General features: G+C 61.4%; 66 protein-coding genes (2 of these 66 running past the window's edge). 34 read left to right on the top strand and 32 right to left on the bottom strand.

Features of this window, described 5'->3' with window-relative positions:
• From C5L12_RS19370 to C5L12_RS19380, 3 genes are all read left to right on the top strand, one after another.
• Positions 1-443, top strand: partial view of a YdeI/OmpD-associated family protein gene (locus tag C5L12_RS19370; RefSeq protein WP_105373761.1) — the 3' portion only. 178 nt of this gene lie to the left of the window's left edge; the window shows 443 of its 621 coding nt (coding positions 179-621); the start codon falls outside the window, past its left edge; it ends in the stop codon at positions 441-443.
• Positions 444-600: 157 nt separating this feature from the next.
• Positions 601-1,086 (top strand): VOC family protein, encoded by a 486-nt coding sequence (locus C5L12_RS19375; RefSeq protein ID WP_105373701.1) that lies wholly within the window; start codon positions 601-603, stop codon positions 1,084-1,086.
• Positions 1,083-1,304, top strand: a complete 222-nt coding sequence (locus C5L12_RS19380) for a DUF4287 domain-containing protein (protein WP_105373702.1) — start codon at positions 1,083-1,085, stop codon at positions 1,302-1,304. The genes C5L12_RS19375 and C5L12_RS19380 overlap by 4 nt, the downstream gene beginning before the upstream one ends.
• Before the next feature lie 48 nt (positions 1,305-1,352).
• Here the strand turns inward: C5L12_RS19380 and C5L12_RS19385 are convergent, their stop codons facing one another.
• The 4 genes from C5L12_RS19385 to C5L12_RS19400 all read right to left on the bottom strand — a co-directional run bounded on the left by C5L12_RS19385 (position 1,353) and on the right by C5L12_RS19400 (position 3,777).
• Positions 1,353-1,586, bottom strand: a complete 234-nt coding sequence (locus C5L12_RS19385; RefSeq protein ID WP_105373703.1) for a hypothetical protein — start codon at positions 1,584-1,586, stop codon at positions 1,353-1,355.
• A 1-nt stretch (position 1,587) separates the two neighbouring features.
• Entirely contained in the window at positions 1,588-2,223 is a 636-nt protein-coding gene (locus C5L12_RS19390; RefSeq protein ID WP_105373704.1) for an OmpA family protein, read from the bottom strand.
• Positions 2,220-2,669 (bottom strand): hypothetical protein, encoded by a 450-nt coding sequence (locus tag C5L12_RS19395; RefSeq protein ID WP_105373705.1) that lies wholly within the window; start codon positions 2,667-2,669, stop codon positions 2,220-2,222. Before C5L12_RS19395 ends, C5L12_RS19390 begins: the two co-directional genes overlap by 4 nt.
• Positions 2,670-2,901: 232 nt before the next feature.
• The gene (locus C5L12_RS19400) at positions 2,902-3,777 is read right to left on the bottom strand and encodes a protein-L-isoaspartate O-methyltransferase family protein (RefSeq protein ID WP_105373706.1); all 876 of its coding nucleotides are present in this window, start codon (positions 3,775-3,777) and stop codon (positions 2,902-2,904) included.
• A gap of 151 nt (positions 3,778-3,928) precedes the next feature.
• Here C5L12_RS19400 and rarD point away from each other — a divergent pair, with 151 nt between their 5' ends.
• Together rarD and C5L12_RS19410 are read left to right on the top strand one after the other, a co-directional pair.
• Positions 3,929-4,846, top strand: a complete 918-nt coding sequence (gene rarD, locus C5L12_RS19405) for an EamA family transporter RarD (protein ID WP_105373707.1) — start codon at positions 3,929-3,931, stop codon at positions 4,844-4,846.
• A 17-nt stretch (positions 4,847-4,863) separates the two neighbouring features.
• Positions 4,864-5,193 (top strand): DHCW motif cupin fold protein, encoded by a 330-nt coding sequence (locus C5L12_RS19410; RefSeq protein WP_105373708.1) that lies wholly within the window; start codon positions 4,864-4,866, stop codon positions 5,191-5,193.
• Between the two features lie 31 nt (positions 5,194-5,224).
• Here C5L12_RS19410 and C5L12_RS19415 read toward each other — a convergent pair whose 3' ends face one another.
• Positions 5,225-5,830, bottom strand: coding sequence for an LOG family protein (locus tag C5L12_RS19415; RefSeq protein WP_105373709.1), 606 nt, complete (start codon positions 5,828-5,830; stop codon positions 5,225-5,227).
• 212 nt (positions 5,831-6,042) lie between these two features.
• Between C5L12_RS19415 and C5L12_RS19420 the strand changes: the two genes are divergently transcribed.
• The 3 genes from C5L12_RS19420 (at position 6,043) to C5L12_RS19430 (ending at position 9,505) form a co-directional block, all read left to right on the top strand.
• A complete protein-coding gene (locus tag C5L12_RS19420) occupies positions 6,043-7,821 on the top strand; it encodes a LysM peptidoglycan-binding domain-containing protein (RefSeq protein WP_105373710.1) in 1,779 nt (592 codons plus the stop codon).
• A gap of 545 nt (positions 7,822-8,366) precedes the next feature.
• Positions 8,367-8,771: a VOC family protein gene (locus tag C5L12_RS19425; RefSeq protein WP_105373711.1), complete on the top strand. Its 405-nt coding sequence runs from the start codon at positions 8,367-8,369 to the stop codon at positions 8,769-8,771.
• A 149-nt stretch (positions 8,772-8,920) separates the two neighbouring features.
• A complete protein-coding gene (locus C5L12_RS19430) occupies positions 8,921-9,505 on the top strand; it encodes a PH domain-containing protein (RefSeq protein WP_105373712.1) in 585 nt (194 codons plus the stop codon).
• Between the two features lie 115 nt (positions 9,506-9,620).
• On the opposite strand, the gene C5L12_RS19435 is transcribed toward C5L12_RS19430, so the two are convergent.
• The gene (locus tag C5L12_RS19435; RefSeq protein WP_105373713.1) at positions 9,621-10,334 is read right to left on the bottom strand and encodes a Crp/Fnr family transcriptional regulator; all 714 of its coding nucleotides are present in this window, start codon (positions 10,332-10,334) and stop codon (positions 9,621-9,623) included.
• 193 nt (positions 10,335-10,527) lie between these two features.
• On the opposite strand from C5L12_RS19435, the gene C5L12_RS19440 reads away from it, so the two are divergent.
• The gene (locus C5L12_RS19440; RefSeq protein ID WP_105373714.1) at positions 10,528-10,896 is read left to right on the top strand and encodes a response regulator; all 369 of its coding nucleotides are present in this window, start codon (positions 10,528-10,530) and stop codon (positions 10,894-10,896) included.
• 183 nt (positions 10,897-11,079) lie between these two features.
• Positions 11,080-12,969 carry an ABCB family ABC transporter ATP-binding protein/permease gene (locus tag C5L12_RS19445; protein ID WP_105373715.1) on the top strand — a complete coding sequence of 630 codons (1,890 nt, stop codon included), beginning with the start codon at positions 11,080-11,082 and terminating at the stop codon, positions 12,967-12,969.
• 218 nt (positions 12,970-13,187) lie between these two features.
• On the opposite strand, the gene C5L12_RS19450 is transcribed toward C5L12_RS19445, so the two are convergent.
• Positions 13,188-13,385: a hypothetical protein gene (locus C5L12_RS19450; RefSeq protein WP_105373716.1), complete on the bottom strand. Its 198-nt coding sequence runs from the start codon at positions 13,383-13,385 to the stop codon at positions 13,188-13,190.
• Positions 13,386-13,893: 508 nt separating this feature from the next.
• Here C5L12_RS19450 and C5L12_RS19455 point away from each other — a divergent pair.
• The 3 genes from C5L12_RS19455 (at position 13,894) to C5L12_RS28450 (ending at position 15,762) form a co-directional block, all read left to right on the top strand.
• On the top strand, positions 13,894-14,592 hold the full coding sequence (locus C5L12_RS19455; RefSeq protein WP_105373762.1) for a phosphatidylserine decarboxylase: 699 nt from the start codon (positions 13,894-13,896) through the stop codon (positions 14,590-14,592).
• Between the two features lie 19 nt (positions 14,593-14,611).
• A complete protein-coding gene (gene pssA / locus C5L12_RS19460) occupies positions 14,612-15,448 on the top strand; it encodes a CDP-diacylglycerol--serine O-phosphatidyltransferase (RefSeq protein ID WP_105373717.1) in 837 nt (278 codons plus the stop codon).
• Positions 15,449-15,624: 176 nt separating this feature from the next.
• Positions 15,625-15,762, top strand: a complete 138-nt coding sequence (locus C5L12_RS28450) for a hypothetical protein (protein WP_165924147.1) — start codon at positions 15,625-15,627, stop codon at positions 15,760-15,762.
• A 4-nt stretch (positions 15,763-15,766) separates the two neighbouring features.
• Here the strand turns inward: C5L12_RS28450 and C5L12_RS19465 are convergent, their stop codons facing one another.
• The 3 genes from C5L12_RS19465 to C5L12_RS19475 are packed head-to-tail and all read right to left on the bottom strand — an operon-like array spanning position 15,767 to position 17,524.
• Positions 15,767-16,345 (bottom strand): LysE/ArgO family amino acid transporter, encoded by a 579-nt coding sequence (locus tag C5L12_RS19465; RefSeq protein WP_425350813.1) that lies wholly within the window; start codon positions 16,343-16,345, stop codon positions 15,767-15,769.
• A 37-nt stretch (positions 16,346-16,382) separates the two neighbouring features.
• Positions 16,383-17,150: an SOS response-associated peptidase gene (locus tag C5L12_RS19470; protein WP_105373719.1), complete on the bottom strand. Its 768-nt coding sequence runs from the start codon at positions 17,148-17,150 to the stop codon at positions 16,383-16,385.
• Positions 17,151-17,197: 47 nt separating this feature from the next.
• Positions 17,198-17,524 carry a YnfA family protein gene (locus C5L12_RS19475; RefSeq protein WP_105373720.1) on the bottom strand — a complete coding sequence of 109 codons (327 nt, stop codon included), beginning with the start codon at positions 17,522-17,524 and terminating at the stop codon, positions 17,198-17,200.
• Positions 17,525-17,571: 47 nt separating this feature from the next.
• Here C5L12_RS19475 and C5L12_RS19480 point away from each other — a divergent pair, with 47 nt between their 5' ends.
• From C5L12_RS19480 to C5L12_RS19525, 10 genes are all read left to right on the top strand, one after another.
• Positions 17,572-17,868 (top strand): type II toxin-antitoxin system RelE/ParE family toxin, encoded by a 297-nt coding sequence (locus tag C5L12_RS19480; protein WP_105373721.1) that lies wholly within the window; start codon positions 17,572-17,574, stop codon positions 17,866-17,868.
• A gap of 2 nt (positions 17,869-17,870) precedes the next feature.
• A complete protein-coding gene (locus C5L12_RS19485; protein WP_105373722.1) occupies positions 17,871-18,170 on the top strand; it encodes an addiction module antidote protein in 300 nt (99 codons plus the stop codon).
• 10 nt (positions 18,171-18,180) lie between these two features.
• Positions 18,181-18,600 carry an NUDIX hydrolase gene (locus tag C5L12_RS19490; protein ID WP_105373723.1) on the top strand — a complete coding sequence of 140 codons (420 nt, stop codon included), beginning with the start codon at positions 18,181-18,183 and terminating at the stop codon, positions 18,598-18,600.
• A gap of 30 nt (positions 18,601-18,630) precedes the next feature.
• Complete coding sequence (locus C5L12_RS19495) at positions 18,631-19,074, top strand: TIGR02301 family protein (protein WP_105373763.1); 444 nt, start codon at positions 18,631-18,633, stop codon at positions 19,072-19,074.
• A 101-nt stretch (positions 19,075-19,175) separates the two neighbouring features.
• Entirely contained in the window at positions 19,176-19,433 is a 258-nt protein-coding gene (locus C5L12_RS19500) for a hypothetical protein (protein ID WP_105373724.1), read from the top strand.
• A gap of 15 nt (positions 19,434-19,448) precedes the next feature.
• Positions 19,449-20,222, top strand: a complete 774-nt coding sequence (locus C5L12_RS19505) for a hypothetical protein (RefSeq protein WP_105373725.1) — start codon at positions 19,449-19,451, stop codon at positions 20,220-20,222.
• Between the two features lie 73 nt (positions 20,223-20,295).
• Positions 20,296-21,138: a CAF17-like 4Fe-4S cluster assembly/insertion protein YgfZ gene (gene ygfZ / locus C5L12_RS19510; RefSeq protein WP_105373764.1), complete on the top strand. Its 843-nt coding sequence runs from the start codon at positions 20,296-20,298 to the stop codon at positions 21,136-21,138.
• 56 nt (positions 21,139-21,194) lie between these two features.
• A complete protein-coding gene (locus C5L12_RS19515) occupies positions 21,195-21,800 on the top strand; it encodes a YfbR-like 5'-deoxynucleotidase (RefSeq protein WP_245422974.1) in 606 nt (201 codons plus the stop codon).
• A complete protein-coding gene (locus tag C5L12_RS19520; RefSeq protein ID WP_105373727.1) occupies positions 21,797-22,333 on the top strand; it encodes a tyrosine phosphatase family protein in 537 nt (178 codons plus the stop codon). Before C5L12_RS19515 ends, C5L12_RS19520 begins: the two co-directional genes overlap by 4 nt.
• A gap of 108 nt (positions 22,334-22,441) precedes the next feature.
• On the top strand, positions 22,442-23,335 hold the full coding sequence (locus C5L12_RS19525) for a mechanosensitive ion channel family protein (protein ID WP_105373728.1): 894 nt from the start codon (positions 22,442-22,444) through the stop codon (positions 23,333-23,335).
• A gap of 92 nt (positions 23,336-23,427) precedes the next feature.
• Here C5L12_RS19525 and C5L12_RS19530 read toward each other — a convergent pair whose 3' ends face one another.
• From C5L12_RS19530 to C5L12_RS19550, 5 genes are all read right to left on the bottom strand, one after another.
• Positions 23,428-24,120: an RES family NAD+ phosphorylase gene (locus tag C5L12_RS19530; RefSeq protein ID WP_105373729.1), complete on the bottom strand. Its 693-nt coding sequence runs from the start codon at positions 24,118-24,120 to the stop codon at positions 23,428-23,430.
• Positions 24,117-24,506 (bottom strand): MbcA/ParS/Xre antitoxin family protein, encoded by a 390-nt coding sequence (locus tag C5L12_RS19535; protein ID WP_205839361.1) that lies wholly within the window; start codon positions 24,504-24,506, stop codon positions 24,117-24,119. The genes C5L12_RS19530 and C5L12_RS19535 overlap by 4 nt, the downstream gene beginning before the upstream one ends.
• Before the next feature lie 114 nt (positions 24,507-24,620).
• Entirely contained in the window at positions 24,621-25,439 is an 819-nt protein-coding gene (locus C5L12_RS19540; RefSeq protein ID WP_105373730.1) for an ABC transporter permease, read from the bottom strand.
• 10 nt (positions 25,440-25,449) lie between these two features.
• The gene (locus C5L12_RS19545) at positions 25,450-26,205 is read right to left on the bottom strand and encodes an ABC transporter ATP-binding protein (RefSeq protein ID WP_105373766.1); all 756 of its coding nucleotides are present in this window, start codon (positions 26,203-26,205) and stop codon (positions 25,450-25,452) included.
• Between the two features lie 119 nt (positions 26,206-26,324).
• Positions 26,325-27,365, bottom strand: coding sequence for an ABC transporter substrate-binding protein (locus tag C5L12_RS19550; protein ID WP_105373767.1), 1,041 nt, complete (start codon positions 27,363-27,365; stop codon positions 26,325-26,327).
• Between the two features lie 338 nt (positions 27,366-27,703).
• Between C5L12_RS19550 and C5L12_RS19555 the strand changes: the two genes are divergently transcribed.
• Genes C5L12_RS19555 through C5L12_RS19565 form a run of 3 tightly spaced genes read left to right on the top strand, consistent with a single transcriptional unit; the run spans position 27,704 to position 32,005 of the window.
• Positions 27,704-30,499: a DUF2339 domain-containing protein gene (locus tag C5L12_RS19555; RefSeq protein WP_105373731.1), complete on the top strand. Its 2,796-nt coding sequence runs from the start codon at positions 27,704-27,706 to the stop codon at positions 30,497-30,499.
• Entirely contained in the window at positions 30,496-31,146 is a 651-nt protein-coding gene (locus C5L12_RS19560; protein WP_105373732.1) for an HD domain-containing protein, read from the top strand. Before C5L12_RS19555 ends, C5L12_RS19560 begins: the two co-directional genes overlap by 4 nt.
• 10 nt (positions 31,147-31,156) lie before the next feature.
• Complete coding sequence (locus C5L12_RS19565; RefSeq protein ID WP_105373733.1) at positions 31,157-32,005, top strand: MOSC domain-containing protein; 849 nt, start codon at positions 31,157-31,159, stop codon at positions 32,003-32,005.
• Positions 32,006-32,018: 13 nt separating this feature from the next.
• On the opposite strand, the gene C5L12_RS19570 is transcribed toward C5L12_RS19565, so the two are convergent.
• Positions 32,019-32,471, bottom strand: a complete 453-nt coding sequence (locus C5L12_RS19570) for a YybH family protein (protein ID WP_105373734.1) — start codon at positions 32,469-32,471, stop codon at positions 32,019-32,021.
• Between the two features lie 156 nt (positions 32,472-32,627).
• Complete coding sequence (locus C5L12_RS19575; protein WP_105373735.1) at positions 32,628-33,851, bottom strand: MFS transporter; 1,224 nt, start codon at positions 33,849-33,851, stop codon at positions 32,628-32,630.
• Positions 33,852-33,975: 124 nt separating this feature from the next.
• On the opposite strand from C5L12_RS19575, the gene C5L12_RS19580 reads away from it, so the two are divergent.
• On the top strand, positions 33,976-34,578 hold the full coding sequence (locus C5L12_RS19580) for a TetR/AcrR family transcriptional regulator (RefSeq protein ID WP_105373736.1): 603 nt from the start codon (positions 33,976-33,978) through the stop codon (positions 34,576-34,578).
• Here the strand turns inward: C5L12_RS19580 and C5L12_RS19585 are convergent.
• A complete protein-coding gene (locus tag C5L12_RS19585) occupies positions 34,575-36,011 on the bottom strand; it encodes an aminotransferase-like domain-containing protein (protein ID WP_205839362.1) in 1,437 nt (478 codons plus the stop codon). The genes C5L12_RS19580 and C5L12_RS19585 overlap by 4 nt on opposite strands.
• Positions 36,012-36,097: 86 nt before the next feature.
• Between C5L12_RS19585 and C5L12_RS19590 the strand changes: the two genes are divergently transcribed.
• The 3 genes from C5L12_RS19590 (at position 36,098) to C5L12_RS19600 (ending at position 39,381) form a co-directional block, all read left to right on the top strand.
• A complete protein-coding gene (locus C5L12_RS19590) occupies positions 36,098-36,961 on the top strand; it encodes a DMT family transporter (RefSeq protein ID WP_105373738.1) in 864 nt (287 codons plus the stop codon).
• Between the two features lie 182 nt (positions 36,962-37,143).
• The gene (locus C5L12_RS19595) at positions 37,144-38,043 is read left to right on the top strand and encodes a DMT family transporter (RefSeq protein WP_105373739.1); all 900 of its coding nucleotides are present in this window, start codon (positions 37,144-37,146) and stop codon (positions 38,041-38,043) included.
• Positions 38,044-38,139: 96 nt separating this feature from the next.
• Complete coding sequence (locus C5L12_RS19600; protein WP_105373740.1) at positions 38,140-39,381, top strand: MFS transporter; 1,242 nt, start codon at positions 38,140-38,142, stop codon at positions 39,379-39,381.
• Positions 39,382-39,387: 6 nt separating this feature from the next.
• On the opposite strand, the gene recO is transcribed toward C5L12_RS19600, so the two are convergent.
• A complete protein-coding gene (gene recO / locus C5L12_RS19605) occupies positions 39,388-40,140 on the bottom strand; it encodes a DNA repair protein RecO (protein ID WP_105373741.1) in 753 nt (250 codons plus the stop codon).
• Between the two features lie 187 nt (positions 40,141-40,327).
• On the opposite strand from recO, the gene C5L12_RS19610 reads away from it, so the two are divergent.
• On the top strand, positions 40,328-40,720 hold the full coding sequence (locus tag C5L12_RS19610; protein WP_105373742.1) for a hypothetical protein: 393 nt from the start codon (positions 40,328-40,330) through the stop codon (positions 40,718-40,720).
• A gap of 6 nt (positions 40,721-40,726) precedes the next feature.
• Here C5L12_RS19610 and C5L12_RS19615 read toward each other — a convergent pair whose 3' ends face one another.
• From C5L12_RS19615 to C5L12_RS19645, 7 genes are all read right to left on the bottom strand, one after another.
• The gene (locus C5L12_RS19615; RefSeq protein ID WP_105373743.1) at positions 40,727-41,239 is read right to left on the bottom strand and encodes a PAS domain-containing protein; all 513 of its coding nucleotides are present in this window, start codon (positions 41,237-41,239) and stop codon (positions 40,727-40,729) included.
• 96 nt (positions 41,240-41,335) lie between these two features.
• On the bottom strand, positions 41,336-42,274 hold the full coding sequence (era, locus tag C5L12_RS19620) for a GTPase Era (RefSeq protein WP_105373768.1): 939 nt from the start codon (positions 42,272-42,274) through the stop codon (positions 41,336-41,338).
• 9 nt (positions 42,275-42,283) lie between these two features.
• The gene (rnc, locus tag C5L12_RS19625) at positions 42,284-42,997 is read right to left on the bottom strand and encodes a ribonuclease III (RefSeq protein ID WP_205839363.1); all 714 of its coding nucleotides are present in this window, start codon (positions 42,995-42,997) and stop codon (positions 42,284-42,286) included.
• Positions 42,997-43,746 carry a signal peptidase I gene (lepB, locus tag C5L12_RS19630; RefSeq protein WP_105373769.1) on the bottom strand — a complete coding sequence of 250 codons (750 nt, stop codon included), beginning with the start codon at positions 43,744-43,746 and terminating at the stop codon, positions 42,997-42,999. The genes rnc and lepB overlap by 1 nt, the downstream gene beginning before the upstream one ends.
• Positions 43,747-43,836: 90 nt before the next feature.
• On the bottom strand, positions 43,837-44,241 hold the full coding sequence (gene acpS, locus C5L12_RS19635) for a holo-ACP synthase (RefSeq protein WP_105373745.1): 405 nt from the start codon (positions 44,239-44,241) through the stop codon (positions 43,837-43,839).
• 31 nt (positions 44,242-44,272) lie between these two features.
• Positions 44,273-44,833, bottom strand: coding sequence for a DUF2062 domain-containing protein (locus C5L12_RS19640; protein ID WP_105373746.1), 561 nt, complete (start codon positions 44,831-44,833; stop codon positions 44,273-44,275).
• A gap of 219 nt (positions 44,834-45,052) precedes the next feature.
• Positions 45,053-45,208, bottom strand: a complete 156-nt coding sequence (locus tag C5L12_RS19645) for a DUF3563 family protein (RefSeq protein ID WP_105373747.1) — start codon at positions 45,206-45,208, stop codon at positions 45,053-45,055.
• Between the two features lie 255 nt (positions 45,209-45,463).
• On the opposite strand from C5L12_RS19645, the gene C5L12_RS19650 reads away from it, so the two are divergent.
• Positions 45,464-45,700 (top strand): hypothetical protein, encoded by a 237-nt coding sequence (locus C5L12_RS19650; protein ID WP_105373748.1) that lies wholly within the window; start codon positions 45,464-45,466, stop codon positions 45,698-45,700.
• 21 nt (positions 45,701-45,721) lie between these two features.
• On the opposite strand, the gene C5L12_RS19655 is transcribed toward C5L12_RS19650, so the two are convergent.
• The gene (locus C5L12_RS19655) at positions 45,722-47,935 is read right to left on the bottom strand and encodes a RelA/SpoT family protein (protein WP_105373749.1); all 2,214 of its coding nucleotides are present in this window, start codon (positions 47,933-47,935) and stop codon (positions 45,722-45,724) included.
• Positions 47,936-48,085: 150 nt separating this feature from the next.
• Positions 48,086-48,493 carry a DNA-directed RNA polymerase subunit omega gene (gene rpoZ, locus C5L12_RS19660; protein ID WP_105373750.1) on the bottom strand — a complete coding sequence of 136 codons (408 nt, stop codon included), beginning with the start codon at positions 48,491-48,493 and terminating at the stop codon, positions 48,086-48,088.
• Positions 48,494-48,780: 287 nt separating this feature from the next.
• Between rpoZ and C5L12_RS19665 the strand changes: the two genes are divergently transcribed.
• Complete coding sequence (locus tag C5L12_RS19665; protein ID WP_105373751.1) at positions 48,781-49,356, top strand: LabA-like NYN domain-containing protein; 576 nt, start codon at positions 48,781-48,783, stop codon at positions 49,354-49,356.
• A gap of 71 nt (positions 49,357-49,427) precedes the next feature.
• Positions 49,428-50,495, top strand: a complete 1,068-nt coding sequence (locus C5L12_RS19670) for a bifunctional transcriptional activator/DNA repair enzyme AdaA (RefSeq protein ID WP_105373752.1) — start codon at positions 49,428-49,430, stop codon at positions 50,493-50,495.
• A gap of 45 nt (positions 50,496-50,540) precedes the next feature.
• Here the strand turns inward: C5L12_RS19670 and arr are convergent, their stop codons facing one another.
• The 4 genes from arr to dapA form a co-directional block, all read right to left on the bottom strand.
• Positions 50,541-50,954 (bottom strand): NAD(+)--rifampin ADP-ribosyltransferase, encoded by a 414-nt coding sequence (gene arr / locus C5L12_RS19675; protein WP_105373753.1) that lies wholly within the window; start codon positions 50,952-50,954, stop codon positions 50,541-50,543.
• Between the two features lie 108 nt (positions 50,955-51,062).
• A complete protein-coding gene (locus C5L12_RS19680) occupies positions 51,063-52,028 on the bottom strand; it encodes a lysylphosphatidylglycerol synthase transmembrane domain-containing protein (RefSeq protein WP_105373754.1) in 966 nt (321 codons plus the stop codon).
• Positions 52,029-52,449: 421 nt separating this feature from the next.
• Positions 52,450-52,926, bottom strand: coding sequence for an SsrA-binding protein SmpB (gene smpB / locus C5L12_RS19685; RefSeq protein WP_105373755.1), 477 nt, complete (start codon positions 52,924-52,926; stop codon positions 52,450-52,452).
• Positions 52,927-53,047: 121 nt separating this feature from the next.
• A protein-coding gene (dapA, locus tag C5L12_RS19690; RefSeq protein ID WP_105373756.1) for a 4-hydroxy-tetrahydrodipicolinate synthase crosses the window boundary here: on the bottom strand, positions 53,048-53,517 show its 3' portion. The gene runs 415 nt beyond the window's last position; the window shows 470 of its 885 coding nt (coding positions 416-885); its start codon lies beyond the right edge, outside the window; the stop codon is at positions 53,048-53,050.

Below are 53,517 nucleotides of genomic sequence, written 5' to 3' on the forward strand. Positions count from 1 at the left end.
GCCGCAATATCGTCATCATCGGCGCCTTCCGCGGCGATTTTCGCCTCAGCTTCTTCCATGCGGCACTGATGAAGGACCCCGAAGGCGTGCTCGAAAAGCAGGGGCCGAATACCAAGCATCCGGACATGATCCGCTTTGTGGACAATGCACAGGTGACAAAGATGGAGCCGGTCATCCTTTCCTATCTGAAGGAGGCGATGGACTATGCGCAGGCCGGCATCAAACCGCCGAAAGAGGAAAGCGAAATCGAATTGCCCGATGAACTCGTCGAGGCGCTGGATTCCGATCCCGAGCTGGCAGAAGCCTTTCACGGCCTGACGCCAGGGCGAAAGAAAAGCTATGCGATCAATCTCAATTCTGTGAAGAAGTCGGAAACACGAATTTCACGGATTGCAAAGTTCCGCGACCACATCCTCGCTGGAAAAGGCGCATTGGAGCGGTAAGGCAAGTTTCGCAGGTGCCAATCGGCTCGCAGCGGCGAGACGGGTAAAAAAAATTGCGACGATCTCGATCACGATGTCGGATCGGGGGTGGCTGGTACGTCATCTTGTTACCAGGTCGGGATCAGACCTGAAGGACAACCACCAGGAGGACGACACGATGTCTAAGAACACCATTTGCCTGTGGTACAACAAGGACGCGGAGGACGCGGCCCGCTTCTATGCCGATACCTTTCCGGACAGCAAGGTCGGAGCCGTCATCCGCGCGCCCGGCAACTATCCCAGCGGAGAAGAGGGCGACGTCCTGGTCGTCGAATTCACCGTGGCAGGTGTGGCCTGCATCGGATTGAACGGCGGCCCGGCGTTCAAGCATAGTGAAGCCTTCTCGTTCCAGATCAGCACCGAGGATCAGGAGGAAACGGACCGCTACTGGAACGCCATCGTCGGCAATGGCGGTCAGGAAAGCGAATGCGGCTGGTGCAAGGACAAATGGGGTATATCCTGGCAGATCACACCTCGTATCCTGACCGACGCGCTTGCGGCGGGTGGCGAAGAAGCCAAACGCGCATTCGACGCGATGATGACCATGCGGAAAATCGACGTGGCCGTGATCGATGCGGCACGAAAAGGCAAAGGCGCGCCATGACTGCCGAGAAGATCAAAGGACCCGCTTCCTATTTTCCATCGATCGAGAAGAAATACGGCCGTTCTATCGGTGACTGGCAAGCGTTGGTAAGACAGCGCTACCCCGCCAGGCACATGGAGCTTGTCGACTTTCTGAAGAACGAACACGGAATGGGCCACGGACATGCAAATGCCCTCGTGGCTCATACGCTTGCGGAAGACAAGCGGGCCGCTTCGTGACGGAGCGGGCGTGAGGTGGAGCGCCCATTCTAAATCTAAGCGACTTTGCTACGAACTCAAAACGGCGACGATCATGATGGCGGCAAAAGCGATGAACATGATACTTCCGACCATGATCGTAACCAGCGCCTGCGCCGAAATATATGTTCCCGCCACCCCACCAAGCACGGCGGGCCAGGCACGTCCGCCTGTTTGCTGTCCCAGTGGATAGCCGCATGCCGGGCAAGCGAAAGCCTTGTCGGACACCTTGCCGTCGCATTCAGGGCAAACCGTCAGCGCCATGTCATTCGTCTCCAATGATAAACTGGACGCGGCGGTTCAACTGCCGGCCCCTTGGATCATCCATACCGTCCGCCGTATTATTGGGCGCGACAGGGAATCGTTCACCTTTTCCCTCTGTCGTCATTTCTGACGTCACGCCGCTTTCTGAAAGCCAGTTTTTTACCGAAATTGCCCGGCGGTTCGAGAGGCGGTCGTTATAATCATCGCTTCCTTTGGAATCTGTGTGGCCGATAATGGAAACGCGGCTTTCCTTCATCGCGCTCAAAACTTCGGCCAGCTTCGAAAGAACCGGACGCGCGTCGGGCCGAATGTCCGCCTTGTCAAAGTCGAAAAGGATATCGCTCGGCAGGTCGACGATAATGCGACCGCCTTCCGGTCTGGCGCCGAGTTCGGAAAGGGCCGCTTCCGTCCTCACCCGGGTCTCCTCATTCATATCTTGCAATCCAAACGAGGAGCCTGCCGTTGAAAACGATCCGCTGCTCGGCTGCATTTCCTCGGCAAACGTCGACCCCGGAAACTCCATTTCGCGAAATACCGATTGCTGCTCCCCCAGGGACTCGCCGATGATCGTTACCGAGTAGTCCGACCCGGTGGCCGGAGTGGCCATGAGGAGAGCAAGGATGACAGCTGCCCTCATTTCTTCAGTTCCAACGGGATCGTCACCCCTGGCGCATTTGTGTCATCACCTGAATTTCCCGCATTAAAGACGAGTGCTATCTTCGTGACGCCTGCAGGAATGACACCGGGAAAAATAAGATCGCCTTCCATCGTCGTCCCGTTGACGACCCTCATCCACTTGTTGTCTGCGATCTGGCGCATGTGCAGGCGGTCCTGCTCCCCGTCGCCCCAGGATATGTAGGCGTTCTCCTGATCGTTCATGTTGACGAAGTTGGTCTTGTGGCTGTCAAAGCTCGCCTGGAGGCGAACTTTCGTTGCATCACTGCCAACGGTTAGGGCCTTGACCTGTACGGTGAGGCCGACCGGCACGCTAACCTGTCCCCCTGATAGCAAGACGTTCTGCTCTTCCGCTAGCGCAATACTGTTGAAGAACATTGTCGTGATAAAAACCAGATTTTTCAGCAAAAACGCCTCCTGCCGCACAAACCGAAAACATCGCTATATCCCCTGGTGACGGAGACGATCGCGAGTTTCCTTGCTACCTAAGTCGCTCCCTGTTTTCAACGTCGGGCTGTAAAGAGTCGGTACTGGGAGGGGCGGACCCAACTCTCAAATAAGTGGGTGAAGAGCCCGATGTGGCAGCAGCAAGAATGGCGTGGCGTCGAGCGATCTCGCGCAAAAAACACGCCCCTCCCCCTCAAACCTCCTCGAACGAAAGTCCCCAGTCCTCTTCGCCATACCATTCCTCCCCTTCAGGCGGTGTTTGCCAGCGAAAACTGCGCACCCGGTAGCCCCGTCGGCTCTGGAATGCCTCGGCAAGCCGCTCATGGCGGCCGGCGGGAGGGGGTTCCTGTCCCTCCGCCCAGACGAAGGAAACCGGCTGCAGGAAGCGCGCGCCGAAGCTTGTCGCCCGCCGCCGGTCGATGAGAAGAAACCCGGCCCGGCGGGTGAAGCCGGTCGGCTGGCCGTTCTCGATCGCCGGCACGCCGAGTGGAAACAGCAGCCGTCCGCCGATATCAAGATTGTCGATCCAGGCTTCGGGCGGGTGGTCGAGCGCGAAATTGGCGTAGATGACATCCGCATCCTCCGTCGGCCATTCGGTCGCATCGCCCGTAAAGACTTCGACCTGAGGATAGGCGGCAAGGTTCTTTCGCGCGCTTTGCGCCAGTGCCTCGTCATATTCGACCGCGACGATCCGCCCCGAGGGGCCGACAAGCTCGGCGATGATCGCCGTATAATATCCCGTTCCGGCGCCCAGATGGGCAACCGTCTCCCCTTCCCTGATTCCAAGCGCGTGAAGGGCGCCCGCATGCAGCGAGGGCATGCCGTTGTTGACGCCGCGCTTGACGTCGATGCCGATCAGCGCGTCCTGATAGAGAACAACGGGATCGCTGGAAGCCAGCTGCCTATAGTTGCGGAAGTCGTTGTAGAGCCAGGGCGGCGGCCCGACGAAATCCTCCCGCGCGACGGCTGCAAATGCCGACAGCAGCCGGTCGCTGTCGGCAACTCCCGCCTTCGCCAATATCTGCCTGGCATAAAACTGGCGGTGCAGCGGCGCATCTTCGAAAGCCATTCAACACTCCACTTTTACGACACTGCGACGATACGATCTGAAGCCCATAAAATCGTGACAGGTCATGGATCCTTCACCGAAATGAATTGGTTCAACTCAACCTATTCGTTTAGACCGGGCAATCACAGAACAAAATGTTGGAAACACCCTCATGGCTACCGATACCATTCCGGCTCCCGTCAAGAACGAGGATACGCCGCGCGGCTTCGCTTTCGGGCTGGCAGCCTATTTCCTGTGGGGGTTCCTGCCGATCTACATGAAGGCCGTCGCCCACATTCCGGCGCTGGAGGTGCTTTCCCACCGTGTGATCTGGTCTGTACCTGTCGCCGGCATCGTGCTGCTGGCCCTCGGTCGCACGGGCGACCTTAAGGCCGCGATCCGCTCGCCCAGAACGCTGGCGATGGCCGGCCTTACCGCCGCGCTGATCAGCGTCAACTGGATGACCTATATCTGGGCAATCAGCGTCGGTCGCGCGCTCGATACCGCGCTCGGCTATTTCATCAATCCGCTCTTCAGCATCTTCCTGGCAGCGGTGCTGCTGAAGGAAAAGCTTTCCGCCGTCCAGCTGGCAGCGATCGGGCTGGTGGCGGCGGCAGTCGCGATCCTCACCATCGATGCGGGCGGACTTCCCTGGGTTTCGCTGATATTGACGGTCAGCTGGGGATTCTATGCCTTTTTCCGCAAAACCCTGCCGGTCGGGCCTAACCAGGGCTTCTTCCTGGAAGTCGCAATCCTCAGCCTGCCTTGCCTGTTTTACATCATCTATCTCGAAACCAGCGGTCAAGGCCACCTGATGCAGACGGGGCTTTCCGACAGCCTGCTGCTGCTGGTAAGCGGACTGGTGACCGCGGTGCCGCTGATCATGTATGCCAACGGCGCCAAGCTCCTGACCCTCTCAACGATCGCGATCATGCAATATATCGCGCCGACGATGATCTTCCTGATCGCCGTCTTCATCTTCCACGAGCCGCTCAGCCTCGTGAAGCTCGGCGCCTTCGTTCTCATCTGGTCGGCACTTATCATCTACACCTGGTCGATGCGGCGCCAGACGCGCGGCAGCAGGGCCTGACCCCTCCGGAGAGAGCCATGCAGATCAGCGATATTCCCTTCGGCACCACCGACTGGAGCGCCGTGCCCAAAACGGAGCACAGTGGCGAGACCGGCCTTGCCGTCTGGCAGACACGTCATTTCGGCGGCATCAGGGTCCGGATGGTGGAGTATACGCCGGGCTATCTGGCGGACCACTGGTGCGTCAAGGGCCATATCCTGCTCTGCCTTGAAGGCGAACTGACCACCGAACTAGCCGACGGCCGCATTTTTACCCTGAACCCCGGCATGAGCTATCAGGTGGCAGACGACGCCGAGCCGCACCGCTCCTCGACGGAGACCGGCGCGAAACTCTTCATCGTCGACTGAAGCCGGGTTCTCGCGCCAGAGCCCGCACGTCTCACAGACGCGAAATCACCGACTCCTCGCCGCCCAGGCGGCCGCGGTCCTGGCCATGTTCGAGGATCGCCGGGACGATATCCTCGATATCGGGAATGACGAGCGGCTGCACGAGATGAGCGCGGTGGATGAAGCCCTGTTCGCGCATGTGATGGATGAGGTCCAGCATCGGGTCCCAGAAGCCGCCGATATTGGCAAAAACCATCGGTTTTTCGTGCCGGCCAAGCTGCGCCCAGGTCATGATCTCGACGATCTCCTCCAGCGTGCCGATGCCGCCCGGAAGGGTCACGAAAGCGTCGGAGCGCTCGAACATCTTGTGCTTGCGGGCATGCATGTCCTCGGTCACGATCAATTCGTCGAGCTGACCCAGCGAATGACGGGTCGCCTCCATATCGACAAGAAATTCGGGAATGATGCCGGTAACCTGACCGCCGCTCGACAGAACGCCGGCCGCGACCGCGCCCATGATGCCCTTGGTGCCTCCGCCATAAACCAGCCGAAGCCCGTGGGCGGCAATGGATTTCCCGAGCGCGCGGCCCGCCGCGATATAGGCGGGGTCACGTCCGGGTTGCGAGCCGCAATAGACGCAGATGGATCGAATCGGCACAAGTTTTCTCCGTCACGCATTCAAAGGGAGGCATAGGCATGCCCGAATGTCGAAATTGACGGGAAACACCCGGAAGAGCAAGGGTTTATACCGTGAAAAGCTTGTGAAGACAGGAGGAAAGGGTTAATCCGAATATGCGACGCTAGGCCTAGTTCCTTTGATCCGGATCCTTCTGCCGGAAGGACTTTTGAGGCCCGTCGGGAGAGACATTGATGATAAAAAACCGTGCGGGCTTGCTGGCCCTGATCGTACTTGCCGCTGCATCGCTTCTGATGGTGTTCTTCGTATTGCCGAGGATCAGCCAGGACGCAAAGCCGATCGGCGAAGCGATCAATGCCGCAGGCGACGCCGTTAAGGAAGCAATCACCGATCCGCAGCAGACGGCCAAGGCGCCGGAAGCGCCCAAGACGGGCGATCAGGCGGCGGCTTCTGCCTCATCCTCTTCCACAAAACCCGACGCTGCAGCCTCGTCCACGCAACCGGCCACCCAGGCTGCGGCTGCGACACCCTCCTTCGACGTGCTGCGCGTCGAACCGGACGGCTCGACCGTGATCGCGGGCCGCGCCCAGCCGAATTCCAAGCTTGAAATCACCAATGGTGCCGCCGTCATTGCCAAAGTCGATGTCGGCCCGAGCGGCGATTTCGCGGTCGTGCTCGACAATCCGCTGCCGCCCGGCGACCACCAGCTCGTGCTGAAGGCGATCGGCAAAGACGGCACCGCCGTCACGTCGGAAGAGACCGCGACCGTTTCCGTTCCCGCCGACAAGAGCGGCGAGCTGCTTGCCATGGTGACCAAACCGGGCAAGGCAAGCCGGGTGATGACCATGCCGGGGCAGAACCCGGCCTCTCCGTCGCAGCCCCAGGCATCGCAGCCAGGAGCCGGCCTGCCGGCGACGATCTCTCCCGCGTCTGCGCCCGCCGCTGCGGTCTCCGATGCCGCCGGAGCGCTGCCTGGCCTGCCTGCAGCCTCCTCGAACCTTGCCTCCTCGGCACCGAATGTCGGCGCTGCCTCGCCCGTCCCCGACAACGGCGCTTCCGCCGATCTGCGGGTGACCGCCGTCGAGATCGAAGGCGCCAAGCTTTTCATCGCCGGCGTCGCGAAACCGGGAGCGTCCCTTCGCGGCGAGGCCGACGGCAAGCCGGTAGGCAATGCGAAGGCCGGCCAGGACGGCAGCTTCGTGATCGAGGGGCTGACGGACCTTTCGGTCGGCGATCACCGGATCAGCGTCGAATCCCTTTCTGCCGCCGGCCAGGCGCTGTTGCGCGTCGAAGTGCCGTTCAACCGCCCGGCGGGCGAACAGGTTGCCGCAGTTGCCGGCTCGTCGGTCTCGACCTCGATGAGCGGTGTCGATGGCGGCGCCTTCGACAAGCTGCGCAGCGAGACGGCCCGCGCCTTCAACCTCCTCAAGGGCCTCTATGAGGGAGGCAAGACGCCGACAGCCGAAGAGGTCGCCGCCGCCCGCTCAGCCACCGGCATCGCGCTGAAGTCGCTGGCAGAATATCAGCTGCCGGCAGACGCATCGGCCGCCGCCCGTCCGATCACCGACGCCGCCGCCAAGGACGCCGCAGCGGCACTGGCGGCGCTCGACGCCTTGCCGAAAGATGCGGCAACCTTTGGCGCCGGCCTCAATCAGATCGCCGGCATGGTCGGCAAGGCGGTCGGTCCTGTCATCGCCTACCAGCTCAAGAGCGGTGCCGAAATGGCTGCCGCCGGCACAGGCGACACTGCCGGCGCCAAGACGATCCAGCAGGCGCCGCTCACCCAGAGCGAGCGCAACTCCGTGATCATCCGCCGCGGCGACACGCTGTGGCAGATTTCCCGCCGCCTCTACGGCCAGGGCGTCCGCTACACGACGATCTACCTCGCCAACCAGGATCAGATCGGCAACCCGGACATCATCCAGCCAGGCCAGATCTTCGGCGTGCCGGAGGAGTACCGCCCCGATTCGGAAGAGCTGCATCGGCAGCGCCTGCGCCCGAAGCGATCGTAACCGGCCGCCTGCGTCCCAACCGTTGAAGAGACACCCTTCCGGCCTTGCCGGGAGGGGATAAATTTCCGGCGCTCCAAAATTCTTTCGTCACGTCTCAATCGCTTAACGGCTTTTTCTTCCCCACCTCGTCCCCGCCTTCCGGACTTGCGCAACAATCATAGCGTCATCGGATGGGAAATCGGGTTCCGGAACCGGTCGCATCCACGGGTTCGAAACTCGGTTTCCGATGACGGCTGCGCAAGGCGAAAACGGAGGGCTGGGAAATCCTCCGAAAAGCGCCAGACGCAGCCGGGGCAGGCGGAAAGCCTGAAATACCAATACCCCGAATACCCCGCTTGCCCCATTCCCCATTCCACCGCCCCGGAGATGTCCGGCGCGGATGAAGGTGTTTGCACCTTCCTGGCTGGAACAAGGCAAAACGATGCAACTCAGCAAGACGTTGCCAGCAACGCAGATCCCGACGATTGCGGCCTATGCCTGCTTCAAATAGCTTGCCGATCGCCCGCCCGCCGCTCCAGGCCGGTGCTCAAGCAGGAGAGCCAAAGATGAACCAGACACTCGCGCTGATCGCCCTTGTCGTTCGCGACTATGACGAGGCGATCGACTTCTACGTCAACAAACTGGGCTTCGTCCTGATGGAAGACACCTATCAGCCGGAACAGGACAAGCGATGGGTGGTCGTCAAGCCGCAAGGAGCCGGCAGCACGTCGCTGCTGCTTGCCCGCGCCTCCACGGCCCATCAGAGCGAATACATCGGCGACCAGGCTGGCGGCCGGGTTTTCCTGTTCCTGCGCACGGACGATTTTTGGCGGGACTACAACAACCTGGTGGGAGGCGGCATCGAATTTGTCCGGGAGCCGAAGGAGGCCGACTACGGAATCGTGGCAGTCTTCAAGGACCTCTACGGCAACCTGTGGGATCTGATTGAGTTTACGGACGGGAGAGCGTGAACCTCCACCGCTGCTGTCGCCCAACTCGGGTTTGGCATTACATCTCCCGAACGGAACGTCCGCTCGGCGGATAACGCAAAGGCACTACTGGACATCGACAATGGTGAGTATGTATCAGTCTGCCATTCTTACAACTTGTGAGGACAATGATGAGCCTTTTCAGGCGTACTCTTCTGGCCGCCGCGTTATTGCCCACGATCGCCCAAGCAGCGGACTGCCCGTCGTCGAAAACGGCAAAGAACGGTTTCATACTCGGGCGCCTTGAAGCGCTGAGTGAATTTCGGAAAACTAAAGGACCCCTTGTCCAAATAATCACCTCTTTTGGTGGACCGGACAAGCAGATCGTCTATTCGTTCGAAGGACTGTTCGATCTTTCCCTTGAGGATCGAAAGGAAAGATATGCCAGATATCCCCTATCGGATCTGAGCAACATCCTTCCCCTCAAGAAGGGTGATCGTCATACTATCAATTTCGTGCCCTTTGACGCGAAGCGATCAGCGGACGACTGGGTGCTGGAACTCACCGTTACAGCAGAGGAAACGGTCGCCCTCGGTCGCTGCAAGTATGACGTGTTTCGTGTAAAACAGGAAACAAAGCAGAACGGGAGGACGACCGAAAACCTGAGCGTTCTTTATTCACCCGATCTTCATGTGACCCTTGCAAAGATCTATGACGAAGGCACCAGCAACCAAGTCATCGTCAGCTACGAGCACATCCGACCTTTGGTGCGTTGAAAAGACCAGGTCTGCGATCAGGCGCTCCCCAATGTTTGGCAGGCTGGAAGCCTTGATCGGTCCCTTCCTGGCAACGCGCCGTCCTTGAGGCTTGCGCTGGATCTGCGCCCGGCGCTCACATTTCCCCCAGAAGCTCCCGATACTCCTCCTCGGGCCTGCCATAGGCGTCCCGGGCATAATCCTTCATCGCCTCGCGGTTTTTGATGACGATAAGGCCGCGTTCGGAACGGATGAACCCGTTTCCTTCCAGCACATGAAGAGCCGTGGTGACGCTCGGACGTCTAACCGCCAGCATCAGCGCGATGTACTCGTGGGTGATAGCCAGTTCCGACCCGCCGACACGATCCTGCGCCATCAGCAGCCATCGCGCCAGCCGCTCATCGACCTGATGCACAGCATTGGAGAGGGCGGTATAACTCACTTGAGTGGCCAGAACATGTACTGATTTCGCCAGCAGGTCCGCGAAGGGGCGGCTTTTTGCAAGCGCATGCCCAAAGGTCGCAATGTCGAGGCGGTGACCCCAACCTGGAGACTGAATTAGGACTTCATGCAAACTTTTCGCGCTGCTCACAGAGGGCGGCGTTGGGGCAAATCCATCTCGCCCCAACATTCCGGCTTCCGCCTTCTGTCCCTCTGCTGAAACCGAGACAATCGAGGCAAGCCCGCTTTCGAGAAAGTAGACATGTTCGATACTTCCCCCAGCTGGCGCAAGAAGAAAGTCTTTGGGGAGCTCGATCCTCTCCAGAGAAGACGAAAATAGTGAAAGCTCCGTGTCCGGAAGCAATCGAAGAAGTCTGTTCTTGAAATTGGAATTTTGCGGCGACGGCATAGTCTTGCCCTCCACTGGGGCAAGAGTAAATGCATCTCCTAGTCGCCCGCGCCCTTTTTATTCAAAGCAGACGATGACGATCCATATATCAACAATGAGGCCGAATGAAGCGCTCCGTACGACACCGGACTAAGCCGGACCTGCGATAGGAAGACAATTATATTCGATGCGATAATAAGAGGTATCAGCCGCTATGAAGCGCCCCACGATCCTACTGCTGGAAGATCAGCCGCTTGTTTCTTGGGACGTTGAGGAAATGCTACGCGATGCAGGTTTGGGCGAGGCAGTGATGATGGCTTCGTGTCGCGATGCGGAGGCCTGGCTGGTTGACAGATCACCGGACGCGGCCGTCCTGGACATCTTCCTGCGCGACGGCGAATGCGTTGAAATCGCGGAAACCCTCGTGAGGCGCAATATTCCCTTTGTCGTCCACAGCGCCCACAGCGAGCCGTCCGACGCCCACGCCGTGTTTCTCCACGGTCAGTGGATTTCCAAGCCGGCCGACCCGACCGAATTGCTCCACGCCATCCGCTTGTGCCTGCTGCAGGCTCATTGCGCCTGAGGAACAAAGCTCCACCCGCTTTCTGCCTGGCGGACGGCTGAGGTTCACACACCTCCCCCGCAAGGGCCCTGTACCGCAATAGCGAGCCGGAGGGCCGCATGTTTCATCAAACCGTCATTGCAACATTCTCCTCCGACCCTTATGTGCCGGGTGGCGTTTTGACGCGCCCTCGCGGAGACTTTCATGGCGGACAAGAAAAAGACCGTATCGGCGGATGCCAGCAATCCGCTCGGCACCCTCGTCAACCTGTGGCCCTATATGTGGCCGGAGGGCCGTGCGGATCTGAAGGCGCGCGTGCTCTGGGCGACCTTCTATCTTTTTCTCGCCAAGTTCGTGCTGCTCGCCGTTCCCTATTTCTTCAAATGGGCAACGGATGCGCTGAACGGCAGGCTGGACATGGCGGGGATCCTGCCGGCCTTCCTGCTCGGCGCCGTCATCCTTGTCATCGCCTATAATTTTACCCGCATCCTGCAGGTGGGGCTCAACCAGCTCCGCGACGCGCTGTTTGCCTCGGTTGGGCAACATGCGGTGCGCCAGCTCGCCTACCGTACCTTCGTCCATATGCACCAGCTGTCGCTGCGCTTTCACCTCGAGCGCAAGACGGGCGGGCTGTCGCGCGTCATCGAGCGCGGCACCAAGGGGATCGAAACGATCGTGCGCTTCACGATCCTCAACTCCGTGCCGACGCTTCTGGAATTCCTGCTGACGGCGATCATCTTCTGGGTCAGCTATGGCTTCTGGTACGTTCTCGTCACCGCCGTGACCGTCTGGCTCTATATCTGGTTCACCATCAAGGCGAGCGACTGGCGCATAGGCATCCGCCGCTCGATGAACGACAGCGATACGGACGCCAATACAAAGGCGATCGATTCGCTCCTCAATTTCGAAACGGTTAAATATTTCGGCAACGAGGAGATGGAGGCCAGGCGCTTCGACACGTCGATGGCGCGCTACGAAAAAGCCGCGACCGACGTCTGGACCTCGCTCGGCTGGCTGAACTTCGGCCAGGGGGTGATCTTCGGCCTCGGCCAGACGGTGATGATGGTCATGTCGGCGCTTGCCGTGCAACGCGGCGAGCAGACGATCGGCGATTTCGTCTTCGTCAACGCGCTGCTGATGCAGCTTTCCGTGCCGCTCAATTTCATCGGCTTCGTTTATCGCGAAATCCGTCAGGGACTGACGGACATCGAGCAGATGTTCGACCTTCTGGAGGTGGAGCCGGAAGTGGTCGACCGGCCGGACGCGAAGAAACTGGATATCCGCCAGGGGGCAATCGCGTTCAGGGACGTGCATTTTTCCTATGATCCGGCGCGGCCGATCCTCAAGGGCGTTTCCTTCGACGTGCCAGCCGGCAAGACGGTGGCGATCGTCGGCCCGTCGGGCGCCGGCAAGTCGACCATCTCCCGCCTGCTCTACCGCTTCTATGATATCCAGGACGGCACGATCACCATCGATGGCCAGGATGTCCGTGATGTCACTCAGCATTCGCTGCGGGCTGCTATCGGCATGGTGCCGCAGGATACCGTCCTCTTCAACGACACGGTCGCCTACAACATTCGCTACGGTCGCCCGAGCGCGACCGAAGAGGAGGTCCAGACGGCTGCCGAGGTGGCGCAGATCAGCCATTTCATCCGCACGCTTCCCGAAGGTTTCGATACGAAGGTGGGCGAGCGCGGCTTGAAACTTTCCGGCGGCGAGAAACAGCGCGTGGCGATTGCCCGCACGATCCTCAAGGCCCCGCCGATCCTGATCCTCGACGAGGCGACCTCCGCGCTCGACACCACGACCGAGCATGAAATTCAGTCGGCGCTGGACACGGTTTCGAAGAATCGCACGACGCTGGTCATCGCCCACCGGCTTTCGACCGTCATCAATGCGGACGAGATCATCGTGCTGCGCGACGGCCTGATCGCCGAGCGTGGCACCCATGCCGGGCTGCTCGCCCAGGACGGGCTCTATGCCTCAATGTGGAACCGCCAGCGCGAGGCGGTGCAGGCCGAAGAGCAGCTCAGGAAAGTGCGCGAAAGCGACGATCTCGGCATCATCCTGCGCGGCGCCCCGGCGGCGGAATAAGCTCTCCACGGATAAAAGGAAAACAATGCGATCTTCCTGGAAAAGAATGGCGGTGTTCGGCGCCATTGCGCTCGCCTATCTCCTCGTCCTGACATTTTACAGCTCGCCGCTTCTGGCATTCACGACCTGGATGGGCTGGGTCCCGCCGCAGCCCTGAAGTTGCCGGCCGCTCGGCCCTGAGCGGCGCGCCTAGTCCTTTTTTTTTCAGAAGGAACGGCTCATTTACGATAGTCGAGCAGCCACTTCACGCCTGCGACGGACACCGTGATAAAGCCCATCCATCCTGCCCACATCTCGACATAGACCGGCGGGCTTGCCGGAACCGTTCCCTCGATGTCGTAGTAGCCGGCAGTGACGATTGCCGCGCAGGCCATGAAGGCAACCGTGGCTACGATCCAAATGCGCAGATATGTCATACATCCTCCCGTCCAGGTGCGTCATCTCTTGCGGCACGCGGCGCAATGCGCCGGACGCAATCAATAGCGGGTTTCGGGCGGTCTGGCAGGTCGTCCGATAGATGTAGGTTCTCCTTCAGCCCAGCGACGGGTTCTCCCTCCGCCGATCAATCCACCTGCATTTTTTTTGCCGAAAATTACCACGAATGAGCACGAATGGCGGTCCCGTTCACGCGCCTTTCACGCGCGATTGACGGCGAGGTTGTTATCTCACAATTGCCAACAGACTGCTTGGTGGCTCGGACGGGAAAAACGGTCGAGCCACCTCTTTTTGTTGGTGAGTACTGCGTTGGGGGCATGGGGATGGGGCTCGCGCTCGGGCGGACCAGCGCGGGTCCTATCGCTCAGGCCGATGCGATGGCGACGACGCGACCGTACTGGTCTTCGCCACAGAGCGACGGAACCGCATTGCCGCAAAAACGGTTTCCCTGTAGTCAGTTCGGGCTGACCATCCAGGAGAAAACGGTTGATCAATCTCTTCGACACCATCCGCAACACGCTCGTGCCGATCCACAAGGAAGGTTATGTCTTCGTGGCGGCCTTCTTCATCGCCTCGCTGATCCTCGGCTGGATCGCCGAACCGCTGTTCTGGATCGGCCTCGTGCTGACCCTCTGGTGCGCCTATTTCTTCCGCGATCCCGAGCGCGCCGTGCCTCAGGATGACGACCTCGTGCTCAGCCCCGCCGACGGCCGCATCTCGCATGTCGCCTTCGTCGTGCCGCCGGCCGAGCTCGAGCTTGGCTCGGAGCCGATGCTGCGCATCTCGGTGTTCATGAATGTCTTCGACTGCCATATCAACCGCTCGCCGGTGCGCGGCCAGGTGACCCGCATCGAATACCGCCCCGGCCAGTTCATCAATGCCGAACTCGACAAGGCGAGCGAGGACAACGAGCGAAACGGCCTGGTCATCGAAACCCGCCACGGCAAGGTCGGTGTCGTGCAGATTGCCGGTCTCGTGGCGCGCCGCATCGTCTGCTGGGTGAAACCGACGGAACCGGTCAACGCGGGCGAACGCTTCGGCCTCATCCGCTTCGGGTCGCGCCTAGACGTTTTCGTGCCTGCCGGCGCCCAGCCACGGGTCTCGGTCGGCCAACTGGCCCTCGGCGGCGAAACCGTGCTTGCCGAATTCGGTTCGTCCAAGGGTCCGACCATCAGCCGCCGCGTATAAAGGAGCACGAGACAGCATCATGGAGACGCCAGCCCCCGACGCCTCGACCTCTTCCCCCCATGAGCCGAACCGGCCGAACGACGAGGCCCGCGGGCCTCGTCTGCGCGAGATTCCGCTGCGCCTCATGGTGCCGAACCTGATCACGGTGCTGGCCATCTGCGCGGGCCTGACGGGCATTCGGCTGGCATTCGAGGGGCGCTACGAGCTTGCGGTCGCCATGGTGCTGCTTGCCGCCTTCCTTGATGGTATCGACGGGCGTATTGCGCGGCTCCTGAAGGCCACATCGAAATTCGGGGTGCAGATGGATTCGCTTGCCGACATCATCAATTTCGGCGTCGCGCCGGCGCTCGTTTCCTATGCCTTCCTGCTGCACAATGCCAAGTCGATCGGCTGGATCGCGGGACTGCTCTATGCGATCGCCGCCGGCCTGCGTCTTGCCCGTTTCAACGTTATGGCCGACCGTGATATCAAGGCGCCCTGGCAGTCGGAATTCTTCGTCGGCGTGCCGGCGCCGATGGGCGCCATGCTGGTGCTGCTGCCGGTCTATCTCGGTTTCCTGGGTTTGGGCTCCTCCCCCCTCTTCGTATATGGGAGCGTCGCCTATACGATCCTGATCGGCTATCTGCTCGTCTCCCGCCTGCCGGTCTGGTCCGGCAAATCGAGCCGCATCCGGCGGGACCTCATGCTGCCGATCCTGCTCGCCGTGGTGCTCTATGTGGCTCTGCTGATGAGCTATACCTGGGAGGTGCTGTCGATCACGGTTATCGCCTATCTCTGCGTCCTGCCCTTTAGCGCGCGAGCCTGGCACCGCCGCTACGGCACGATCACCATCGAGGACGACAGCGCCAACGTCTGACAGGCCCCGCACTTGGTAAGTTGCAGCTTTCACGCAACAGTTTCCCGCAAGATGCAGGTTTTATGAAAAGCTGGCGAGTGTGCCGGCTTATTCAGCCACGATTCTGCCCGCTTTAATGCGGAGAGGCGCGATCGCAAATGCAAAAACAAAAGATTCGCGTGTGAGAGGAGACAGCCATGAGCAGCGAAAAACCAGTCAAGAAGACCGACACCAAGCAGGATATCAACCCGCCTTACCGCCCGCTGGCGCTCAAGGCCGTGGTTGCCGCAGCCCTGATGCTGAAGCGCAAGCCGAAGCTCACACCGGCCGGCTGATCGCCTATTTGCCGCCGAGGAAGCTCAAAACGAGCCCCAGCGCGAGCAGGCCCATCACCACGCCGATGACGACATCCAGAACCCGCCAGGCGGCGGGTCTTGCAAAGAGCGGCGCCAGGAAGCGCGCGCCGTAACCCAGCCCGAAGAACCAGGCGAACGAGGCGACCGCCGCACCGGCGCCGTAGGCGATCCGTTCGAAGCCTTCGAAGGCTGCAGACAGGCTGCCGAGCAGCACGACCGTATCCAGATAGACATGCGGATTGAGGAAGGTGAAGGCAAGGCAAGTCATCACCGCCGCCTTCAGGCCGAGACTTTCGGGAGCGCCGGCGACCATGGCACCCGGCTTTGCCGCGCGCCTGAAGGCCGTCACCACCGAAATCAAAACCGGCGATTGCGAAACAATGGTGCCGAGACCGGCGACGCCGGCGGCGATCAGCAATGCATCGGACAGCGCGCAGATCAGGCAGAGGATGAAGACGTGGCTGCGGATCAACCCCTGGCGCAGGATGAAGGCGTTCTGGGCACCGATCGCGACGATCAGCGAGCCCCCGAGGGCGAAACCGGAAAAGCCGGCAGAAAGCAGGTTCATGGGAATATCTCGCCTGGAAAAAGAGGAAGGGTCAGAAGAGCGACATTTGATCGGTGTCTGGCTTTTTGCCTTTCGGCGGCTTCTCTTCCGGGACGGCGACGGCCACCGGCTTCTGCAGGTCCGGCCCCATATTCGAGACCTTGTTGACGAGATCGGAGACCGGCAGCGCCTCGAAAAAGTCCTCCTGCGCCGGCCGCATCAGGTCTTCCACGTGGCGCGGCTCCTGCGTCTTGCAATCAAGCCAGCGTTCGAAATCTTCCGGCTGGATTACCACCGGCATGCGATCATGGATGCCGCGGATCGCCGCATTCGCCGTGGTGGTCATGATCGCGGCGGTATCCACTTCCGAACCGTCCGCCGAGGACCAGGTTTCCATCAGGCCGGCAAAGGCCACGACGCCGCCGTGCTTCGGACGGATCCAATAGGCCTGCGGCTTGACGCCGCTCTCCTTCGGCGGCCGGCGCCATTCGTAGAAGCCCGTCGCCGGTATGAGAACGCGCCGATGGCGCATGGCCGCGCGGAAGGAGGCCTTGCCGATTGCCGTTTCCGCCCGCGCGTTGATCAGCAGCGGAAAATCCTTCGGGTCCTTCAGCCAGCCGGGAATCAGTCCCCAGCGGGCGAGGAGCGCCCGTCGCGTCGGCAGATTGCTGCCTGGCTCGCGGCGTTCCGATTCGATCACCACGAGGATCGGCTGCGTCGGAGCAATGTTGTAGCGCGCCGGGAAATCCTCGAGATCCACCAGACTGAAAAATTCCGAGATATCCCTGGGGGTCGCCGTCAGGGCGTAGCGTCCGCACATGCGCCTGTCATGGCATCGGCCTCAAAATGCGTCAAGCGGCGCGGCCATCAAGCACTGCGCGGCCCGAAGAAGATGATGGCGCCGCCGGCAAGGCAGACGGCGACACCGAGCGCATCCCACCGATCCGGCACCCGGGCCTCCACCATCCACAGCCATAGGATCGAGGCGAGGATATAGATGCTGCCGTAGGCGGCATAGGCGCGTCCCGCTGCATCGCTCGGCACCAGCGCCAGCGCCCAGGCAAAAAGGACTAGCGAAAGCATGCCGGGCGCCAGCCACCAGACGGACTTCTCCAATCGCCACCAGGCCCAGAAGGCGAAGCAGCCGGCGATCTCGGCAAGGGCGGCGAAGGAGTAGAGCGCGTAGGTTTTCATGAGGATGGCGGGATTGAAGATTTGTAGCTTATACGCTACATTGCCACGTGATCGAAATCCGGGAAACCAAAATCTACTCGACTTGGTTTGCCCGGTTGCGGGACGAGCGCGCGAAAGCCCGTATCAATACCCGCATCTATCGTTTGTCGCTGGGGAACCCCGGCGATGTGAAGGCGGTCGGTTCTGGCATCAGCGAGATGGGAATCGACTACGGACCTGGTTACAGAATCTATTTCACGCGGCGCGGGCAGAAATTGGTCATCCTTCTGTGTGGCGGCGATAAATCCAGCCAGACTGACGATATCCTGTCGGCGAAGGCACTGGCGGCGGACCTGGAGGACTGACTATGGCAGTCGAGGCCAAGAAGTGGGATATTTTCGAGCATCTGGACAGCGACGAACGGATAGCGCTTTTTCTGGAAGCCGTGTTCGAGGATGGCGACCCAGCCGTCATCGCGGCAGCAATCGGCGATGTGGCGCGTGCCCGGGGAATGAGCCAGGTCGCCAAGGATGCCGGTTTGTCACGCGAAAATCTCTATCGAGCGCTCAGCGAAGGCGGAAATCCTGAGTTCGCGACTATCGTAAAAGTTGTCCGTGCGATCGGATACGATCTGACGATCGTCTCCCATGACGCGGCCGCCCGCTAGAAGAAGATCCATGCCCTCCTCTCCGCAAGCCGCATCCTCCGCCATTCTCGAACGGGATGGCCGGTTCCTGCTGATCCGCCGGATGAACCCTCCGTCAGCCGATCTGTTCGCCTTTCCGGGCGGACGCGCCGAGCCGGGGGAGACGCCGGATGAGACTGCGTTACGGGAGTTTTTCGAAGAGACGGGCGTCACGGCTCGCAATCCCGTCCTTTTCGCGACCTATGACCTGATGAGCGAAAAGGAAGGCGGCAGTCATTTCTTTCTCTCGGTCTTCCGTGTCGAGGCGGATGCCGATACGGAAGTCGTCGCAGCCGACGATGCCGCGGATCCAGGCTGGTATACAATCGAGGAAATCCGCTCCCTTCCCGTGCCGCCGAGCGTGCTCGAATGCGCCGAAAGGCTGGCGGTAGAGATCAAGGCCGGCTATTAGATTTTCAATATGCCGCGCCGGATCCCGTTCATGAGTTCTATTTCGCGACTTGTCCTGATCACGCTTGTGGCGGCCGCCGCGGCGACGCCGCTCGCTGCCCAGACGACGAAACAGCCAACGGCGAAACAACCGCCTGCCGCAGCTGTGCCGCCGCCGGCCGCAGAAGAAAAGCCGGCGCCCTATGAGGTGCAGCTGACACGCCTTGCCGAAGTTCTCGGCTCCATCCAGTATCTGCGGACGCTGTGCGGCGTACCTGCCTCCGACTGGCGCGCATCCATGCAGCAGCTGTTGGATACCGACACCGCGAACGAACCCAAACGGCGCGAGAAACTGACAGCCGCCTTCAACCGCGGTTATCGGTCCTTTGCCGCGGTGCACACCTCCTGTACAGATGCGGCCAGGACGGCGGAGGAACGATACCGTAACGAAGGCGCAACACTTGCCACAGAAATTGCGACACGCTTCGGAAATTAGAGGATTATTTACCTCTTTTCGCAGGAGGCCGTGTCGTTTTGATAAAAGACTGATAAAGTTTTTAACGGGCTAGTAATCAAACGGGCACCGAGGACATCAGAATGCAGACAGGCCGCAACGACATCGACGACATGATTGTGCATGAGAAGATGCAGGCTGCCTTGGAATATCAGAGCGAGGCCTGGGCCGACGGCCGGGCGGATGGCATCGAACCGGAAATCATCGCCGACGCGGCCCTGGTGCTTGCCATGCGGGAGACCATCCGCATCCATGGCGAGCTGGGTGCCGAAGCCATGCTCGAATCGCTGAAGACCCGCATGCTCGCTGGCGAATTTTCTCCCGAGCGAATGATTCAATAGATAGCCGAGGTTTCCATGCGCCCTGCAGAGGAAACGACCATTTCCCCTCTTCTCATCCGCCTTTGCGCGGCAACGGTGCTTGCGGCTGCGCTGAGCCTGACTACCGGTGGCAGTGCATTGGCACTTTCCGTACTCTCCCCCGATCAGGACGAACGCGCGCCGGCACGGCAAAGCGAAGAGAAGCAAATTCTCCAGGCCCTGGATGGCACGACATTGCCGCCGCCGGGTCCTGCCATCGACCGGCCACAGACGGGCGCCGAGGACGCGCCCGCGACAACACCCGACACGAAAGCGGCCGAAACGCCTGCCAACAACGGCGACCAGTCGGCCGAGATCATCATCGACATGTCGAAGCTGCCGCAGCCGGTCAAGCATATGCGCGAGCAGCTCGTCGAAGCCGCAGCCTCCGGCGATATCGCCAGGCTTCGCCCGCTGATCGGCACCGGCGACAAACAGACGCAGGTGATGAACGGCGAAAGCGACGATCCCATCGAGACGCTCAAGAGCTTTTCCGGCGATCCCGACGGGCAGGAAATCCTTGCCATCATTCTCGACATCCTGTCGACAGGGCCAGCCCGTTTCGATGCGGGCACGCCGGACGAGGCTTATGTCTGGCCCTATTTCACCGGCAAGGCGCTCGGCTCCTTGACGCCGCCCGAGCGCGTCGATCTCCTGCGCATCGTCACCGCCGGCGACCTCGCAGGCATGGAGGAAAACGGCAATTACAACTTCTTCCGCATCGGCATCAGTCCCGACGGCAAATGGAAGTTCTTCTCCGGCGGGGATTGAGAGAACGACAAGTCTTGTCGCCGCCTGCGGGAAGACTTAATTCTCCTTTTTCCTGACAACCGGATTGCCTGCCATGTCCGCCGCCTTTCTTCCGACGCGAAGCCTGATCCGCCTTTCCGGGCGCGACGCCCAGGAATTCCTGCAGGGGCTTATCACCACAGATATCGACGGATTGCCCGCCGGCGAGGCGCGGCCCGGCGCGCTGCTGACACCGCAGGGCAAGATCCTGTTCGATTTCCTCGTATGGCGCGAAAGCGACGATTTCCTCATCGAGACCGAAGCTTCGCAGCGTGAAGCCCTGATACGGCGGCTGACCATGTACAAGCTGCGCGCAGCGGTCGATCTCACCGCCGAATCGACGGAGGGCGTAACAGTCTTCTGGGGCGACGACGCGGAAAAAGGCGCGGTGAAGGATGCGGCCTTCGCCAAGGCAGGCATTGTGCTCTCCCGCGTCCCCGGCAGGCAGGCGGAGGGGCCGGAGGAGACCTATCACGCGCTGCGGGCCGACGTCGGCGTGGCGCTTTCCGGTCACGACTATCCGTTGCAGGACGCCTTTCCGCACGATGTCCTGCTCGACAAGACGGACGGGCTCTCCTTCCGCAAGGGCTGTTATGTCGGCCAGGAAGTGGTTTCCCGCATGCAGCACCGCGGTACCGCGAGGCGGCGGCTGGCGCTGGTTTCCGGTGATGCCGCCCTGCCGGCCTCCGGCATCGAGATCATCGCGGGCGGCAAGACCGTCGGCGCACTCGGCTCGGTTGCCGGCAACAAGGGGCTTGCCGTCGTGCGTATCGATCGAGTCGGCGATGCCCTGGCGCGCGGCCTGCCTTTCATCGTCGGCGATGTGCCGGTGAAGCTCACACTGCCGGAATGGACCGGGCTTTCATTCCCCGTCGAGGCCGAAGAGGCCGAGCCGTGACCGCAGCCACGATATCTGCCGGGACCGATGCGCCCGGCGCCCGCGCCTGGCAACGCATGCTCTCGGGACGGCGGCTCGATCTGCTCGACCCCTCGCCTCTCGATGTCGAGATCTCCGATATCGCCCACGGCCTTGCCCGCGTCGCCCGATGGAACGGCCAGACGCGTGGCGACCATGCCTTTTCGGTCGCCCAGCATTGTCTCGTTGTGGAGGAGATTTTTCGGCGCTGCAACACATCCTGTAGTGCCGATGCGCTGCAGATGACGCTGCTGCACGACGCGCCGGAATATGTCATCGGCGACATGATCTCGCCGTTCAAATCGGTCGTCGGCGGCGGCTACAAGGCTGTCGAACAGCGGCTGGAGGCGGCGATCCACCTGCGCTTCGGCCTGCCGCCGCATGCATCCCGTGACCTGAAGGCGCTGATCAAGAAGGCCGACACGATCGCCGCCTTCTTCGAGGCAACCGAACTCGCCGGCTTTTCCGTCGCCGAAGCGCGGAAATTCTTCGGCCAACCGCGCGGCATCACCCGCGACATGCTGCCGATCGCCCCGATGCCTGCGCTCGAAGCACAGCGGCGCTTCCTCGACCGCTTTCATGACATCGAGGCCGCACGCGGCCATGGGAAGCAGGCGACCGAGACGACCAAGAGGGAACCATGACCTCAATCGTCGTCTGTCCGCTCGCAAACATTGCCGAGATGGCCGTCAGGCACCGGGCCGGGGCGATGGTGAGCCTCATCGCCGAGCGCCAGGATTTCCACCGGCCGGGGGTGATCGCCGCCGAGCGCCACCTGAAGCTCGCCATGAACGACATCGGTTTTGCCGGCACCGGGGACCTCGTCGCACCCAGCGAGGCGCATGTCGAACGCCTGATTGCCTTCGTGCGGGACTGGGACCAATCGGCGCCGATCCTCATCCACTGCTGGATGGGCGTCTCCCGTTCCCCGGCGGCGGCCGTCATAACGGCATTGGCGCTCCATCCGGAAGAAGACGATTTCGAGCTTGCCGGCCGGCTGCGAAAAGCGGCACCGCATGCCACGCCGAATTCGCGGCTGATCGAGATCGGCGACCATATGCTCGGCCGCAACGGGCGTCTGATCACGGCGGTGAAAGGCATCGGCCGCGGGGCCGAAACGGATGGCCGGGCAGCCTTCGTACTGCCTCTCCAGGCCGCTCCCGATCTTAAAAACTAAGTTGTTCCAAGCGCTTATTGGTACAATTAAAAGACCGTCTTTTTTGCCTTGACCTCCCGGCCTGCTGCGCCAATTACGGGCCATCCAGAGAAAGGAGCGGTCGACCGGATGGAACAGGCATCGGATTTCGTTGTGGCGACAAGAGCGGCACTCGCTCAACTGAGCGCTCTGGCGGTGCAGTATTCCTTCGCCGTGATCGGCGCGGTCGTGCTTCTCATACTCGGCTGGATCGCCGCGAGGATGCTCAGCAACTGGGCGCACAGCGGGCTGTCACGCGTACACGGCATCGACGCCACCCTTGCCCAGTTCTTTTCCAATATCGTCCGCTACGTGGTCCTGATCCTGGTCATCGTCATGGTGCTCGGGCAGTTCGGTGTGCAGACCGCCTCGATCCTCGCAGCGCTCGGCGCGATCGGCCTTGCGGTCGGGCTGGCGCTTCAGGGCACGCTGCAGAATATCGCCGCCGGCATCATGCTGCTTGTGCTTCGTCCCTTCCGCGTCGGCGAGACGATCGAGACGAGCAGCGTGACCGGCACGGTCGTTGAGGTCGGCCTCTTTGCGACCGAGCTGAAGACAGCGGACGGGATCTATCGTCTCGCACCAAATTCGACTCTCTGGAACGTGCCGATCACCAACTACAGCCGGCGCAGAACCCGCCGCAACGAGATTTCGGTGCATATCGGCGCAGACGAGGACATCGGCGCGGCACAGGCAAGGCTTCTCCACATTGCCCGCGACGACAAGCGGGTGCTGGATGATCCCGCCCCGGCCGCCTTCGTTGCGGAATTCGACGCCGGCGGCACGAAAGTCACACTTCGATACTGGACAAAAAGCAGCGATTGGTGGAATGCCAGCCGCGACTTGTCGAAGGCGATCAAGCTCGCCTTCGACAAGCGACCGGAAAAGATTCCAGACCCTCAGGCGAATTCGCGCGGCACTGCCGGTGCGAGCGGACCTCCGGCTCCTTACGGTGCGGACGAACCGGCGACAGCGCGGTCCTGAAGGAAAGGATGCACCAGGCCTGGCCTTACGAGGAGGCCGGGCCTGGTGCGCAAAATCTTCAAAAGATAAATTTTCGGACCATGGCTCCAGCCTCAAACGGCGTTGACGCTGTAGTCCTCCGTGCCCTGCCAGACGATGTCCCAGGAGGCGCCGGGCCGGACGTTGCGAATCGCGGTCGGCTCGAATGCCACAAGGCAACGCCCGCCCTGATGGCGCACCGATGGATAGATCAGGCCGTCATAGCCCTCCCGCCGCAACTTTTCAGCCAGCGCCTGCCCTTCCGGATAACCGAGAGCCGGATCCGGGTTAAGGGCCGGGTGTGACGCCTCGTCGGTGATATCGGGAAATTCGCCGATGAAATCGGCCAGAAGTTCGACATAGCGCGCCGTCTCCTCAAATATCCCGATGAAACGCAATTCCCTCGTCTTATGGTAGGCAACTTCCGTAATCGAGGTCATCACGTCCCAGCCGCAATACCAGGCGCCGCGGCTTTCGGCGTTAAAACGGTTGCCGCCCTTGCGCGTATAGGTGAAGGCGGCATTGATGTGGCTGTTGCCATAGACCTGCAGGTCGTGCCTGCGGCGCTTCCAGGCGAGTTCGCGGCGATCGAGATGCAGGTTCAGACCCCGCTCGGCAATCAGGCGGGCGCTCGTCAGGCCCTCGATCTCGGCAAGGATTTCCAGCTCCTGGTCGCTATCAACGAGCCCGCGCAGGCTGGGCGGCTTGTGATAGGTCGCCGGGATCAGCCGAACCAGCCCCCGGTCCTTCAACGCCGTGATAATCACGCGCCGCCACGCAGCGCGTCGAGATAGTTGCGCACCCTCAGAAACTGCGGCAACCCCTCCTCGATCAGCGTATCGACCGGACGGGCGCCCTCAAACAGCGGGCCGTTGTTCGGCACCGTCATCCACCGGCTGGCGACCGGCTCGCTGAAATAGAGCTTAAGGGCCTTATAGATGCCGATGACCGCGCTGAGCCGCAGCATCTGGTCCTTGGTCAGCCCGCCAGCATAACCGGGCTTCCTCGCGCGCTTCCAGGTGCTCTCCGACATATCGGCCAAACCCGCCGCTTCGCTGAGGGATACCCCCCACTCGCTCATCACATTGCCGAAAGCCTTCAGGGCCACGGCTGCCAGTTGCTCAGCGTCATGCTTTTTCGGCGCGACTTCCACGGGAGACTTATTCCTAATTGCTACCACACCAAAAATAGTCCAAATGAACCAAATGTAAAGACCACATGGACAAGAGCGGGAGCACGACACAGGATCGAAGTTTTGGAAAGCCGCTTACTGGGCCATAGTGGAGCGATGCGCCCAACCGGTCATGCGCCGCTCGATCCATGCCATGAAGGCGTACATGGCGATGCCCTCCACCGCAAGCATCAGCAGTCCCGCGAAGACGAGCGGCACGTTGAACTGACTCTGCGCGGAACTCATCATATTGCCGAGGCCATAATTGGAGGCGACCGTCTCCGAAACCACGGAGCCTACGAAGGCAAGCGTGATCGCAATCTTCAGCGAGCCGAAGAAATAGGGCATGGAGCGCGGGATGCCGACCTTCAGCATGATGTCCATCTTCTTCGCGCCGAGCGCGCGCAGCACGTCCTCGGTTTCCGGCTCGATGGTCGCAAGCCCGGTCGCAACGTTGACGACGATCGGAAAGAAGGAAATCAGGAAGGCCGTGAGGACCGCCGGGATAGTACCGATGCCGAACCAGATGACGAGGATCGGCACCAGAGCCACCTTGGGGATGGCGTTGAAGCCGATCATCAGCGGATAGAGCCCGGCATAGATCGTCTTCGACCAGCCGATGAAAAGGCCGATGCCAAGCCCCGCCACGACCGCGATCGCGAAACCCAGCGTCGTCGTGTAGAGGGTCTGCAGCGAGTTTTTCCAGATCGGCGACCAGTATTGCAGGATCGCCTGGAAGACACGGGAGGGGGCCGGCAGGATGGTCGGCGGCATTTCGAGCGCGATGACCAGCAGTTCCCAGAGGACGAACAAGCCGAGCGTATAAAGCCAGGGCGCCAATGTAACCCAGCTCATTCGGGCCGAAAGCGGCCTTGCCTGCGTTACCGGGGTGGTGTTGTCGGTCACGGCGCTCATCTCACGTCCCTCATGCCGCCACCCTCGCCTTGGCGATCTCGCCGTGCAGTTCATGCACCATGTCGTTGAAGCCCTTTTCATACATGACTTCGAGGTCGCGCGGACGGGCGAAGGGCACGACATGCTCCTTCAATATCCTGCCGGGACGCGCGCTCATGACGAAGATTCGGTCGGCCAGGAAGGTCGCTTCGCGCAGGTCATGCGTGACGAGGACGATGGTGACGCCCTGCGCTGCATGCAGATCGCGGATGACGCACCAGAGCTCCTCGCGGGTGAAGGCATCGAGCGCGCCGAAGGGCTCGTCGAGCATCAGGAGTTCCGGCTCGTGGATGAGGGCGCGGCAGAGATTCGCCCGCTGCTGCATGCCGCCGGAAAGCTGCCAGGGAAATTTCGAGCCGAAGCCCTTCAGGCCGACAGTTTCGAGCAGGTGTTCGGCCTTTTCCACATATTCCGCCTTATGCCTGCGCAGCCGGTGACGGTGCCTTTCGACGATCTCCAGCGGCAGGAGGATATTGTCGAGCGTCGTGCGCCAGGGCAGCATGGTCGGATTCTGGAAAGCCATGCCGACGATCGATACCGGCTCCGTGACCTGTTTGCCGGCAACGATCACGCCGCCGCCTTGCGGGATATGCAAGCCGGTGACGAGCTTCATCAGCGTCGACTTTCCGCAGCCGGACGGGCCAACGACCGCAGCAAACTCACCCTTGCCGACCTTCATGTTGAGCCCGGAGACGGCGAGCGTCCCGTTGGGGCCGCCATAACGCATGTCGACGTTTTCGATAGAAACCAAGGGGGAAACGAGGTGCGCCAATGGCGTGTCTCCGCGATCATTCATAATTCCAGACGAGAGAGAACCCGGGTTTGAGCCGGGTTCTCCATCGATGATCAAGGAAGCATTCGCTCTTCCTTGGGGGGCAGGAAGCTTGCGTCGAACACTTGGTCAGCCTTCACATTGCCCTTGAGGCCCATGGAGACCTTCAGCGTTTCGATCGAGGCGGTGAGCCTTGCCGGATCGATGCCGCCGAAACCGTTGGCGACAACATAAGGGGTCTTGATGTTCATGGAATTCGCCATGTTGAGGCGCTGCAGCTCAATATCCTTGTTCAGCGTCTCGTTGCGCTTCAGGACGGCTGCGACGCCCTCTTCGGGTTTGGCGACCGCGTCGGCAAAACCCTTGGCCAGAGCCTTCACGAAGCCTTTCACGGCCGCCGGGTTCTTCGCGGCGAAATCGGCATTGACCGTAATGCCGTTGCCGTAAAGGTTGAGACCGTTTTCCGCCATCAGGATGGTGGCGATATCCTCGTCCTTGATACCCTGCGCCTTCAGGTTCAGAATGACCGAGAAGGCGAAGCCGAAGACGGCATCGACCTTGCCCTGGGCGAGCATCGGCTCACGGACCGGAAAACCGATCGATTCGATGGTGATCTTGCTGTCGTCGATCTTGGCGACCTGCTTGAAAGCCTTCCACTGGGCAAAGGCGCCATCCGGCGGCGGAGCGCCGAGCTTCTTGCCTTCGAGCGACTTCGGATCGTTGGTGACCCCGAGCGACTTGCGGCCGACGACCGCAAAGGTCGGACGCTCGTAGACCATCATGACCATCTTGATCTTCTGCGACGGGTCCTCATCGAGGAATTTGATCAGCGAATTGATGTCGCCGAAACCGATCTGATAGGCGCCGGTGGCGACGCGCGGGATCGCCTCGACCGAACCGTTACCCGTGTCGATGGTGACATCGAGACCTTCGGCCTTGAAGTAGCCCTTGTCCTGGGCGAGCAGGAAGCCGGCAGCGGGACCCTCGAACTTCCAGTCCAGCGTAACTTTGATGGGCGTATCCGCCCGGGCCGGCGCCGCGGACGCGACAAAGCCTGCGGCAAAGGCCACAGCCGCGGCGGCCGAAAGTTTGGAAAGCAGTCTGCGCGAGATCATGAAAGGTCGTCCCCTCGAGGTTTCTTGTTTGATAACCGCATCCAAACCTTTCTTCTCCTGTCGCGCAAGCTGAAATTGCACATAAAGTTATCATATTTTAGTATCGATTATATTTTATGCAGACGATGATTTTGCCGGCAACATCCTGCCCCCGTTTTCGGCACAGGGGGCGAGGACCCGTGAAGCAAGGGACGACTGAAATCGGCGTAGAAGATCTGGAAAGGTTAATGCTTTCCGCGGCTTCGTCATTCGATTTGACGAAAACGGCGGCTCTTCCCTTTCCTCACCCGGCAATTGTATAAAGCCTGGAACAATTCCTCCGTCCGTGAGCCCCGCCGATGACCGAAATCCTGCTGCTGTTTCTCGTCATCCTGGTGTTTGGCCTGCATCGGCGAACATCCAACCGCATCGCCGGGCTCGAAAAGGAGCTGGAGGCGGTCAAGGCCGATCTCCTGGCGCGGCAGGCGCTTCCGCTCCGGGAGGCCGCGACTGCGGCTTCGGCCGAAGCCGCAACCGAGACGGTCGCTGAGGAGCCGGCATCGGCTGCCGAACTCGCGGCGCGCGAAACTGCCGAGGATGCAGCAACCGCCGAAGAGCTGGCGGCGGCATCCGTAAGCACCGAAGAAAGCGAGCCCGGCACCGGACAGGAAGAGCTTACACCCGGCCCCGCCCCTCAACCCACCGCCAAGCCGAAAACCAAAGAAAATCTCGAGAGTTATCTCGGCGCCCGCTGGCCGGTCTGGGTGGGCGGCGTGGCGCTCGCCTTCGGCGGCATTTTCCTGGTGCGCTACTCGATCGAGGCCGGCCTGCTCGGCCCTGCTGCGCGGCTCACCCTCGCCTGCCTGTTCGGCCTTTTCCTGATGGCGGCGGGCGAGGTTGTGCGCCGACGCGCCCTGCCGCAAGCTTCCGAGCGGTTCAGCAATGCGATGATCCCCGGGGCGCTGACGGCTGCCGGCGCGGTGACGCTGCTCGGTGCAATCTTCGCAGCCTATGCCGTCTATGAGTTCATCGGGCCGACCAGCGCCTTCATCCTACTGGCACTCGTCTCCTTCACGACGATCGCGCTGTCGCTGCTGCACGGACAGGCGCTCGCCGGACTCGGACTGCTCGCCTCGCTGATCACGCCGGCACTGGTGGCAAGCGAGGAACCGAGCGCCAATGCACTGTTCCTCTTCCTCGGCCTGACCTGGTTTGCGGTCAATGCCGCCTCGCGCTTCCGGCGCTGGACGATCGTGCCGACGCTTGCCAATATCGGCATCGGGCTCTGGGCCATCGCCTATGCGGTGGGGTCCGACGTATTCGACGCTATGCCGCCGGCATTGGCGCTGATCGTAATGATCGCCGGCACGGGCTTCTTCTGGCCCGGGCCGCGCTATGGGCTGGACCGGCCAGCGAAGTCCGGCTGGAGCGGGCTTCTTGGGCGCCCGCCCCTGCAGATCACGCTGTCCGTCTCGATCATGGCCGTCCTGCCGGCGCTTGCCGTGCTACTTGCGGATTTTCCGACCGGCATCGACCCCCTGTTTGCCTCTGCCGCGGTGATCGCGGCGCTGGCGGCACTCGGCGCGAGCCGCGCCTATGCGGTCTGGCCGGCCCTGATCTCCGCCGCGGGTGCGGTATTGGCCATAACACTGACCGCGCTCCTTTTGCTCGATTACATTCCGCCGCCGCCGACTGAAGGCCAGCCGGTGGCGGTTTTGACCTACACGCATGAGATCATCATCAGCCTCGGTCTCGGCGCCATCTTCACCTTTCTCGGTTTTGCCTTTCTCAGGCGTTTGCGTAGTGCCGAACCGGAATTCTCGATCCTCTGGAGCGTCCTGATGCCGGCCGTGCCGGTAACGCTTGCGACAATCAGCTTCCTCAACTTCGGCAATCTCGGACGCGACTGGACGCATGGGGTCTACGGGCTGGCGCTCGGCCTCGTGCTGCTTGCCGGCGCGGACTGGCTGTTCCGCAGGAGCGAAAAGACGACCGAGGAGCGCACCGATCTACCTATCGACTGGCCTGCAAATCTTCTCGTCGCGGGTTCCTTCGCAGGTTTTGCGCTTGCGCTGCATGCGGTGACCAACGGCATCGTCACCACGATCCTGCTTTCGGTCCTCGGCTTCGCCTATGTGCTGGCGATGCGGTTCCGCTCTTGGCCGGCACTGCCCTGGATGATGGCCGCCGCCACGCTGATCGTCTTCGGCCGCATTGCCTGGGAACCGACGCTGATCGGCGTCAACAGCCTCGGCAAGACGCCCTTCCTCAATGCGCTCCTTCCCGGCTACGGCATTCCGACGCTGCTTGCGATCGCGACTGCCTGGCTGCTGAGAGGTTCCGCGGATTTCCGCATCCGCAACGTCATGCAGGCGCTTGCCTCGCTCGCGGGCCTGATGACGGTCGCCGTTCTCGTACGTCATGCGATGAACGGCGGCGTGCTGGACGACCGGGTGCCGACGCTTGGCGAACAGTCGATCTACACGCTCGTCACCGTTGGTTTCTCCGGCGTGCTTCTGACCCTCGATCTCAGATCGCCGAGCCCGGTCTTCCGCTGGGGTTCCATGATTGCCGGGGTGATCGCGACGCTCAACGTGCTGTCGCTGCATCTCTTCGCGCTGAACCCCTTTTTCAGCGGCGAAAGCACCGGTGCCTGGCCCTTCTTTAACCTGCTGCTGATCGGTTACCTGCTGCCGGCGCTCGCCTATGGCCTGGTCGCCTGGTATGCGCGCGGGCGGCGACCGCAGCCCTATGTCGTCATGCTGGCGCTCGCCGGCGCGGTGCTCGGCTTCCTCTGGGCGACGCTTTCGGTGCGCCGATTCTGGCAGGGAGAGAACATCGCCGACTGGAAGGGTTTTCTGCAGGGAGAGACCTATACCTATTCGGTGGTCTGGCTGCTGATCGGCGTGGCGCTGCTGGCGGTGGGATCGAGGCTCGACGCCAAGAGCCTGCGGCTTGCTTCCGCCGGCCTCGTGCTGGTCGCGGTCGTGAAAGTGTTCCTGATCGACATGTCGAATCTTGAAGGCATCTTGCGGGCCGTCTCGTTCATCGGGCTCGGCGCTGTGCTGATCGGCATCGGGCTTTTCTACCAGCGCATTCTGGTGAAAAAGAACGGTGAACCCGAGCTGACCGATTCGCAGGAACCCGCATCGTGACCGTTTCGCTTGCCGCGGCCTTCTCGCCCTACGAGAAGCTTGCCCAAACCCTGATCCCGCATGCGACCGAAGGCGACGACGGCAGCCACGATATTGCCCACATCCTGCGCGTCTTCCGCAACGCGCTGCGCATCCACGAGAAAGAAGGCGGCGACGGGCGGGTGCTCGCGGCCGCCGTGCTGCTCCACGATTGCGTGGCGGTCGAGAAGAACTCGCCCTTGAGATCGCAGGCTTCGCGGCTGGCGGCGGAAAAAGCCGCCGGCATTCTTGCCGGCCTTGGTTGGGTGGAAGAGGATATCGCCGCCGTCGCGCATGCCATCACCACCCACAGCTTTTCGGCAAACATTACGCCGGAGACGCTGGAGGCGAAGATATTGCAGGATGCCGACCGGCTGGATGCGATCGGCATGGTGGGTGCAGCGCGCTGCTTCTATATCGCCGGCCGCATGGGATCCGGCCTTTATGATCCCGCCGATCCGCTCGGCAAGGAGCGGCCCCTGGACGACAAGGCCTTTGCCATCGACCATTTCGGAATAAAGCTGTTCAAGCTGGCGGATGGGTTCCAGACCGCGACCGGCCGGGTGCTCGCGAAGGAACGGCATGAGAGGCTGAAAACGGTACTCGACCTCTTCGTCGACGAAATCTGAGGATATCATCATGCGCGTCAGCCAACTCAATTACTATCCGCTGAAAAGCGGCCGCGGCATTGCACTCACCGAAGCCGAGATCGCGGAGGAAGGCATTCCCGGCGACCGGCGGATGATGGTGACTGATCCTTCCGGCCATTTCATCACGCAGCGCGAACTGCAGGCGCTGGCGCAGCTTCAGGTGACGCCGCAAGACGGCGGCTTCCGCCTAGCGATCGACGGCAAGGGCGAGATCGGTGTCAGCCACCCCCCGGCCGGTCGTCGCATGAACGTGGCCGTGTGGAAATCGATCGTCAGCGCGGCACTGGCGGACGACGGGGTCAACGAGACGCTTTCGGGCTGGCTCGGCCGCGACATCCGGCTGGTCTTCTTCGACGATCACGCGAAGCGTATTGCAAGCGCCGAATGGGCGGGGCCTGATACGCCCGTCACTTTCGCGGACGGTTATCAGGTGCTCGTCACCACGACCGGCTCGCTCGCGGCACTCAATGCCGACATGGAAAAACATGGCGAAGGCGCGGTCGGCATGGAGCGTTTCCGACCGAATATCGTGCTCGACCATGACGAGGCCTTCGAGGAAGACAATTGGCAAGGCATCGAGATTTCCGGCATCCGCTTCGATTTCGTCAAACCCTGTGCCCGCTGCATCATGACCACGCAGGACCAGAAGACCGGCTCCCGCGAGGTGCCGAGCCCGATGGCCGCCATGGGCCGCATCCGCATGTCGGCCGACCGGCGGGTGCCGGGTCCGCTCTTCGGCTGGAACGCGGTGCCACGGAGGACCGGCCGCATCAAGCTCGGCGACGCGGCGACAGTGACGGCGGAGCGGGATGGGTGGGCGATCAAGCGGCGGGCGTGACACCGCCGGTCTGCTACCGTTGTGACTGAACGTTCGGTTGTGCCTGCATGGTCGCAAGATCAATCGGCATCGAGATATGCTCGTGGGCGATCAGCCATTGGCCCGCTATCTTGCGGAAACCGGATGTCACGCGGACCCAATAATCCGCCTTGTCTCCGCCTGTCCGCGTGCTCCTGACGTGGCTCAGGCTGTGGCAGAAGCCCACATCGCCATTCGCTGTGATGCGAAAGTCGTGGATGTCGTAATCGATCGATCCTTCAACCGAAGCGAACCAGGCCTCGAAGTTCTTTCGATAGGCATCTGCGCTCTGGATCTGCGCCGGTGGCCGGATGTCGAAGACGACGGTATCTGCCGCGTAATACGCCATCAGGGCACCAATGTCCTTGGCGCGCAACGCTCGCGCCAGACCGTCCACGCGCCGGCGAATTTCTTCTTCTTCAACGGTTGGGCTTGCAGCTGTCGACATGACACTCTCCTGCAGATGGGGGCCATTCGGCCTCCCGGCTTTAGCAAAAGTCCGCCCGCGGCAAATCTACCACGGGCAGACTCTGGCACCAACCGGCCAATCCGGGCCTGTTCAGAGGATGTATCGCAATTGTATAGCCGGCGTCCCGGGGGCCGCCTATTCCGCCGGGTTCAATGCGGCAGATGGCGGGACCATCTGGCGCGCGGGGTTGCTGAGGCGACCGTAACCGAGGAGCATGGTGGCGAGTGCGGTGAGGCCGCCGGCGACTGCTACCCAGAAGCCGTTCGAGGCACCATAGGCATCGATGGTCCAGCCGGCGAGCGAGGAGCCAATCGCAAAGCCGATGCCGACGCCGGTCATGGCATAGGTGATGCCTTCGGTGAGCTGTGACGAAGGCACGATGCGCTCGATGAGGCTCATGCCGGTGATGAAGGTCGGAGAGATCGCCGCACCGGCCAGGAAGATCACCAGCGTCAGCGCCCATAGATTGCCGACAAAAGGCATGGGGAGCGTGGTGACGGCAGCGATCAGGCTCGCGAAGATCAGGCGGCGGGCGAGCGGCGTCTTGAACTTGACGGCGCCGATGATGAGGCCGACGACAAACGAACCGGCGGCATAGGCCGAGAGGATATAACTTGCGGCACCCTTATTGCCCATGGCTTCCGCGAAGGCGACGACCGCGACCTCTGCCGTACCGAAGATCGTGCCCATGCCGGCAAAGACCGTGACCACGAACCACATGGAGAGGAGCCGCATGACCGAGCCGCTGCCGGTTTCGCGGTGCGGGTCGACCTTCGGTTCCGTCGATTTCTGCGCCACAAAGAGCGCCGTGCCGATGGCGAGAAAGGCGGCGGACGCTAGAACGCCGGCTTCCGGGAAGAGGGAAACACTGAGGCCGATACCAACGACAGGGCCGAAGATATAGACCACCTCGTCGAGCACGGATTCAAACGCGAAGGCGGTATGGAGCTCTGGCTGGTCGCGGTAGATCTCCGTCCAGCGGGCTCTCACGATCGCCATCATGCTCGGCATCATGCCGGCCAACAGAGCGAAGGCGAATAACGTCCAGTTCGGCCAGCGCTGCCAGGCCGCAGCGGCAAGGCCGACAAGTGCCAGAAAGGTGATGGCCGTCGTCGGCACGAGCACGGCGGACTGACCTTTCGCATCTATCCAGCGGGAGACCTGGGGAGAGATGAAAGCATTGGCGAGCGCGAACGTCGCCGACACCGCCCCCGCGATCCAATATTCACCATGGGTCTGCGACAGCATCGCGACGGCGCCGATCGTCGTCATCGGCAGCGGCAGGCGGGCGATGAAACCGGCGGCGGAGAAAGCTTTCGTCCCCGGCCTCCGGAATATTTCACCATAGGGATTGGGCATGACGGACTCCTTGAGTTATCGTGGGATGACCTTTACATACGCCGCGTATGAGAGTTAGATAGACACATACGTCACGCATGTCAATTAACATACGTGGCGTATGCGAATAATTTCTGGAGTTCCGATGGCCCACAAGCCGCGCAAGGAAATGATCGCCGAAACCCGGGCCAAGCTGATCGCCGCAGCGCGCCACGCCTTTGCCACGCAAGGTTATGCGGAAGCGTCGATGGACGATTTCACAGGCCAAGCGGGCCTGACACGCGGCGCACTCTACCACCATTTCGGCGACAAGAAGGGCCTGCTGCAGGCGGTCATCGCCGAAATCGACGCGGAAATGTCCGACCGGCTCTGCGCGATTTCCAGCAGAGCAAAGACCGCCTGGCAGGGGTTCGTCGATGAAAACATTGCCTATATCGAGATGGCGCTGGAGCCGGAGATCCGCCGCATCATGCTGCTCGACGGGCCGGCGGTGCTGGGCGACCCCTCGAACTGGCCGAACCAGAACGCCTGTCTCCGCTCCATGACGGCAAGCGTCCAGAAACTCATCGACGAAGGCACGATCCGGCACGTGGATGCGGAGGCGACCGCACGGCTCGTCAATGGCGCCACGCTCAGCGCCGCACTCTGGATTGCCGGAGCGGAGGATCCCGAGGCCGCCTCGAGGAAGGCCACGGAGGCGTTTCTCGTGATGGTATCCGGCCTGCTGAAGGAAACGGTTCCGGCTTAGGTACGGCCGTCTGGAGCTTGGGCTTGCATAAGGGCATGGCCCAGCACGTCGAAGACGCGCGGGTCGAGCATCTGCGAAACGTTGAAGCGCATGAAGCCGGTCGCTGCCTGCAACAGGCTGAAAGCGTTTCCGGGCGCCAGGACCACGTTCCTTTCCAAGGCTGCGCGCGCAACGCGTGCGGCATCCAGATCGTCCGGCAGCCGACACCAGAGAAACATGCCGGCCTGCGGCTCGATCCAGGGCGTGATGCCGAGCCCCTTCAATTTTGCCGAAACCTCCACCATCGCCCGAGACAGACGCGTCCGCAAAGCTTCGACATGTTTGCGATAATTGCCGTCGCTCAATACGTTGAGGACCAGTTCCGCCGTCAGCCTCCCGCCGCCGAAGGTGGTGGCGATCTTGAGGTCCGTCAGGCCCTCGATCCATTCAGGCTTTGCGGCAACAAAACCGCAGCGCGCCGAGGCGGACAGGGTTTTCGAAAAACTGCCGATATGAATGACCCGGTCAAGCCCGTCGAAGGCGGCCAGGCGCGGCGCCGCGGCATGCTCGAAATCGGCAAAGATGTCGTCCTCGATGACGGTAAGATCGAACTGATCCGCAAGCTTCAGGACGCGATGGGCCGCCACCGGCGAAAGCACGGCGCCGGTCGGATTGTGAACGGCGGAATTGGTGATGTAGAGACGCGGCCGATGCTCGGCGCAGATTTCGGCGAACACCTGGAGATCGGGGCCGGAGGCCGTGTAATGGACGCCGACGATCTTCGCGCGGTGGGCCCGCAGCAAGGCATGAAAGTTGAAATAGCAGGGATCGTCGACCAGCACGGTATCGCCGGGCTCGATAAGAAAACGGCACAGGAGATCGATCGCCTGGGTTCCCGATTCGGTCAGCATGATTTGATCAGGAGACGCTTCGATCCCCCGTTCGGCCATGCGACGCGAGATCAACTGGCGAAGCGGCGGCAAGCCCAGCGGCGAGCCGTAGTCGGCCAGCGAGGGACCTTCGCTGCGGGACAGTGCTCGCAAGGCCCGGCGGATGCTTTCCTCCGGAAGCCAGGAAGGCGGCAACCAGCCGCAGCCCGGCTTCAACCCACCCTCGCCTGCGTCAAGGGATTGCCGGGAGACCCAGAACGGATCGACGGCGCGGTCGAGCCTGGGACCAACCTCCGAGAGCGAGAATGGCGCAGCCTGATTTGCGACATAGAAGCCCGACCCCGGCCTCGACAGGATCGCCCCTTCGGCGACGAGGCGTTCATAAGCGTCGACCACCGTCGAGGTGGAAACCCTGAGTGTGCCCGCCAGCCCGCGAACTGAGGGCAGCTTGGCGCCCGGCGTCAGGCTGCGGCCGGCGATGCGCTGCCTGATCGTCGTCATGACCATCGACACCCGGGTGCCATCCGCTGCCTCGCCGTTCATCCGTACTGGATCCTTTACCATAACAGTTTTTCCAAACCGTATCAGACTGTGGCTGGTGAAGCCATTCGCCTTCATCGATAAGGACTGCGAAAATGATGGAGTGCTTCATGGACCGTACAGCAGCCGGATGGATCAACGGGTTTATCGGTGTGGTCATCTTCAGCGGCTCGCTGCCCGCCACCCGCGTTGCAGTGATGCAGTTCGATCCGGTCTTCCTGACGGTCGCGCGGGCCGCAATCGCCGGAATATTGGCGGTCGGGCTGCTCATGCTGTTTCGGGAGAAGCGGCCTGTACGGAGCGACGTGGTACCCCTGGCGGTCGTTGCCCTCGGCGTCGTGGTCGGGTTTCCGCTGCTGACGGCTCTTGCGCTGCAGCACGTGACCTCGGCGCATTCGATCGTCTTCGTCGGCCTGCTGCCGCTCGCAACGGCCATCTTCGGTGTCATCCGGGGCGGCGAGAGACCTAAGCCCGCCTTCTGGCTGTTTTCGATTCTCGGAAGCGGGCTGGTGGCCGGGTTCGCGCTGGCGCAGGGGCTGACGGCGTCGCCCGTCGGCGACGCATTGATGCTTGCCGCCATCATTGCCTGCGGCCTCGGTTATGCCGAAGGGGCGAGACTTTCCCGCAGGCTCGGCGGGTGGCAGGTGATTTCCTGGGCGCTCGTCCTGTCGCTGCCGCCGATGATCGTTGCAGCGGTCGCCACCATGCCTGACACCTTTTCCGGCATCGAAGCGCCCGCATTGGCGGGCCTTGCCTATGTTTCGCTGTTCAGCATGCTGATCGGCTTCGTTTTCTGGTATCGCGGCCTCGCGCTCGGCGGCATCGCCTCGGTCGGTCAGTTGCAGCTCCTGCAGCCGTTCCTCGGGCTGGCGCTCGCGGCGACCCTTCTGCACGAATCCGTCAGCTGGATGATGTTCGCTGTGACGCTCGCCGTGATCCTCTGCGTCGCCGGTGCGCGCAAGTTCGCCCGATAGGCACGACAGCTGCGGCCTTGGCTGGCTAGCCTGGCTTCCATCCCGCCCAGCGCATGGCAGGTATTCGCAAAAGCAGGTTGCCTGACATCTTGGCGAACGGCGAAAACGGACTAGCTATTCCGTTTTCCGCCCTGCTCGGCCGTTGCGCCGTCTGGACGCCCCACCAGAAGTAGACCTCCCGCATGACACCTCGGTCCATCGGCCTTCTCTGCGCTCTTTCGGCCGTGACCATCTTTTCCATGCAGGACGGCATTTCGAAACATCTCGGCACCGCCTACCCGCCGATTTTCGTGACAATGATCCGCTATTGGGCCTTTGCAGGCTTCGCGCTGTTCCTCGCGGGCCGCTCGCCCGTGGGATTGAAGGGCGTCGTCACCGCCAACCGGCCCTGGCTGCAGATCGCCCGCGGCGTGCTGCTCGTCACGCAGATCGTGGTGTCGATCTTCTCCTTTGCGCGGGTCGGGCTTGCGCCTACCCATACGATTTTCGCGGCGACGCCGCTGGTCGTCGCCTGCCTTTCGGTGCCATTTCTCGGAGAACGGGTCGGCTGGCGGCGCTGGGCGGCGATCGGCATCGGCTTCATCGGCATCCTGTTGATCATCAACCCGCTGCAGGCGACATTCGACACCAAGATCATCATCCCGATCGTCGGCACGCTGATGTTTGCGGTCTATTCGATCATGACACGGCTCGCGAGCCGCACGGACACGCCAGACACTGCCTTTTTCTACACCGGCGTGGCCGGTGCGCTGGCGATTACGTTCGTAGGCCCGTTCTACTGGACGCAAATCACGCTTGCCGACTGGTTCTGGATGATCGCCCTCTGCATCACCGGCATGAGCGGGCATTATCTTCTGATCCGCGCCTATGACCTGCTCGATGCCGTCGTCGTACAGCCGATGTCCTATATCCAGACCGTAATCGTCTGCCTGATGGGCGTGTTCCTTTTCGGCGAGGTGATGACGGTCAACATGATCACCGGCTGCACGATCGTGATTGCCGCCGGCATCTTCACCATATGGCGGGAAGCCCGGCTTGCGCGTGCGGCACCCGCAGCAATCGATCCGCCCGGAACACCGTGACCCTCATCAAATGCGGTGATGGATCGATTTAGCAAAAGTTGTTTTTCGAATGCCGCCGGCAGGGGTATGTTTTACCTCTCATTGCAGGAGGACCCCATGAACCAATCCGCGACCCAAGCCGTGCGCTCGCCGATGCCCTGGCTGATTATCACCGCCGGCGCGCTGATCGCGATGCTGACCTTCGGGCCGCGCTCGGCCATGGGCTTCTTCCAACTGCCGATGCTGCAGGATACCGGCTGGGACCGCTCCACCTTTGGTCTGGCGATGGCGATCCAGAACCTCTTCTGGGGCCTCAGCCAGCCCTTTTTTGGGGCGCTTGCCGACAAATACGGCACGGGGCGTGTCCTTGCCATGTCGGGCGTGCTCTATGCCGCCGGCCTCATTCTCATGGCCAATGCGAGCGCGCCGATCTGGCTGCATATCGGCGGCGGCGTGCTGGTCGGCATGGCGATCGGTGCCGGTTCCTTCAGCGTCATTCTGTCGGCCTTTGCCCGCAACGTGACGCCCGAGCAGCGATCGATGGCGTTCGGCATTGGCACCGCAGCCGGGTCGGCCGGCATGTTCCTGTTTGCGCCGCTAAGCCAGGCGCTGATCAGCAATTTCGGCTGGTCCGACAGCCTGGTCTATATGTCGGTCATGATGCTGATCGTGCCGCTGCTTGCCTTCCCGTTGCGCGGCAACGCAAACTCGGGAAGCCAGTCCCACAGCCAATTTCAGCAGTCGGTGAGCGCGGCCCTGAAGGAAGCCTTCGGCCATCAGAGCTACCTGCTGCTCACGGCCGGCTTCTTCGTCTGCGGCTTCCAGGTTGCCTTCATCACCGCGCATTTCCCGGCCTATCTCGGGGACATCGGCATCGACGCGCGTTATGCGGTGATCGCCATGGCGCTGATCGGCTTTTTCAACATCATCGGCTCGCTCGGCGCCGGCTTCATCGGCCAGCGTTATTCGAAGCCCTATTTCCTCGCTTACATCTATATCGGCCGCTCGATCGCAGTGACCGCGTTCCTGCTTCTGCCGCAGACGCCGACGACCGTCATCGTCTTTGCAATCGTCATGGGACTGCTGTGGCTTTCCACCGTGCCGCCCACCAACGGGCTCGTCGCCATCATGTTCGGCACACGCCATCTCGGGCTTCTCGGCGGCATCGTTTTCCTGTCGCACCAGGTGGGCTCGTTCCTCGGCGTGTGGATGGGCGGTTATCTCTACGACCGCTTCGGCTCCTATGATCCAGTCTGGTGGCTGGGCGTCGGGCTCGGCATCTTCGCTGCGGTCGTCCACTGGCCGATCCAGGAAAAGGCGGTCGACCGAGAGATGCCGGCTGCCCAGCCGGCTGAATAACACAGCTCAGCCGGCCTGCCGTTCCGCTGCCTGAGACAAGGCTTTCAACGCCGCCTGCACAAAACCATCGCGGGCGGCGTTTTCCGTCAGGCCTCGGGGCTCGTAAACATGTCGGTGCAGGAAAAAGGCGGTGAGGCGGAAGGCCGCCGCCATGCTTTCCCGGTCGGCTGCTTTCGCTGCGCCCTCGCCCAGAAAGCCGGGCAGAGCCAACATGCGGTCGGCATAGGGAGCGCCTGCTGCGCGGGAGACGGCACGGCCGGTTTTGGGCGAGACATAGACGAGATCCTCGGTAATCCCGGTCGCGGCGCATTCGGTGAGGTCGAGGCCGAAGCCGAGATCGTTGAGGACTGCCAGTTCGAAGCGCACGAAGAGTTCGCCGGCATCGGCCGGGTCGTCCAGCGCGTCGAGAATGACGTCCAGCGCCTCGAAGAGATGAGGGTGCGGATCGCGCTCGGGCAAGAGCCGGAGCAACGCACCCATGGCCTGCACGCCATAAACGGCGGTCGCCGTCTCCATCAGTTTCGCGGCCCTCAGCCGCACCGGCTCCAGCTTGAATTCGCCGAGATGTTCATCGAGACGCGCCCGCCAGACGGCCTCTACCCGGTTTCCCGGCTGCAGGACCGGCTGCATGGCGCGCGAGCGGCCGGAACGGACGAGCCCCATATGCCGCCCGCGCTCGCGCGTCATCAATTCGGCGATGACGCTCGTCTCGCCGTGGCGCTTGACGCCAATGATGATGCCTTCGTCCTGCCACTGCATGTGCTGCTTTAACATCCTTCCAATGTGATTCAGTTCTACCCGATAAGTGCTTCAGACTGAATCGGTTTCTGGAATTTACGCTCTTCCGGGAAGTTGTAGCCTGTCCCGTCTTGCCTGGAACAAATCGGGCTCCATTTGGATTCCTGTGCGAAATTTCCACTTCAGATCACAAAGCCCGGGAGCCCTTATGAAAAACGTTCTTCTTGTCGCACTGGCCGCCCTGCCGGCTGCCGCTCTCCTTGCCTCCCCCGCCGCCGCCCAATCGCCGCAGCTGGAACAGGCTTGCGTGATGGTCGCCAAGAATTTCCTGCTGGTGCCGAACGTCAAGACCGGCATCGTGCAATCCTACCCGGAACTCGATCCACCGGGCGCAAGGCTTACCTATTCCACACGGGAAGATGCCAAGCCGACCGATTTCAACAACGAGATCGAGTGTGAATTCGACAAGCCGCAGCCGCCGTTCAATCTCCTGCGCTTTTGCATTTCAGACACATGTTATGGCCCGAACGAGCAGGAGCAGGAGAACCGCCGACGTTACCAGGAGGTCAAAGTGCTGATGGATCGGCAGCAGAAGAAGTGAGCGCCCTCAGAACTCTTTTTTGCCGCCGATCACATTGAGCGCAGATGAGAGATAGCGCGCTGCGAGCGTATGGCGGCGTCTCGTGGCGATGCCAAGGGCGGCCCGGCAATGGCTTTCCAACGGGTCACCCACCGTTGGATCGAGGGACGACTGGACGGTGACCGTGCCGCTGTAGATCGACGGAACACCCTCCACATCCCGCAGGCAGCGGCCGTTCGCCGCCACCGAGATCTTGCGACCGTCGGGGTGAGTGAGGCCATATTTCGCCTGGTAAGGCAGGCCGGTGATGATTGCATCGTGGATCGCCTTGGCGACCCGCTGCTTGTCACCCTCGTCGATATACCGGATGACCAGCTCGATCGGCGCGCCTTCCACGAGGTCGCTGTAGGGAACACCGAATATATCAGCGATGATTTCATCGCCGTATACTCTGTTCTCCGGGACGCTCCAACTATAAAAACCGATGGGACAGGTAGCGTCCATCTCGGCATTGCCGTTGAAGAATCCAATGTCAGCCATTCACGGACCTCTCGTTGTTTACGACAGGGTGACGCGCGGTCCGGGCTTTAGCAATTACTTTTTATAATCGTTCCAGGAATGCGGCGGAAAATCCGCTCAATTTTTGGGGAAATCCAGCCCCATCTCGCGGAAACGCTCCGGATCGTCGCCCCAGTTTTCCCTGACCTTGACGAACAGGAACAGGTGGACGGGCTGCTCGAGGATCTCCGAAATCTCCTTGCGGGAGGCGGTGGAGATCGCCTTGATGGCCTCGCCGTTCTTGCCGAGAGCGATCTTCTTCTGGCTGTCGCGCTCCACATAGATGACCTGTTCGATACGGACCGAACCGTCCTTTCGCTCCTCCCATTTCTCGGTCTCGACGTGGGACGCATAGGGAAGCTCCTGATGCAGGCGCAGGAACAGCTTTTCGCGGGTGATTTCGGCGGCGAGCTGGCGCATCGGCAGATCAGAGATCTGGTCTTCCGGATAATACCAGGGACCTTCCGGCAGCGTTTCGGCGAGATAATCCATCAGGTCCTCGCAGCCGGAGCCGGTGGTGGCCGATACCATGAAGGTGCGTTCGAAGACGACCGCCTCATTGGCTGAAGCGGCGAGCTTCAGGAGATCCTCGTGGCGGACCCGGTCGATCTTGTTCAAGACCAGGATCTTCGGCTGATGGACCTCCTTCAGGCCCTCGAGAATCGCCTCGGCATCACCGCGGATGCCGCGCTCGCTGTCGATCAGCAGGAGGATCAGGTCGGCATCCTTCGCCCCGCCCCATGCGGACGTCACCATGGCGCGGTCGAGCCGGCGGCGCGGCTTGAAGATGCCGGGCGTATCCATGAAAACGATCTGGGCGTTGTTGTGGATGGCGATGCCGCGCACGATGGCGCGCGTCGTCTGCACCTTGTGGCTGACGATCGAAACCTTGGCGCCGACGAGCCGGTTCAGCAGCGTCGATTTGCCGGCATTGGTCGGGCCGATCAGCGCTACGAAGCCTGAATGGGTCGCGCCGACTTCTTCTTCGTCAGCGGGGATGTTGTAGCTTTCAGTCATCTTGTCCAATCATTCTCCGGCGGGCTTCTGCCACACGCCTTCACGTTCGAGCATCCTGGTCGCAGCGACCTGTTCGGCAGCGCGTTTTGAGCGGTCGACGCCCGTTTCCGGCGATACTCCCGGCACCTCCACCGTGACGGTGAAGCGCGGATCGTGGTCCGGGCCGGACCGGTCGTCGATGCGATAGGAAGGCGTCAGGCCGAATTTGGCATGCGCCCATTCCTGCAACTCGGTCTTGGCGTCGCGCCGCGCACCGTCGGCGCGGGCGGCGCGGCTTTCCCAATACCGGAGGATGAAGCCGCGCGCGGCTTCCAGCCCCCCATCAAGATAGAGCGCGGCAATCAGGCTTTCCACCACATCGGCGCGAACATTCATCATTCGCTTGCCGGTGAGCTTCTTCACATCGGCGCCGGTGCGGATGAAACGGTGCAGTTCCAGTTCATCGGCAACATGCGCGCAGCTTTCGGCGCTGACAAGCTGGTTGAGCCGCACCGAAAGCTCGCCTTCGGTCGCCGACCGGAAGGTCTTGAACAGGAGGTCGGCGACGCAGAGGCCAAGCACCCGATCGCCCAGAAACTCCAGCCGCTCGTAATTCGCACCCTTGGCCGAACCGGTGCTCGCATGGGTGAACGCCCGGTCCAGCCATTGCTTGTCGGCGAATTCGTGGCCAATCAGTTTTTCAAGCTGGCCGCGATCCTCCGCCGAAAGCGCCTTGGCCTTCATCAGTGGACGACCTTAAAGAGGCGATCCCAGCGCATGTTCGTCGGCCATTTCCAGACTTCCCGGAACGAGGTGTCGTTACCGAGCGAGAAGAAGATGATGCTGGCGCGGCCGACGAGATTTTCGGCGGGCACCATGCCGACGTCGAAGCGGCTGTCGAGGGAATTGTCACGGTTGTCGCCCATGAAGAAGTAGTGCCCTTCGGGAACCGTGAATTCCTGGGTATTATCGCCGCGCGAGACCGGCGAATGATCAAGCGTGTCGTAGGTGACGCCGGTGTCGAGGGTTTCGCGGAAGACCGGCACATCGGTGCCCGGATCGAGGCTGTAGTCGGAGGTGAAGGTACCGTCACCCTGTTTAGGCACCGGCTTGCCGTTGATCAGAAGCACGCCGTCGGTGACCTGCACCTTGTCGCCCGGCAAGCCGATCAGACGCTTGATGTAATCCACATCCGGATGGCTGGGGAGGCGGAAGACGATAACATCGCCGCGCTCAGGCTCGCTGAACTCGAAAATGCGGCCCGAAAACAGGTTCGGCGAGAACGGCAGCGAGTATTTCGAATAGCCGTAGGCGAATTTGTTGACAAAGATATAGTCGCCCACGAGCAAGGTCGGCATCATCGAGCCGGAGGGAATGGTGAAGGGCTGAAAGAGGACGGTGCGGATCACCATCGCCAGCAGCAACGCCTGGATAATGACCTTGATATTTTCCCAAAGGCTGTTCTGCGGCTTGGTCTGGGCTTTTTCGGACACGTTCAAAGTTCTTTCTCTTTCCAGCAAAGTGCCGCTTTCTAACCCCTTCACGGAGCGGCGGCAATGGCTGATGGGCAACGGGGCGGACGATCAGCGGGCGAGAGGCCTCGCCTCGATGACCACGAAGGCCTGGGCATAAGGGTATTCGTCGGTGATGGTGATGTGGATGAGGGGTTCATGGTCCGCCGGCATCATCTCGGCGAGGCGCTCCGATGCGCCGCCGGTGAGCACCATGGTCGGCTTGCCCCCCGGAAGATTGACGACGCCCATGTCTCTCCAGAACACACCCTGGGCCATGCCGGTGCCGAGCGCCTTGGAGCAGGCCTCCTTGGCGGCGAAACGCTTGGCATAGGATGCAGCCCGGTTCTGACGGCGATCGGATTTCGCCCGCTCGATTTCGGTAAAACAGCGGTGGGTGAAACGCTCGCCGAACCGCTCGATCGATTTTTCGACGCGGCGGATGTCAATCAGGTCGCTGCCCATGCCGATGATCATGAAATTCTTCCTTCGTGCGCTCGGTCGCGTTTTATACTGACTTGAGCGTTCCGGCCCGCGCCGTCAAGCGTTGCCTACGCCGGTCGCGGAAGCTGCGCACAGCCCAATAGGTCACGACGTAGAAGAAAAGCCCCGAAAGCACCCCCGGCGGCAGCGATCCTATCAACATCGGCTCCAGGATCGGGCGCCAGAGCTGCGACAGGTCGAGGCGGTGGAAAAGCGCGCCGAGATCGAGGTGGTCATGGCCGGCAGCTTCGTTGCCGAGCATGACTTCCCCAATCTTCCAGGTGAGCGGCCAGATGATGGGACAGGTAATCGGATTGGCGAATGTCGTACCAAGCGCCGCGGCGATGACGCTTCCACCGAGCAGATAGGCGATCGGGATCGCAAGGAGCATGTGAAGGCCGAGAAACGGCGTCCATGCGCTCACCACGCCGATCGCAAGGCCGGCGGCGACCGCGTGCGGCGATCCCCCGATCCGCATCACCTTCAGGCGATAATAATCGAGGCTGCGGCGAAAACCCCTCGGCGGCAGAACGGCGCGGAGCAGTCTGTCACGAAATCCGAGCGGGGTGCGGCGGCGGAATGGCATCGGGCATTATCATCGTTCGGCGGCACGGGGCTAAAGCCTTCATGCCGCGGCAATCTTCGGAACAATCAACGGCCATAGCCGAAGCCGAAGATGATGGCGAAAGTTGGCCGCCCGTGATCGGGCATTGCTGCCGGAGCGATCTGAACGCCGGGCGCATCGTCTGCGGATGCGCCAATCTGCAAACCGCGCGGCAGTTCCGCGCGGAGGACGGGCAGGCTCTTAGAAGCCGGACTTGCGGAACATGCCGCGGTCGACCTGGCGCATCCGGTATTCGAGATCGATCCGGTCGCGGGCTTCGTTGAGATAGGCGACTTCGCGGTCCTGGGTGGTGGGGACGCGGAAGGCGCGGGCGAATTTGCGTACTGAGTCAAACATGATTGTTTCTTCTTTCTCTCTCATATTGCACTGCAACAATATAAGATGCGCGCTCACGTATTACCAACGCGACGAACGCCGGCCAGCCTTGCGCTGGGAGCATGGCGAAATGCTAGATCGGGTTGAAAAATGGGCAACAGAAAAGAGGCGGTGCATTGGATATTCGACATCTCCCCTAAAAGTAGCGCCCACTCCCAATATAAGCGTCTTTGCGCTATACTGATCGGGCGGGGTCCAAAAGGAGGTGGGACTCAGGTGTTGACGATCGTTCTTGGATCAATCCTGTTCGTTGCCGGGCTGCTGTATCTGTTTCGCGGAGCCCTGGATCGCCGCCGGCTCAGCGAGCCGCACCGTTCCGGCGGGGCCGACGCGAAGCCGACCCTGGAACCCCGGCGCCAAGGCATCGGCTTCCTGAGCCTCAGCAGAAACTGGCCGGGCGTGGCCATGATGGCTGTCGGAGCCATTCTGCTGATTTCCGGAGCCTATGCCTGATTGCCGGCTTGGCCGCGGCTTCTAATCATACACCCGCTTCAAGTTTGCGACGCAGTCGAGTTCCTTCAGCTGCAAGAGAAGCTGGTTGAGCTGACGCAGGTCCCAGACCTCGACCTCCATGCTGATCTCGGAAAAATCGGCGGCGCGGTTGCTACCCATTGCCAGCGTACGGATATTGACATCGAGACGGGCGATCGTCTGTGTGACCGTCGCGAGCGTACCGGGTTCGTTCAGCGTGTTGACCTCGATCTTGGCGGAAAACCGCGATTTGTTCGCCTCGTCCAGGTCCCAGCGGACATCGATCCACCTCTCCGGCTGGTCATCGAATCGCTGCAGGGCCGAAGCCTGGATCGGGTAGATAGTGATCGCCTTGTCCGTTTCCATGATGCCGACGATGCGGTCGCCAGGCACCGCGCCGCTCGGCGCAAAGCGGACTTCCATATTGCCGGACAGACCGCGGATCGGCAGCGGATCCAGTCCGGCCTCGATCTCCTCCGGCGCCACGGCCCTCTGGTTCGGCAGTTTAAAAATCATGCCGGAGGCGCTGCGCATGTTGAACCAGCCGTCATCGGCGGGCTTCACGGTAACGCGCTCATCCTTGTAGTCCGGGAAGACGGCGCGCAGCACGTCGAGCGAGGAGAGTTCTCCACGTCCGACGGCGGCGATCGCATCCTCCACATCCTTATGCGCCAGCCGGTGGAGCGCCGGCTTCAATGCCTCGCGGGAAAAGACCTTGCCGGTGCGCTCGAAGGTGCGCTCCAGGATACGGTGTCCCAGACCAGCATATTGCTTGCGGATGGCCATACGGGTGGCGCGGCGGATGGCTGAGCGCGCCTTGCCGGTGACGACGATCTCTTCCCAGGCGGCCGGCGGCACCTGCACGCCGGAGCGAATGATCTCCACCTCGTCGCCGTTGTTGAGGCGGGTCACGAGCGGCATGATCCGGCCGTTGATCTTTGCGCCCACCGTGGTGTCGCCGATATTGGTATGCACCGCATAGGCAAAATCGATCGGGGTGGCACCGCGCGGCAGGGCGATCAGTTTTCCCTTGGGGGTAAAACAGAAGACCTGGTCCTGGAAAAGTTCGAGCTTGGTATGCTCCAGGAATTCCTCGGGACTGTCGCCTTCGGCAAGCGATTCGATCGTGTGACGCAGCCAGGAATAGGCGTTGGATTCTCGCGGGAGAAGCTCTCCGCCCTTTCCATCCTTATAGAGGGCGTGGGCGGCAATGCCGTATTCGGCAATTTCCTGCATGAGCTGCGTGCGGATCTGCAGCTCGATGCGCTGGCGCGAGGGACCGACGATCGTGGTGTGGATGGAGCGGTAGTCGTTCTGCTTCGGATTGGAGATGTAATCCTTGAAGCGGCCCGGCACGACGCGCCACCGGGTGTGGACGATGCCGAGCGCGCGGTAACAGGACGGGATATTGTCGACGATGATGCGGAAGCCGTAGACGTCGGAAAGCTGCTCGAAGGAGAGCGACTTCGACTGCATCTTGCGGAACACGGAATAGGGCTTCTTCTGCCGCCCTTTGACATAGGTGTTGGTGAGCCCGTTGGCGATCAGCAGCTCGCGCAGCTCATCCTCGATCTTCTTGATCAGGCCTTCATTGCGCGCCTCAAGATCCGAGAGCCGCTTGGTGACCGTCTCGTAGGCCTCGGGATTCATATATCGGAAGGACAGATCCTCCAGCTCGTCGCGCATGTCCTGCATACCCATGCGGCCGGCAAGCGGCGCATAGATATCCATCGTCTCTTCGGAGATGCGCGCCTTCTGCTCCGCCTTCATATGGTCCAGCGTGCGCATGTTGTGCAGCCGGTCGGCGAGCTTGACCAGAAGGACGCGCACGTCGTCGGAGATGGCGAGCAGCAGCTTGCGGAGATTTTCCGCCTGTTTCGCCTTCTTCGATACCAGGTCGAGCCGCTTCAGCTTGGTGAGCCCTTCGACCAGCCGCCCGATGTCCTCGCCGAACAATTCGTCGATCTCGGCGCGGGTGGCGGTGGTATCCTCGATGGTATCGTGCAGGAGCGCGACGGCGATGGTCGACTCGTCGAGATGCATGTCGGTCAGGATGGCGGCGACTTCAAGCGGATGGGAGATATAAGGATCGCCGCTGGCGCGTTTCTGCTGGCCATGCTTCTGCATGGCATAAACATAGGCCTTGTTAAGGAGAGCTTCGTTGGCGTCGGGTTTATACTTCTGAACCCGCTCCACGAGCTCGTATTGCCGCATCATCCTGAAAAGAGTCCCTGATCCTCAAGTGGCCGACCGGCCCTGCCGAAAAGAAAATGGCGCGCCAACCGTCCGGTCAGCGCAGCCATCTTAAAACATTCAGGCAGATTAGGGCGAGAGAATGAACGAAAACTTGCTAAGCAAGTGTTTCGCTTAGTAATCGTCGCTCTTTTCCGGCGGCACCAAGCCTTCGATGCCGGCAAGGAGCTCCTCTTCCGACATCTGGTCGAAAGTAACGGTTTCCGGAGCGTCCTCGTCCTCGTCGCGGTCGGATGCGACTGCAACCCCGCCGGCGGCGATCAGCGATGCCGGATCGGGCTCCGGCTCGTCCACTTCGACGTGCTTCTGCAACGAATGGATGAGGTCTTCCTTGAGGTCGTCGGGGGAAAGCGTCTCGTCGGCGATTTCCCGAAGGGCGACAACCGGATTCTTGTCATTGTCGCGGTCGATCGTGATCGCAGCGCCCTGGGAAATCTGGCGGGCGCGGTGGCTCGCGAGCAGAACCAGCTCGAAACGGTTATCGACTTTGTCAATGCAATCTTCTACTGTGACACGGGCCATTGCCTGTCCTTTGGGTCATGGATTTTCGGAATTGATACGCCCGATACAGCCATTGCACGGCAAATTCAAGTTTTTCCTGACCCCGCCCTAGTTTCCTTCACCGATGACTCCTGGGGGCGACGGCCTGATTCAACCGCAAGCTGCTTGGATTATTGCGAATCGTGCCATAAATGACAGTTATATGAATAGTTCTTAATGTAGTGGATTATTCGGGAGGTTTGGTTCACAAATATTGACCAAAGCTCTGCCTGCCAAGCAGGTTTATAAAAAAAGGGGATGGAGACAATATGTTTGACCCAAGGGAGAAGATTGCTCTCTTTATCGACGGCGCCAATCTCTACGCTGCCTCGAAAAGTCTCGGCTTCGATATAGACTATCGGAAACTTTTGAAGGCTTTCCAGAAGCGCGGCTATCTCCTCCGGGCCTATTATTACACCGCCCTCATCGAAGACCAGGAATATTCCTCGATCCGACCGCTGATCGACTGGCTCGACTACAACGGCTACAAGGTCATCACCAAGCCTGCCAAGGAATTTACCGATTCCATGGGGCGCCGGAAGGTCAAGGGCAATATGGACATCGAGCTGGCGATCGACGCCATGGAACAGTCCGAAACCGTCGACCACCTGGTGCTCTTTTCCGGCGACGGCGATTTCACCACGCTTGTGGAAGCCCTGCAGCGCAGGGGCCGCAAGGTCTCGGTCGTCTCGACCATGCAGACGCAGCCGCCGATGATCGCCGACGACCTGCGCCGCCAGGCCGACCATTTCATCGACCTGATGACGCTCAAGGCCGAAGTCGGCCGCGACCCCTCCGAACGCCCGGCCCGCCCGACGGAGCCGGCTGAACACGCCGATCTCTGAGCGAGCCGAAAAAAAGAATAGGCGCACGTTTTTCGGCGGCGCCTTTTTCTGTTCCAGGTTAGAAAAGTGCCATGCTTTTCGAACGCCCAAACGACGACATTCTCTATGATGCGCTGGTTGCACGCGACGCAGCCTATGAAGGTTTTGCCTGGGCGGCAGTGAGGACAACCGGCATCTTCTGCCGCCTCACCTGCCCGGCCCGCAAGCCGAAGCGAGAGAATACCGCCTTCTACGATACGATCGCCCAATGCCTCGAGGCAGGTTTCCGCCCCTGCAGCCGCTGCCGCCCGATGCTCAAGCTCGGCGAGGCCGATCCGATGGTGCTGCGGCTCATCCAGGCGCTCGATGCCGATCCGGAGCGGCGCTGGGGCGAGGACGACGTCGCTGCGCTTGGCATCGACCCTTCCACCGCACGGCGCGCCTTCAAGCGAAAGTTCGGCATGAGTTTTCTGGAGATCGCCCGACTGAGGCGAATGGGGAAGGCCGCCGAGACATTGACATCCGGTGCCAGCGTCATCGACGCGCAGCTGGACGCCGGTTACGAGTCCGGCAGCGGTTTCCGCAGCGCCGTGACCAAGCTCTTCGGAGCCGCTCCCGCTAACCTGCGCGACAAAGCGCTGCTCAGGACCGACTGGATCGAGACGCCGATCGGTCCGATGATGGCGATCGCCGACCAGCATGCCCTCCACCTTCTCGAATTTTCCGAACGCAAAGCGTTGCCGGCGGAGATCCGGAAGCTTCAAACCTTCACTGGCAGCGGCATCGTGATGGGGCGGCATCCGCCGATCGATGAGATCGAGGCGGAACTCGGGGCGTATTTCGCAGGTGACGACCGTGGTTTCAGGACACGGCTTGCCGGCCATGGCTCCCCGTTCCAGCGGCAGGTCTGGACAGCACTCCGCGACATTCCGGTCGGCGTGTCACGCACCTATGGTGCGATTGCCGCCGAACTCGGCCTACCCTCCTCCACTCGGGCCGTTGCGGGCGCCAACGGAGCAAACCAGCTCGCCATCGTCATTCCGTGTCATCGGGTTCTGAGCGCCAGCGGCAGCCTCACAGGTTATGGCGGTGGACTGTGGCGGAAGCGCTGGCTTCTCGAACACGAGCGGCGGATGATGGCCAAGAGTAGCCGGGCGTGACACTCTCAAGATATCGTCGAGAGCATCCGCTCTTCAACAGAACGATCAGTCGATGATCGTGTTGGCACCCTCTTCCGTCAGGCGGGCGAGCCCCTCCTTCATCTGCTCGATCTGTTCAGGCGAGTGCCCTTGCCACCCGGTCACCTCGCCGATAATCCGCAAGGGGTCGCGGGATCGATAGGACAATGTCGGATTGCCGGGAAATCTCTTGTCCGTCAGATTGGGGTCATCCTCGACCGCTCCGGTTGGCTCCACGACGTAGATGCGTTGCCGCTCGCCGCCGGCCGCAAGTTCAGCTCCCCAGATCGCGGCATCCAAAGTTCCGGAGAAATAGACCCAGGACAGCGGGTCGGCGATGAAGTTTGACTGGTGTCCGACAACGACCAGCTCGCCAGGCTTCAAATCCGCCCGTGTTCCGTGGAAGAAAGATCGAACGAACATCGTGGCGCTGGCTGCCATCCATGCAGGTTCCTTTTTCTGGTTGTCAGGCGCTTCTGCCTTGCGGCTTCGGATTTGGCCTGATGTTATGATGTTAGAGATATCGGATACTGCAGTTCGCCGAAGCGATCAAACCGACGCCGGCCTGCTCGTCTGAAGCCCTTCCGCCGAAGCCCGCCTCGCCTTCCTGGCGCGGAATACCGCTTCGACGATCAAGGACAATGGCACCCCGATGAAAAACGGGATGAAGAAGTAGATCACCCGGAAGGCGACGAGCGAGCCGATGGACGCCTGGTCGCCCATCACATGCCTTACCGTCGCCTCCAGCACACCAAGCCCGCCCGGGGCATGGGTAATGATGATCGCCAGATTGGCGAGCACGAAGGCAGTGGCGGCCTTGAGGTAGCTTACATCCGCGCTGGCGGCCATCACTTCGCGAAGACAGGCCGAAACCAGCGCGAAATTGATGGTGCCGATCACCACCTGGGCGACCGCGATCTGCCAGGTCGGCATCTGGAATGTCCAGGACCGGATTTTTAACGGCGTGCGTACGAAAGCGGCAAGAGCGAGATAACCGGCGGTCGCGGCAAAGCAGGCGGTACCGATCCCGATCACGGCACTTTCACCAATGCGCAGCACGGCCGCCGCGTCTTTCGGATTCACGACCATGACGATGCCGGAGAGGACCATCATGCCAATGCCGACCGTAACGCCGGAGAGCAACACGATCTTGGCGACATCCTCGGTATCCATGCCCCAATGGGCGTAATAACGGTAACGCAAGGCGCCGCTGCTCAAGCCGGAAAGGCCGACGCTCTGGCCGATCGACAGGCTGATGAAGGAGGCGAGCACGATCTTGGGATAGGCAAGATCGTTCTTCACATAGCGCACGCCGATCCAGTCGAAGCCGGTCAGACAGAGATAGGAGCCGAAGGCAAAACCGAGAGCGGTCAGCAGGTTGAAGATGGGGATCGCCGCTATGGATTCGGTGATGTCGGAAAAGGAATATTCGCGGAAGGTGTGATAGAGCAGATATCCAGCCAGGCCGAAGCCGATCACCAAGGTCATATAGGTCAGGATTTTTTTTCGTGTCATCGCCCGCTCGCTCACAGATGAAATCCAACGGGCCGGACCAGATTTTGTTCCTATCGCGCCGTCTCAGATCCGGTCGATGATCTGCGAGAACAAAGGATCGTTGCGGTTATATCCGCGGGCGGTGCTGCGAAAGACCTGCTCCGTCGCGGCAAGCTCTTCGATGTCGTTCACGTGAAAAAGCCGCCAGCCCGAACCGGTACCGGAGATCTGCCAGCAGCTTAGTGCCAGCTCGTCGTGACCTCACATAGGCCAGAATATGCGGCCGCACCCGGCGCATTACATCCTTGTAGCGCAGTTCGATGACTGTCCTGCGGTCGATGGCATCCTTGATGATGTCGCGATAACGCATGATCCACCTCGCATGTCCCCCCCAACGGATGGGAAAAGGCAAGGTTCACCGATCAGCACGCATTGTGGCGGATCAATTGGCCTTCAAAAGCCGGGACTTCTGCCGATTCCAGTCGCGTTCCTTCTCCGTCTCGCGCTTGTCGTGCAGCTTCTTGCCCTTGGCGAGCGCGAGTTCGAGCTTGGCCCTGCCCTTCTCGTTGAAATAGATCTTCAGCGGCACAAGCGTCATGCCTTCGCGATTGATCGCTGCGCGCAGGCGGTTGATTTCGCGCTTGGACAGCAGAAGCTTGCGGCGGCGACGCGGCTCGTGATTGAAGCGGTTCGCCTGGAGATATTCCGGCAGGTGCGAATTGATCAGCCAGATTTCCTCACCCTCGTCGGAAGCATAGGATTCCGCGATGTTGGCCTTGCCGTCGCGCAGGGACTTGACCTCGGTCCCCGTCAAAACCAGACCAGCCTCATAGGTATCGATGATTTCATAGTTGAAGCGGGCCTTGCGGTTTTCCGCGACAATCTTGTTTACCGTTCGCTGGCTGCCTTTGGGTGCCATGGGAGAACTTCCGATCCGCCCTTTATCTGAAAACAAATCCCCGCCCATGGGCGATGAGCGGGGTTCGGCCTCTATTTAATGCGCGGAAGGCAAAATGTGAAGCGGCGGAGACCGCTTTGCCTTAGTTCAGCAGGCCCGCATGGCGCAAGGCCGCGTCGATCGCCGCCTCCGTTGCCGGCTCCAATGTCGAAACGAGCGGCGAGCGGACCGTGCGGTTCATACCGCGGGTCTTATTGAGACCGTATTTCGCGCCGCAGAGGCCGGGTTCCATGAAGATCGCCTTGTGAAGCGGCATCAGCCGATCCTGGTACTCCAGCGCCTTGGCATAATCGCCGGCAAGCGTCGCGGCCTGGAATTCCGCACAGAGGCGCGGCGCCACATTGGCAGTCACCGAAATGCAGCCGACGCCGCCATGGGCGTTAAAGCCGAGCGCCGTCGCGTCCTCACCGGAAAGCTGGACGAAATCCTTGCCGCAGGTGATGCGCTGCTCGGAAACACGCTCGATCTTGCCGGTCGCATCCTTGACGCCGACGATGTTCCTGTGCGCCTTGGCGAGCGCGCCCATGGTTTCCGGCGACATATCGATCACCG

Origin of the sequence: Neorhizobium huautlense (assembly GCF_002968575.1) — a bacterium.
Lineage (GTDB): Bacteria > Pseudomonadota > Alphaproteobacteria > Rhizobiales > Rhizobiaceae > Neorhizobium > Neorhizobium huautlense.

What these genes read in the sequence shown, in the direction of transcription:
- pssA (WP_105373717.1), top strand. Translation starts at nt 14,612, where the DNA reads ATGGAGACGCCAGCCCCCGACGCCTCGACCTCTTCCCCCCATGAGCCG.
- C5L12_RS19595 (WP_105373739.1), top strand. Translation starts at nt 37,144, where the DNA reads ATGACACCTCGGTCCATCGGCCTTCTCTGCGCTCTTTCGGCCGTGACC.
- C5L12_RS19580 (WP_105373736.1), top strand. Translation starts at nt 33,976, where the DNA reads ATGGCCCACAAGCCGCGCAAGGAAATGATCGCCGAAACCCGGGCCAAG.
- C5L12_RS19585 (WP_205839362.1), bottom strand. Translation starts at nt 36,011, where the DNA reads ATGGTAAAGGATCCAGTACGGATGAACGGCGAGGCAGCGGATGGCACC.
- rarD (WP_105373707.1), top strand. Translation starts at nt 3,929, where the DNA reads ATGGCTACCGATACCATTCCGGCTCCCGTCAAGAACGAGGATACGCCG.
- rnc (WP_205839363.1), bottom strand. Translation starts at nt 42,997, where the DNA reads ATGAAGGCCAAGGCGCTTTCGGCGGAGGATCGCGGCCAGCTTGAAAAA.
- C5L12_RS19445 (WP_105373715.1), top strand. Translation starts at nt 11,080, where the DNA reads ATGGCGGACAAGAAAAAGACCGTATCGGCGGATGCCAGCAATCCGCTC.
- C5L12_RS19570 (WP_105373734.1), bottom strand. Translation starts at nt 32,471, where the DNA reads ATGTCGACAGCTGCAAGCCCAACCGTTGAAGAAGAAGAAATTCGCCGG.
- C5L12_RS19390 (WP_105373704.1), bottom strand. Translation starts at nt 2,223, where the DNA reads ATGAGGGCAGCTGTCATCCTTGCTCTCCTCATGGCCACTCCGGCCACC.
- C5L12_RS19375 (WP_105373701.1), top strand. Translation starts at nt 601, where the DNA reads ATGTCTAAGAACACCATTTGCCTGTGGTACAACAAGGACGCGGAGGAC.
- C5L12_RS19645 (WP_105373747.1), bottom strand. Translation starts at nt 45,208, where the DNA reads ATGTTTGACTCAGTACGCAAATTCGCCCGCGCCTTCCGCGTCCCCACC.
- C5L12_RS19425 (WP_105373711.1), top strand. Translation starts at nt 8,367, where the DNA reads ATGAACCAGACACTCGCGCTGATCGCCCTTGTCGTTCGCGACTATGAC.
- C5L12_RS19615 (WP_105373743.1), bottom strand. Translation starts at nt 41,239, where the DNA reads ATGGCTGACATTGGATTCTTCAACGGCAATGCCGAGATGGACGCTACC.
- C5L12_RS19600 (WP_105373740.1), top strand. Translation starts at nt 38,140, where the DNA reads ATGAACCAATCCGCGACCCAAGCCGTGCGCTCGCCGATGCCCTGGCTG.
- C5L12_RS19565 (WP_105373733.1), top strand. Translation starts at nt 31,157, where the DNA reads ATGCGCGTCAGCCAACTCAATTACTATCCGCTGAAAAGCGGCCGCGGC.
- C5L12_RS19385 (WP_105373703.1), bottom strand. Translation starts at nt 1,586, where the DNA reads ATGGCGCTGACGGTTTGCCCTGAATGCGACGGCAAGGTGTCCGACAAG.
- C5L12_RS19680 (WP_105373754.1), bottom strand. Translation starts at nt 52,028, where the DNA reads ATGACACGAAAAAAAATCCTGACCTATATGACCTTGGTGATCGGCTTC.
- C5L12_RS19545 (WP_105373766.1), bottom strand. Translation starts at nt 26,205, where the DNA reads ATGCGTTATGGCGGCCCCAACGGGACGCTCGCCGTCTCCGGGCTCAAC.
- C5L12_RS19400 (WP_105373706.1), bottom strand. Translation starts at nt 3,777, where the DNA reads ATGGCTTTCGAAGATGCGCCGCTGCACCGCCAGTTTTATGCCAGGCAG.
- C5L12_RS19640 (WP_105373746.1), bottom strand. Translation starts at nt 44,833, where the DNA reads ATGCCATTCCGCCGCCGCACCCCGCTCGGATTTCGTGACAGACTGCTC.
- C5L12_RS19495 (WP_105373763.1), top strand. Translation starts at nt 18,631, where the DNA reads ATGAGTTCTATTTCGCGACTTGTCCTGATCACGCTTGTGGCGGCCGCC.
- recO (WP_105373741.1), bottom strand. Translation starts at nt 40,140, where the DNA reads ATGCAGTGGCAGGACGAAGGCATCATCATTGGCGTCAAGCGCCACGGC.
- C5L12_RS19500 (WP_105373724.1), top strand. Translation starts at nt 19,176, where the DNA reads ATGCAGACAGGCCGCAACGACATCGACGACATGATTGTGCATGAGAAG.
- C5L12_RS19575 (WP_105373735.1), bottom strand. Translation starts at nt 33,851, where the DNA reads ATGCCCAATCCCTATGGTGAAATATTCCGGAGGCCGGGGACGAAAGCT.
- C5L12_RS28450 (WP_165924147.1), top strand. Translation starts at nt 15,625, where the DNA reads ATGAGCAGCGAAAAACCAGTCAAGAAGACCGACACCAAGCAGGATATC.
- C5L12_RS19655 (WP_105373749.1), bottom strand. Translation starts at nt 47,935, where the DNA reads ATGATGCGGCAATACGAGCTCGTGGAGCGGGTTCAGAAGTATAAACCC.
- C5L12_RS19485 (WP_105373722.1), top strand. Translation starts at nt 17,871, where the DNA reads ATGGCAGTCGAGGCCAAGAAGTGGGATATTTTCGAGCATCTGGACAGC.
- smpB (WP_105373755.1), bottom strand. Translation starts at nt 52,926, where the DNA reads ATGGCACCCAAAGGCAGCCAGCGAACGGTAAACAAGATTGTCGCGGAA.
- C5L12_RS19420 (WP_105373710.1), top strand. Translation starts at nt 6,043, where the DNA reads ATGATAAAAAACCGTGCGGGCTTGCTGGCCCTGATCGTACTTGCCGCT.
- C5L12_RS19450 (WP_105373716.1), bottom strand. Translation starts at nt 13,385, where the DNA reads ATGACATATCTGCGCATTTGGATCGTAGCCACGGTTGCCTTCATGGCC.
- C5L12_RS19555 (WP_105373731.1), top strand. Translation starts at nt 27,704, where the DNA reads ATGACCGAAATCCTGCTGCTGTTTCTCGTCATCCTGGTGTTTGGCCTG.
- C5L12_RS19540 (WP_105373730.1), bottom strand. Translation starts at nt 25,439, where the DNA reads ATGAGCGCCGTGACCGACAACACCACCCCGGTAACGCAGGCAAGGCCG.
- acpS (WP_105373745.1), bottom strand. Translation starts at nt 44,241, where the DNA reads ATGATCATCGGCATGGGCAGCGACCTGATTGACATCCGCCGCGTCGAA.
- era (WP_105373768.1), bottom strand. Translation starts at nt 42,274, where the DNA reads ATGACTGAAAGCTACAACATCCCCGCTGACGAAGAAGAAGTCGGCGCG.
- C5L12_RS19610 (WP_105373742.1), top strand. Translation starts at nt 40,328, where the DNA reads ATGAAAAACGTTCTTCTTGTCGCACTGGCCGCCCTGCCGGCTGCCGCT.
- C5L12_RS19430 (WP_105373712.1), top strand. Translation starts at nt 8,921, where the DNA reads ATGAGCCTTTTCAGGCGTACTCTTCTGGCCGCCGCGTTATTGCCCACG.
- C5L12_RS19505 (WP_105373725.1), top strand. Translation starts at nt 19,449, where the DNA reads ATGCGCCCTGCAGAGGAAACGACCATTTCCCCTCTTCTCATCCGCCTT.
- C5L12_RS19550 (WP_105373767.1), bottom strand. Translation starts at nt 27,365, where the DNA reads ATGATCTCGCGCAGACTGCTTTCCAAACTTTCGGCCGCCGCGGCTGTG.
- C5L12_RS19380 (WP_105373702.1), top strand. Translation starts at nt 1,083, where the DNA reads ATGACTGCCGAGAAGATCAAAGGACCCGCTTCCTATTTTCCATCGATC.
- ygfZ (WP_105373764.1), top strand. Translation starts at nt 20,296, where the DNA reads ATGTCCGCCGCCTTTCTTCCGACGCGAAGCCTGATCCGCCTTTCCGGG.
- arr (WP_105373753.1), bottom strand. Translation starts at nt 50,954, where the DNA reads ATGGCAGCCAGCGCCACGATGTTCGTTCGATCTTTCTTCCACGGAACA.
- C5L12_RS19525 (WP_105373728.1), top strand. Translation starts at nt 22,442, where the DNA reads ATGGAACAGGCATCGGATTTCGTTGTGGCGACAAGAGCGGCACTCGCT.
- C5L12_RS19515 (WP_245422974.1), top strand. Translation starts at nt 21,195, where the DNA reads ATGCTCTCGGGACGGCGGCTCGATCTGCTCGACCCCTCGCCTCTCGAT.
- C5L12_RS19665 (WP_105373751.1), top strand. Translation starts at nt 48,781, where the DNA reads ATGTTTGACCCAAGGGAGAAGATTGCTCTCTTTATCGACGGCGCCAAT.
- C5L12_RS19590 (WP_105373738.1), top strand. Translation starts at nt 36,098, where the DNA reads ATGGACCGTACAGCAGCCGGATGGATCAACGGGTTTATCGGTGTGGTC.
- C5L12_RS19475 (WP_105373720.1), bottom strand. Translation starts at nt 17,524, where the DNA reads ATGAAAACCTACGCGCTCTACTCCTTCGCCGCCCTTGCCGAGATCGCC.
- C5L12_RS19435 (WP_105373713.1), bottom strand. Translation starts at nt 10,334, where the DNA reads ATGCCGTCGCCGCAAAATTCCAATTTCAAGAACAGACTTCTTCGATTG.
- C5L12_RS19520 (WP_105373727.1), top strand. Translation starts at nt 21,797, where the DNA reads ATGACCTCAATCGTCGTCTGTCCGCTCGCAAACATTGCCGAGATGGCC.
- C5L12_RS19440 (WP_105373714.1), top strand. Translation starts at nt 10,528, where the DNA reads ATGAAGCGCCCCACGATCCTACTGCTGGAAGATCAGCCGCTTGTTTCT.
- C5L12_RS19490 (WP_105373723.1), top strand. Translation starts at nt 18,181, where the DNA reads ATGCCCTCCTCTCCGCAAGCCGCATCCTCCGCCATTCTCGAACGGGAT.
- rpoZ (WP_105373750.1), bottom strand. Translation starts at nt 48,493, where the DNA reads ATGGCCCGTGTCACAGTAGAAGATTGCATTGACAAAGTCGATAACCGT.
- C5L12_RS19410 (WP_105373708.1), top strand. Translation starts at nt 4,864, where the DNA reads ATGCAGATCAGCGATATTCCCTTCGGCACCACCGACTGGAGCGCCGTG.
- C5L12_RS19670 (WP_105373752.1), top strand. Translation starts at nt 49,428, where the DNA reads ATGCTTTTCGAACGCCCAAACGACGACATTCTCTATGATGCGCTGGTT.
- C5L12_RS19470 (WP_105373719.1), bottom strand. Translation starts at nt 17,150, where the DNA reads ATGTGCGGACGCTACGCCCTGACGGCGACCCCCAGGGATATCTCGGAA.